This window comes from Actinoplanes sp. KI2 (genome assembly GCF_025630775.1).
Taxonomy (GTDB): Bacteria; Actinomycetota; Actinomycetes; order Mycobacteriales; family Micromonosporaceae; genus Actinoplanes.
The window spans coordinates 1-55,914 of record NZ_JAOSZE010000003.1; the positions used below are offsets into that span (position 1 = coordinate 1).

The window sequence follows — 55,914 nt, forward strand, 5'->3', positions numbered from 1 at the left end:
GGCACCTTCCTCGTCCAGCACTGGCTGGGCACCGAGGGCATGCCCCGGCGGTACGCGGACTACCTGGCGACCGACGGGTTCACCTTCCTGAACACGTTCTCGACGCTCGGCTCGTTCGTCCTCGGTCTGTCCACGCTGCCGTTCATCTACAACGTGTGGAAGTCGTACAAGGTCGGCCAGCTCGTCACGGTCGACGACCCGTGGGGGCACGGCAACTCGCTCGAGTGGGCCACCTCGTCGCCGCCGCCGCTGCGCAACTTCGACCGCATGCCGCGCATCCGGTCCGAGCGGCCGGCCTTCGACGCGAAGTTCCCCGAGCTCGCGGCCGGCGTGCAGACCCTGGCCGGCCCGCCGGAGGGCGGCGCCCGGGTGCTGACCGCGGAGTCCGACGGTGGTGCCTCGTACCGCGAGGACGTCGAAAGCAACCGCGATCACTGATTCGCCTTGATCGCAGCGGCCCGTCCCGGGGTTCCGGGGCGGGCCGCTTTTGTTTGAGGGCGCGCCGCGCGCGGCTGGCGGCAGGGTCGCAGCTGACCTGCGGTGGCGTCGGTCGCCTAGCTAGCTGGGGACTTTGCTGGCCGTGGCTTTTGCTGGCCGGCTTTCCTGGCCAGCTTTGCTGGCTGGCTTTGCTGGCCGTCGGTCGCCTTGCTTGCCCTCGTTGTCGGGCCTTGCTTGCTTGCTTCCTCGCTGGCGTCGCTTCCCGGACGGGGATGGTGTCGGGTGCTTGGCGGTCGTCGGCGGCCTTTGCGCTATGCGGCGAGGGCGCGGATCGCGGCGGTCAGGGCGGGGGCGTTCAGCGGGGCGTCGGTCACCAGCAGGTGGAGCATGGTGCCGTCGAGCAGGGCGGAGATGTTGTCGGCGGCCTCCTCGCCGACGTGCGGGGTGAGGAGCTCGTGCAAGCCTTGCAGCCAGTCCACGGCCAGCGGGCGCAGGGTGGTGTCGCGGGCCGCCGCCAGGCAGAGCTCGAACTCGATCCGGGCCCGCTGCCGGTCGGCCATGTAGTCGGCGACCAGATCGACCAGCGCCACGGCCAGATCGGGGGCGTCGCGCAGGCGGTCGGCCCAGACCTCGAGGTCGGCTTCCTGGTCCACGGCCGCCTTCTGCAGGGCGGCCGCGATCAGGGCGTCCAGCGTCGGGAAGTAATAGGTCGTCGCCCCCAGCGGGAGCCCGGCGCGGGCCGCCACGGCCCGATGCGTGGTCCGGCCGATGCCCATCTCGGCGACGACCTCGATGGTGGCCGCCGCGAGCGCGTCCCGCCTGGCCTGCGGATCGCGCGCACGCCGAGCCGTCGAGGGCTCACCGGCGCGTTCGGTCGGCTCGGGGTTGCGGGGCCGGTCGGTGCGTCGGCGCTCGGGGGCCGCGGGGTCGTCCGCTGGGGTCGAGCCGGACGGGGGACGGGAGCGGTCGGCTGTCACGCCGTTCGTCAATGGGCACCGCCGACGTTCAAGGTGACTACTCCCGCGATGATCAGACTGATGCCGGCCACCTTGACGACGGTAATGGGTTCGCCGAGAAAGGCAGCGCCGATCGCGACGATAGCGGCTGTGCCGAGGGCGGACCATAGCGCGTAGGCCACGCTCACCTGAACTCCCTTGACCGCCTGGGACAGCAGGACGAACGAGATCGCGTAGCCGGCCAGCACCGTCACGGTGGGCCACAGGCGGGTGAAGCCCTCCGTGGACTTCATCAGGCTGGTGGCCAGGACCTCCGCCAATATGGCACCCAACAGGAACACGTAAGCCACGACCGCACCTCTTCTTGTACTTCTGTACAAGTACGATCGTACAAGAACCTGGAGTTTTCCTCACAACCGCCTTTCGGCTGCCGAAGGGAACCCTTTCAGGCGCGCGCGGGCGAGCCACGTCGGCGGGGCGGGACCGACCCAGAGCGCCCAGCCAGGCTGTTCTGAGCCGGGCTTGTCGCGTGCGTGGCCGGGCGGTGGGCGGCCGGGAGTGGCCAAGTTAGGAGCGCGGGGCGGGGCTCGGGGTGTTTTGGGCCGGGTTATTGCGCGCGGTCAGGTCGCAGGCGGCCGAGGGCGTGGCTGCGTCAGGACGGCCCGGCCTGGCCCGGGATGTTCTCGGTCTGACCTGCCTAGGCGTGCCTGGCCGTCGGGCGCCGGGCGAGGTCGGGCTAGGAGCGGCCGGCCGGGCTAGGAGCGGCCGGTCGGGCTAGGAGCGGCCGGCCGGGCTAGGAGCGGCCGGCCGGGTAGAGGCGGCCGGGCTAGGGGCGGCCGGCCGGGCTAGGAGCGGCCGGCCGGGTAGAGGCGGCCGGGTTAGGGGCGGCCGGCCGGGCTCGGCGCGATCTGGGCCGGACCTGCCGCAAAGGCGCCCAGGCCATCTGCGGCGGAAAGGGTCTCCTCGTCGTCGAGGGCTGGCGAGGGGTGCGGGATCGACGCGCTGACTTCAGGTGCGAGCGCCTTGATGGCCGCAGGTGTGTCGGTGGCGGTGGGCGTGCCGGTGGCTGCGGGCGTGGCGGTGGCCGCGGACGTGGCGGTGGCGGCGAGCGCGCTGGTGGGCCCGGGCGTGTCGGCGGCGGCCAGCGTGCCAGCGGCGGCGGGCGTGGCGGCGGCGGCGGGCGTGGCGGTGGCGGCGGGCGCGGCGGTGGCGGCGGGCGCGGGCGTGGCGGTGGCGGCGCGCGCGACGGGCGCGTTGTTGGTGGCCGTGCGGCGGCGTAGGAGTTCGGTGGGGAGGACGGCCAGGGCGATCAGCAGGCCGATGCCGCCGACGGTGACGAAGCCCCAGAGCGGGGCGATCTTGTCGGCGGCCAGGCCGGCCAGGGGGCCGCCCAGGGCCACGCCGACCGTCAGCGAAGAGTTGTGCAAGCCCATGGCCTCGCCGCGGGCCGAGGCCGGGGTCATGCGGCTCACCGCGTCGGCGCTGGCGGTGATCGTGGGGGCGCACAGGGCGCCGCACGGGATCAGCAGCGCCGCGAGGAGCCACCACTGGGAGGCGCCCAGGGCGACCGTCAGCGTGAGGGCCGCCATCGGGGCCAGCAGGGCCACCGCGGGGAGGCGGCGGTGCATCGTGCCGTACGCGAAGCCGCCACACAGCGAGTAGAACGCCCACAACGACATGACCAGGCCGGACCAGGACAGCTCGCCGTTCTCCCGGAGCACGGCGACGATCGAGACGTCGGTGCCGGACAGGACCAGGGTCGCGGCCAGGGTGACCGCCAGGACGGCGATGAAGCGGGGACGCAGCCAGGACCGGCGCGGGACCCGCTCGCCGGCCTCGATCGGGGTCTCGTGCGAGGCGCGGACCGGCGGGTTGAGCAGCCACAGGCCGACGCCCGAGGCCAGAATGCCGAGCGCGATCGCCAGCATGGCCACGCGCGGGCCGGGACCGGTGGCGAGCAGCACGCCGAGCGCCGGGCCGGCCATGAACGAGATCTCGGTGGTGATCGAGTCGAGGGCGAAGGCGGGCAGGCGCTGGGCCTCGGGGGTCAGCGCGGCGATCGACTGGCGGGCCACGGCGAACGCGGGGAGCGCCAGGAAGCCGCCGAACAGCGACACGATCAGCAGCGGCCAATACGGAAGCGCCTGCGCCACCGTCCAGAAGATGACCTCGGCGACCGTGGTCAGGACCAGCGCCGGGCGCAGGCCGCGCCGGTCGATCAGACGCCCGATGACCGGCGCGCCGGCCGAACCGCCGATGGTCACCGCGGCGCCGACCAGGCCGGCCGCGCCGTAGCCGCGGTCGAGATCGGTGACGACGTGCAGGGTCAGGACGACCGCGGCGGCCGCGATCGGGATGCGCGCCAGCGTCGCCACGGCGAGCAGCGACTTGATCCGCGGCAGTGCGAGGGTCTCTCGGTAAGGTGTGAGCAGCATGTTGGTTCCTGACCTCCGCCCGACATCCTGCCTCGGGGGTACGACAGAAAACCATCGTGTTCTCGGCCACCAATGCCACGAAAGCGGCAAAAGCCGCCCGCCTGTGACGAGAACTACGACGAGAACTACGACGAGACGATCGGGGTCCCGCTCGTGGCCACCGACGCCGTCCGGAACTCCTCGAGGGCCGCATCGGTGGTGCCCTGGGCCACCCCGGCGGTGAGGTTGAGCAGCACCGTCGTGTCGAAGCCCGCCCGTCGTGCGTCCAGCGCGGTCGCCCGTACGCAATGATCCGTCGCGATCCCGACCAGCTCGACCTCGGTCACCGACCGGGACCGCAACCAGTCCGCCAAGGTCTCGCCCGACTCGCTGTGGCCCTCGAAGCCGGAGTACGCCGCCTTGTGCTCGCCCTTGTGGAAAACCTCCTCGATCCGGTCGGTGACCAGCGCCGGGTGGAAGTCGGCGCCGTCCGACCCGACCACGCAGTGCGCCGGCCAGGTGTCCAGGTAGTCGGGGTGGTCGCTGAAGTGGTTGCCGGGGTCGATGTGCCAGTCCTTGGTGGCGACCACGTGGTCCCACCGGTCGCCGCCCTTCGCCAGCACCAGCGACACCCCGGCGGCCACGGCCGCGCCGCCGGTCACCGGCAGCGAGCCGCCCTCGCAGAAGTCGTTCTGCACGTCGACGATGATGAGTGCTCTGGCCACGGCCAACCCCTTAAGTGGTCGGGACGATGGTGACGGGAATGGCCGGGTCGCCGGCCGAGAGCTTGAGGCCCTCCCACGGTATCGAGATCAGGCACTGCCGCAGGTGCTCCCGCGACTGCAGCAGCGTCGGCCCGTCGACCACCTCGCCGTGCACGACGAACGAGCGCTGCAGCAGCCGGTCGTTGGCGGCGTGGTCGGGCACGCCCTGGGAGACGATGATCTCCTCGGTGGCGGTGCCGGTGGGCTTGTGCCGGCGCACCGCGGTCTTGCGGCCGCCGACGGTCGCCTTGTTTTCCGAGCGCTTCACCACCGGCCGGGACTCGACCTCGACCAGCTTGTAGACCAGGCCGGCGGTGGGCGCGCCGGAGCCGGTGACCACCGCGGTACCGGCGCCGTACATGTCGACCGGCTCGGCGGCGAGCGTGGCGATCGCGTACTCGTCCATGTCGCCGGACACGATGATCTTCGTCTCGGTGGCGCCGAGCGAGTCGAGCAGCTCGCGCGAGTGCTGGGCCAGCACCGACAGGTCACCCGAGTCGATCCGGACGGCGCGCAGGTCGGGGCCGGCCACCGCGATCGCGTTCCGGATGCCCTGGGCGATGTCGTACGTGTCGACCAGCAGCGTCGTGTTCTTCCCCAGGGCCGCGACCTGGGAGGCGAAGGCGGTCGGCTCGTCGTCGTGCAGCAGCGTGAACGCGTGCGCCGAGGTGCCGGTGGTGGGTATGCCGTAGCGCCGGCCGGCGGCCAGGTTCGAGGTCGAGGCGAAGCCGGCGAGATATGCCGCGCGAGCCGCGGCGACGGCGGCGTCCTCGTGCGTACGCCGGGAGCCCATCTCGATGATCGGCCGGCCCCGGGCGGCGGTGACCATGCGGGCCGCGCCGGTGGCGATCGCGCAGTCGTGGTTGAGCACCGACAGGATCAGCGTCTCGAGCAGGACGCACTCGGCGAACGTGCCGGAGACCGTCATGATCGGCGAGCCGGGGAAGAAGAGCTCGCCCTCGGCGTACCCGTCGATGTCGCCGGTGAAGCGATAGCCCGCCAGCCAGTCCGCCGTGCTCGCATCGACGATCTGCGCCCGGCGCAGGAAGTCGATGTCCTCGTCGGTGAAGCGGAAATCCCTGATCAACTCCATCAGCCGGCCCTGGCCGGCGACCACGCCGTAGCGCCGGCCGGTGGGCAGGCGACGCGCGAAGACCTCGAAGACGCAGTTCCGGCCGGCCGTGCCGTCCTTGAGGGCGGCGCTGACCATGGTCAGCTCGTACTGGTCGGTCAGCAGGGCGGGTGCGAAGGGGTTCACACCATCACCCTATTGCGCCGGAGTGCCCCTTACTAAGGGTGCCTTGACCTGCGGTTCGGCGCTCCGGTTCACCGATGCGGCAAATCCGGTGGCAACATGGGGGTCATGGCGTTGCCACAGGTCGCTCCCGTCGAGGCACCGGAGATCGAGGAAGCACCGGCCGACGATCGCCCGTGGGTGACCGTCGTCTGGGACGATCCGGTGAACCTCATGTCGTACGTGACCTGGGTTTTTCAGAAGCTTTTCGGCTACAGCCGCGAGAAGGCCGAAAAGCTGATGCTCGATGTGCACCACAAGGGCAAGGCGGTGGTCTCCGTCGGCGCCCGCGAGCGCATGGAGATGGACGCCAACCAGCTGCATGGCTACGGTCTCTGGGCGACGGTCGACCGGGCCTGAGCAACCGCGGGAGAGTGCGAATGTTCCGACGCAACGGCACACAGTGCGTGGCCACCTTCGCGGTCGACGAAGTGCGCGTCCTGCGCAAGGTCGCCGGCGAGGTGGTCGGCCTGTTGACCGACGGGATGGACCACACCGACCCGGTGGTCTCCCGCCTCTTCCCGGACATCTACCCCGACCGCCCGGAGGATTCGGCCGAGTTCCGCCTCTACACCGAGGGGGAGCTGAAGACCGGGAAGATCGACCAGGCGGGCGCGATTCTCGCGGCGCTGCCGGACGAGGGCGAGGGCGAGGTACGCCTGGACGGCGAGGCCGCCGAGGCGTGGCTGCGGGCGATCAACGACGCCCGGCTCGCGATGGGCACCCGGCTGGACATCACCGCCGAGACCGACCTGAGCGAGGAGCTCGAGATCGCGGTGGTGCGCGATCCGGGCTCGAGTCGGGTCTTCCAGCTCAGCGTGTACGCCTATCTCGGCTATCTGCAGGAGTCGCTGCTGAACGCGCTGCCCGAGATCGAGTGAGCACGGCCATATCAGGGCGCGCGAAATCTCACGGTAATGTGAACGTCGTGCTGACCATCGACCAGACGATCGTGGACGCGATCGTCGCCCACGCTCGCCGGGACCACCCCGACGAGGCCTGTGGTGTGGTCGCCGGCCCGCTCGGCGCCGACCTGCCGACCCGGCTGATCCCGATGGACAACGCCGCCCGGTCGATGACCTTCTACGAGTTCGACTCCCTCGAGCAGCTGCGGGTCTGGCGCGAGATGGACGACAACGACGAGGAGCCGGTGGTCATCTACCACTCGCACACCGCGACCGAGGCATACCCCTCCCGGACGGACGTCTCGTTCGCCGGTGAGCCGAACGCGCACTACCTGCTGGTCTCGACCCGGGAGGACGACTCGGAGGAGATCCGATCGTTCCGCATCGTGGACGGTGTGGTGACCGAGGAAGAGATCAACATCGTAGATGCGACAGTAGAGGTGTGACCGTGGGTTCGGTGCAGTCGTACATGTTCGGGCAGAGCCCGGTGGCGGTGGTCTACGAGTGTCGCTGACGACACTCCCATAGACCACTGTCCATAGTTCGACCCTTACCCAGGAGCATTTACGTCATGGCTATCGAAGTTCGCGTCCCCACCATCCTGCGCAGCTACACCGGCGGCTCGAAGGTCGTCGAGGGTTCCGGCGACACGCTCACCGCGCTGATCGACGACCTCGACGCCAAGCACAGCGGCCTCAAGGGCCGGCTGATCACGCCCGAGGGCGGCCTGCACCGCTTCGTCAACATCTACGTCAACGACGAGGACGTGCGCTTCCTCGGCGCGCTGGACGCCAAGCTCAACGACGGTGACTCGATCACCATCCTGCCGGCCGTCGCGGGCGGCGCCCTGGGCTTCGCGGCCGCGGCCGCCCTGCTCGGGCGCTACCCGTCCAACCGCCCCACCGCCGCCCTTAACCGGACTGAAGACTAGTTTCCATGGCTCGCTACGAGAGCCTGCTGGACGCGTGTGGGGGCACGCCGCTGGTCGGCCTGCCCCGACTCTCGCCGACCGTCGCCGAGGGCGCGCCGCCGGTGCGCCTCTGGGCCAAGCTCGAGGACCGCAACCCGACCGGCAGTGTCAAGGACCGGCCGGCGCTGTTCATGGTGCGCGAGGCCGAGGAGTCCGGCCACCTGCGCCCGGGTGACACGATCCTCGAGCCGACCAGCGGCAACACCGGCATCGCACTGGCCATGGTGGCGAAACTGCGCGGTTATCGCCTGGTCTGCGTCATGCCGGAGAACGTCTCCGCCGAGCGGGTCCAACTGCTGCGCATGTACGGCGCGGAAATCATCTTCTCGCCCGCCGCGGGCGGCTCCAACCAGGCCGTGGCGACCGCCAAGCAGATCGCCGCCGAGCACCCCGACTGGAAGATGCTGTTCCAGTACGGCAACCCGGCGAACGCCCGGGCCCACTACGAGACCACCGGCCCGGAGCTGCTGCACGACCTGCCCACGATCACGCACTTCGTGGCCGGCCTGGGCACCACCGGCACGCTGATGGGCACCGGCCGGTTTCTCAAGGAGAAGGTCGACGGCATTCAGATCGTCGCGGCCGAGCCACGCTACGGCGAGCTGGTGTACGGCCTGCGCAACATCGACGAGGGCTACGTGCCCGAACTGTACGACGCGACCGTGCTGGACCGGCGCTTCTCGGTCGGCACCCGGGACGCCGTGCTGCGTACCCGGCAGCTGGTCGAGGTCGAGGGGATCTTCGCGGGGTTCTCCAGCGGGGCGATCCTGCACGCGGCGCTGGCCGTGGCGCACGAGGCGGTCAAGGCCGGGCGCCGGGCCGACGTGGCGTTCGTGATCGCCGACGGCGGCTGGAAATACCTCTCGACCGGCGCCTATGGCGGCACCCTGAACGACGCGGAAGAGGCCCTCGAGGGCCAACTCTGGGCCTAGCAGGACCTTAGTAGAGTGCCGCGATCATCGCGGCTGCGGTGAGCGGGGCCGTGGCCGCTAGCAGCAGCAGCCACGGCAGCACCGGGCGATGAATCGACAGGAACGATCCGACGACCAACACCACGCTGGTCAGTCCGAAAAGGGACAGTGCCGGGACGTACCAGAACGCCGTACCGCCGAAAACGGTGACCATTGCGCGTACGCCCACGCCGATGCCGGCAAGGCCGAGCGCGGCGGCATAAAGGGCTATCGTGAGAAGGCGTGCCGGTGCCGGCGCCGGGTCGTCAGCCGCCGGAAAGCGGAAAAGCGTATCTCGGCCACCGAAACCCGCGGCGGTCGGTGTAATCTCCCAGCCACCGAACGGCATGATCTCCGCCGCCTCGGTCCGCGTGCTTCGGTTCTGCTCAACCGTGGTCACGATGCCTCCGTCCTGTTCCGTCCCCAGAAGTCCTCACTTTGTGCAACGCAAACGACTCACCGGACGTAACGGGAATTGCGTTAATGACCGAGGTCACGGGCGGTGTGATGTACGTTGTCGATTTAGCGACAAATCGATCAGACGTTTACGCGGTGCGCAGGTCCGGGGATACGCTTCGCTCCGTGATTGACTGGTCTGACGACTCTGCCACGGACCGGTCCAGCGGGGCGTCGACGACCCAGCGTGAGCCAAAGGGACCCGCATGCGACTGACCGTTCTCGGCTGTGCCGGCAGTTTTCCCGGCCCCGAGTCGGCGTGTTCCGCCTATCTTGTCGAGGTCGAGGGCTTCCGCCTGCTGATCGATTTCGGCTCGGGCTCGCTGTCCGCGCTCCAGCGCTACACCGACATGAACAGCATCGACGCGATCGTCCTGACCCACCTGCACAGTGACCACATGCTGGATGCCTGCCTGTATGTGGTCGTCCGCCGCTACGACCCGGCCGGGGCCCGTCCGGCCATTCCGGTGTACGCGCCGCTGGGCGCCGCCGAGCGGATCTCCGCGGCCTACAGCTCGGACAACGAGCAGGTCGAGGACGTGTACACCTTCTACGGCCTGCAGCCGGGCACGTTTCCGATCGGGCCGTTCACGATCACGGTCGATCGGGTCAATCATCCGGTGGAGACCTACGGCGTACGTGTCGAGCACGGCGGGAAGGTCCTCACCTATTCGTCCGACACCGCCCCCTGTGAGGCCCTGCTGCGCCTGGCCGCCGGGGCGGACCTGTTCCTCTGCGAGGCCAGTTATCTGGACGGCGTCGACAACCCGCCGGGTCTGCATCTGACCGGTGGCGAGGCGGGCGAAGCGGCCACCAAGGCGGATGTCGGGCGGCTTTTGCTGACCCATTTGATACCCGCGTGGTTCTCGGAGGCATCTATTGTGGATGCGGCCTCAGCCGCCTATGCGGGACCGGTGGAGGTGGTTCGGCCGGGCGCCCGGTACGATCTCTAGGCCCGAACCCGGGGGCGGGGGCGGCACCGAGCACCGATGCACGACCGGATAGTGATCTTGGAGTTGCTGCATGCGCATCGCCCGCCTCGCCAACTTCGTGACGACGCATACCGGTGGCCTTCGCACCGCTTTGCGCAACCTAGGCGAGGGATATCAACGGGCCGGCCACGAGGCCGTGCTGATCGTTCCCGGTCGTGAGCGCTCCGACACCATGACCCCGCAGGGCCGGGTCATCACGCTGCCCAGCTCCCCGCTGCCGCGCACCGGGGGCTACCGGGTGATGGCCGGCCGCCGCGAGCTGACCCGGCTGCTCGACGAGCTCGAGCCCGACCGCATCGAGGTCTCCGACCGAGCCACCCTGCGCTGGACCGGCGCGTGGGCACGGCAGCGGGGCGTCGGGTCGATGATGGTCTCGCACGAGAGCCTGGCCGGGCTCCTCGGCGTCTGGGGCATGCCGAAACGCGACGCGCTCGCCGACCGGCTCAACCGGCGTACGGCCGAGACCTTCGACACGATCGTCTGCACCACCGCCTTCGCGGCGGCCGAGTTCCGCCGGCTGGGCGTGCCCAACCTGGTCGAGGTGCCGCTCGGCGTCGACCTCGACCAGTTCCACCCCCGCCGGGCCGACCCGACCCTGCGGGCTCGGTACGCCCGCCCCGGCGAGTTGCTGGTGGTCTACGCCAGCCGGCTGTCCGCGGCCAAGCGGCCGGAGCTGGCGGTGGACACGATCGCCGCGCTGCGCACCGCAAAGGTGCCGGCGGTGCTGGTGCTGGCCGGGGACGGCACCCGGCGTACCGCGCTCGCCTATCGGGCGGCCCGGCTGCCGGTGCGCTTCGCCGGGCACATCGCCGACCGCGCCGCGGTCGCGGCGCTGCTGGCCAGCGCCGACGTCGTGGTCCAGCCCGGCCCGGTGGAAACGTTCGGGCTGGCCGCGGTGGAGGCCTTGGCCTGCGGTACGCCGGTCGTGGTCAACGATTCCAGCGCGCTGCCCGAGGTGATCGGCGACGCGGGAGTGGCCGTGGCCGGGACCCCGGAGGCGTTCGCCGACGGCGTGCGCGAGCTGATGGAGCGGCCCGAGTCGCAGCGGCGCGCGGCGGCCCGCGAGCGGGCCGAGCGGTTCGGCTGGCCGCAGGCGGTGGACGGGTTCCTGCGGGCGCACGGCCTGATCGGCGCGCCCTCCGGCGTGGCGATCACGCGGCAGCGTCCCGAGGCGGTGCTGCGGCCGGCGGCGCCGCAGTCGGCCCTTGGCTTGTCCACCGGCCGGCCATTGTCCACCGGCGGCGGGGCGGCCTGAGGTAACTCCCTCTGCCGCTTGTTGTCCACAGGCGGTGTGAGCGCGGTCGCCGGCTGCTCGTTGTCCACAAGCGGCGGGGCGGCATGAGCGCGGTTGCCGCCGAACGCATAAGGTTTGGGGCATGGCACGACCCGACGGCCGAGCGGCCGACCAGCTTCGACCCGTGACCCTCACCCGGCGGTGGAGCATGCATCCCGAGGGCTCGGTGCTCGTCGAGTTCGGCGACACCCGGGTGCTCTGCACCGCCAGCGTCACCGAGGGCGTCCCGCGCTGGCGCAAGGGCTCCGGCCTCGGCTGGGTCACCGCGGAATATGCGATGCTCCCCCGCGCCACCAATACCCGGGGCGACCGGGAGAGCATCAAGGGCAAGGTCGGCGGGCGCACCCACGAGATCTCCCGCCTGATCGGGCGCAGCCTTCGGGCCTGCATCGACCTCAAGGCCCTCGGCGAAAACTCCATCGTGCTCGACTGCGACGTGCTCCAGGCCGACGGCGGCACCCGGACGGCGGCGATCACCGGGTCCTACGTGGCGCTGATGGACGCGGTGACCTGGCTGGCCGAGCGCAAGGCGCTGGCCGGCAAGGTCGAGGCGGTCATGCACCGCTCGATCCAGGCGGTCAGCGTCGGCATCGTCGACGGCGAGCCCCGCCTGGACCTGATGTATGTCGAGGATTCCGCCGCCGAGGTGGATATGAACGTGGTGTGCACCGGCGACGGCGACTTCGTCGAGGTGCAGGGCACGGGGGAGAACGGCGTGTTCCGTCGCGACCAGATGGACGTCCTGCTCGACCTGGCCGTCGCCGGTTGCGCCGACCTGGCCGCCGCCCAGCAGAAGGCGCTGGGGGCATGACCGCCTGCACCCCGCGGCCGGCGGAAGGCGCAGCATGAGCGCGAAGCTGCTGCTCGCCACGGCGAACAAGAAGAAGCTGGTGGAGCTTCAGCGCATCCTCGACCTGGCGCTCGGCGCCGAGCGGATCGCGCTGGTCGGTCTGGCCGACTTCGAGGGCTACCCCGACGTGCCCGAGACCGGCCTGACCTTCGGGGAAAACGCGCTGATCAAGGCCCGCGAGGGCGCCAAGCGCACCGGTCTGCCCACGGTGGCCGACGACTCGGGTATTGCGATCGACGCGCTCAACGGGATGCCCGGGGTGTTCAGTGCCCGGTGGTCCGGCAAGCACGGCGACGACAACGCCAACCTCGACCTGCTGTTGGCCCAGATCTCGGACGTGCAGGACGACCAGCGGGGCGGGGCGTTCGTCTGCGCGGCGGCGCTGGTGCTGCCCAACGGCCGGGAGCACCTGGTCGAGGGTAAACAGCGCGGGACGATCCTGCGGTCCCGGCGGGGCGAGGGCGGCTTCGGGTACGACCCGATCTTCCTGGGTGACGGCCAGACGCGGACGAACGCCGAACTGAACCCGGCGGAGAAGGACGCGATCAGCCACCGGGGCAAGGCGTTCCGCGAGCTGGCCAAGGTAATCGCCAAGGAGCTGCCGGGCTGACCCGCCCCCGCGCGGCCGGGGTGCCGGGGCGCGGCCGGGGTGCCGGGGTGCCGGGGCGCGGCCGGGGTGCCGGGGCGCGACCGGGGTGCCGGGGCGCGACCGGGGTGCCGGGGCGCGACCGGGGTGCCGGGGCGCGACCGGGGTGCCGGGGCGCGACCGGGGTGCCGGGGCGCGACCGGGCCCGCTGACGCGTGGGCGGCGGTCAGTCGGTGACCAGGTTGACCAGCTTGGGCGGGCGGACGATCGTGCGGGTCACCCGCAGGCCGGCCGCTGCCGGGGAGGCCAGGGCCAAGCCCGTCAGGGTTGCCTCGCTGATGTCGGGCGGGACGTGCAGGCGGTCGCGCAGCTTGCCGTCTACCTGGACGGCGCAGACCACGGTCTCGGTGGCTAACAGGGCCGGGTCGATCGTGGGCCAGGCGGCTACCGCCACGCCGGGTGGGTGGGCCAGGCGGTGCCACATCTCCTCGGCGGTGTAGGGGGCGAAGACCGACAGCACTACGGCCACCGCCTCGGCGGTCTCGCGCAGGGCGGGGTCGTCGTCGGGGGCCGAGCGGGCGGCGTTGACCAGCTCCATCGTACGGGCCAGGGCGACGTTCAGGCGGGTCGCCTCCATCAGATCGGTGATCTCCCGCAGCAGCCGGTGCGTGGTGCGGCGCAGCGGGGTGACGGCCGCGCCCGGGACGGAAGCTGGGCCGGAGGGCGTGGCCGCGACGGAAGCCGGGCCGGAGGGCGTGGCCGCGACGGAAGCCGGGCCGGAGGGCGTGGCCGCGACGGAAGCCGGGGCGGAGGCTGCGGCCGCGACGGAAGCTGGGGCGACGGTCGCGGGTGCATCGGCGGGGGCGGGGACCGGGCGGGGTGGGGTGGACGCGGCGCGGGTGGCCAGGGTCAGGGCTCGGGTCAGGAAGCGGATCGAGCCGCCGGGGGAGACGTCGGCCCAGTCGATGTCGTCCTCGGGTGGGCCGGCGAAAATCATCGACACTCGGATCGCGTCGACGCCGTAGGTGTTCAGCTGGTCGGCCAGGGTGACCATGTTGCCCTTGGACTTGCTCATCGCGGCGCCGTTCAGGATCACCTGGCCCTGTGTGGTCAGCGTGCGGAATGGCTCGTCGAAGTCGATGATGCCCAGGTCGTGCAGGACCTTGGTGAAGAACCTGGCGTACAGCAGGTGCAGCACGGCGTGCTCGCTGCCGCCCACGTAGTGGTCGACCGGGCGCACCCGGGCGGGATCGACCGGGCCGTCCAGGTAGGACGCGTGCGGGTAGCGCAGGAAATACCACGACGAATCGACGAACGTGTCCATCGTGTCGGTGTCGCGGGAGGCCGGTTGGCCGCACGAGGGGCAGTCGACCTGCACCCACGACGGTGCTGCGGCCAGCGGGGAGACGCCCTTCGGTGCCAGTTCCGCGCCGCGCAGCGGGGGCAGCTCGACCGGCAGCTGGTCGTCGGGCACCGGCACCTCCCCGCAGGACGGGCAGTGCACGATCGGGATCGGGCACCCCCAGAAGCGCTGCCGGGAGATCAGCCAGTCATGCAGGCGCAGCTCGCCGGAGGAGGTGCGGCCGATCCAGTTGCGCTGCATGGTCAGCACGTGCTCCGGCCAGTGGCCGCGCAGCTGCGCCATGTCGTCCAGCAGCCGGTCGGCGTACTCGGTGATTTTGAAGAACCACTGGGTCAGCGAGCGCTTGGTCACCTCGGCGCCGCAGCGCTCGCAGCGGCCGCCGACGACCTGTTCGTTGGCCAGCACCGTCTGATCCTGCGGGCACCAGTTGACCGCCGCCTCCGCGCGATAGGCCAGGCCCCGCTCGTAGAAGCGCAGGAACAGCCACTGCGTCCAGCGGTAGTACGACGGGTCGCTGGTGTGCAGCCTGGTGCGCCAGTCGACCGAGACCGCGTACCGCCGGAAAGATTTTGCCTGTGTCTCGATGTTCGCGTAGGTCCACTCGGCCGGATGCAGGCCTCGTTTGATCGCCGCGTTCTCGGCCGGCAGCCCGAACGAGTCCCACCCGATCGGCTGCAGCACCGCGAACCCGCGCAGCCGCCAGTACCGCGCGATGGCGTCGCCGATCGCGTACACCTCGGCGTGGCCCATGTGCAGATCGCCGGACGGATAGGCGAACATCGAGACGACGTACCGGTCGGGACGGTCGGGCTCGAAGAGGCGCAGCGACTCCCAGACCGGTGCCCAGCGGTCTTCGAAAGCGCGGAAGTCGTAGCCCGTCATGGCCCGGGACGTTAACGCGGGACGGCGGGCGCCCGCCTCCCTATTCTCGCCTGCCGGAGCACCCGCGCCGCGAACCCGGGCCGGAGCAGCACCGACGGCGGATCGACCAGGTGCTGCACCCCGGTGGCGATCCGGTAGACCGAGGCGTCCACCTGGGACGCATACGTCACCTGCCGGGCGTACCAGTTCCGCAGCGCGATCCCGCGGGGGCGCGGCCCGGTCGTACCCGGAAAGGTGAAATCGCCGCCGACCGCGGACCGCCACGGCGTCTCATTGATCCTTGCGGCGGCCTCGTAGAAGTCCCGGACCATCGCGGCGTCGGGCACCCGCTGATGCCGGTCGAGCGTGTCGCCGAGTGCCTTCGCCTGCCGGGCCGCGCAGGTCATGCCCTGGCCGTAGATCGGGTTGAAGCTGCACACCGCGTCGCCGAGCGCAACGTATCCGGCCGGGGACTGGGCGGCCTTCTCGAACAGGCGGCGCCGGCTGGACGGGAACCGGGCCACCGTCACGTCGCTGAGCGGCTCGGCGCGCGAGATCAGGGCCGCCACCAGCGGATCGGGGAGCTGCCGGGCGTACTCCTGGAACGCGGTCGGTGTCGCCGGCGGCTCGGCCACGTGCCACCCGCCCAGGCCGACGATCCACCGGTCGCCCTCGACCGGCAACGCCACCGCGGACATCGACTCGCGCGGGCCGGCCGGCAGCACCAGCGCGGCCCGCCAGGGCCCGAGATCGCCGGGCCGGCGCCGGTAGAGCCGGGTCGAGTAGGTGACCCCGGCCTTCACCTCGATCTGCCCCGGCGGCTCGAGGCCGAGCGAGCCGAGCCAGCGGTCGGAGCGGGAGCCGCGGCCCGAGCAGTCGACCACCAGCGCCGCGTCGAGCGTCTCGCCGCTGTCCAGCACCACGCCGGTGACTTGCCCGACCCGGCCGGCGAGCCCGGCCACCGCGACCTGGTCGTGCACCGTCACCCCGGGCAGCGCGGTCACCCGGGCGCGCAGCACCGCCTCGAGCTGCGGCCGGGTCACCGAGATCATCGCGAACCCGGTCGGCGCGACCGGCCAGCGGCGACCCAGCCGGTACGCGCAGATGTCCGCACCGGTCTCGAGCGCGGTGCCGCCCAGGGTGAGCAGTTCCGTCTCGAACCCGGGGAACAGCGCGGACAGCTCGCGCAGCCCGCCGACCAGCAGAATGTGCGGGTGCTCGCCCTGCGGTACGCCGCGCCGCGGAACCGGACCGTACGGCAGGGTGTCCCGTTCGAGCACGGTGACGTTCGCGTACCGCCGGTTGAGCACGCGCGCGGCGGCCAGACCGGCGACGCCGGCACCGATCACTATGGCTCTATCGTCCACAGCGGGTAGTTAACTACAACAGCGCCCCGATTTCTGCCTCGATGTTCGCCCGCAGCTCGCGACCCGAGATCACCGCGCGGGCCTGCTCCAGCACCGGCGCGAGGAAGATGTCCGGCCCCGGCGCACCGGCGAACGGCGCGACCGCGGCGATCGCCAGCCGCCCGGCCGGCGACGGGGTGAGCGGCGCCCGCAGCTGCAGCCCGCGCACCGCGCTGACCAGCTCGACCGCGAGCAGGCTGGTCAGGTTGTCCAGCACGGCACGCAGCTTCTTGGTCGCGGCCCAGCCCATCGAGACGTGGTCCTCCTGCATGCCGCTGGTCGGCAGCGAGTCGGCGGACGCGGGCACGACCAGCCGCCGGTTCTCCGCCACGATCCCGGCCGCCGTGTACTGGGCGATCATCAGGCCCGAGTTGACCCCGGCGTCGGGGGAGAGGAAGGGCGGCAGACTACGCGATCGGGTGACATCGAGGAGCCGGTCGACCCGCCGCTCGGCGATCGAGCCGACCTCGGCCGCGGCGATCGCGAGGAAGTCGGCGGCGAACGCGAGCGGCTCGCCGTGGAAGTTGCCGGTCGACTCGACCTGGCCGTTCGGCAGCACCACCGGGTTGTCGACCACCGAGATCAGCTCGCGGTCGGCCACCTGGGACGCGAAGTCCAGGGTGTCCCGGGCCGCGCCGGCCACCTGCGGCGCGCAGCGCATCGAGTAGGCGTCCTGCACGGCGTGTGCCAGGTCGTCCCGGTGCGAGTCCATGATCGCCGAGTGTTGCAGCAGCTGGAGGATGTTCGCGGCCGAGGCGGCCTGGCCCGGGTGCGGCCGGATCGCGTGCAGCTCGGGCCGGAACGGCCGTTCCGAGCCGAGCATCGCCTCGATCGCCAGCGCCGCGGTCACGTCGGCCATCGCGAACAGGTGCCGGCAGTCGTCGAGCGCGAGCAGCAGCATGCCGAGCATCCCGTCGGTGCCGTTGATCAGCGCCAGGCCCTCCTTGGCGGCCAGGTCGAGCGGCGCCAGCCCGGCGGTGCGCAGCGCCTCGGCCGCGTCCACCCGCTCGCCGTCCTTGCCGACCACCCAGCCCTCGCCGAGCAGCACCAGCGCGCAGTGCGCGAGCGGAGCCAGGTCGCCGGAGGCGCCGAGCGAGCCGTGTTCCGGCACCCACGGCGTGATGTCGTGGTTGAGCAGGTCGGCCAGCCCCTGCGCGAGGACCGGCCGCACGCCGGAGTGGCCGAGCGCGAGCGAGCGCAGCCGCAGCAGCATCATCGCCCGGACCACTTCGCGCGGCATCGGCGCGCCGACCCCGGCCGCGTGCGAGCGGATCAGCGCGTGCTGCAGCTCGGCCCGGCGGGCCGGCGCGACGAAGGTGCCGGCGAGCGCGCCGAAGCCGGTGGTGACGCCGTAGACGGGGCGGCCGGACTCCTCGATGCGGTCGACGATGGCCCGGCTGGTGGCCATGGCCTCGACGGTGGCGGCGGCGAGCTCGACCCGGGCGTCGCCTCGGGCGACCGCGGCGACGTCGGCGGGGGTGACGCCGGTGGGCTGAACGGTGACGATCATTGAAGCACTCCGTTGTGCAGAACGGTTCGGATCAAGGGAACCCCGGGCCGGTAGGCCAGGTGCAGGTAGGAAGGGGCGTCGAGGACGATCAGGTCGGCGCGTGCCCCGGCGCGCAGCACCCCGACATCGTCGCGGCGCAGCGCGCGTGCCCCGCCGGCCGTGGCGGCATACACGGCCTCGGCGGGGGTCATTCGCATTTCCCGTACGGCGAGGGCGATGCAGAACGGCATCGACGACGTGTACGACGAGCCCGGGTTGCAGTCCGTGGCGAGCGCGACGGTCACGCCCGCGTCGAGCAGCCGCCGCGCGTCCGGGTAGGGCGACCGGGTGGAGAACTCGGCGCCGGGCAGCAGCGTGGCCACCGTCGCCGACCCGGCCAGAGCGTCCACATCGGAGTCGCTGAGGTGCGTGCAGTGGTCGGCGCTCGCGGCGCCCAGCTCCACCGCCAGTTGCACGCCGGGACCCGGGCCGAGCTGGTTGGCGTGCACGCGCAGCCCCAGGCCGGCCTTGGCGCCGGCGGTCAAGATCTCCCGGGCCTGATCGCCGTCGAAGGCGCCCCGCTCGCAGAAGACATCAATCCATTTCGCGTACGGCGAGCAGGCCGCCAGCATCGGCCCGGTGACGAGGGCGACGTAGGCGGCGGGATCGGCCCCGGCCGGCACCACGTGCGCGCCGAGGAACGTCGTCTCCTCGGTCAGCTCGCGAGCGATCCGCAGCGACCGTGCCTCGTCGTCGACGCTGAGCCCGTACCCGCTCTTGATCTCGACGGTCGTGGTGCCCTGCCGTCTCGCCTCGGCGACCAGCCGCGTGGCCGAGCCCCGCAGGTCGTCGTCGGTCGCCGCGCGGGTGGCCGCCACGGTGGTGCGGATGCCGCCGCCGGTGTACGACTCGCCGGCCATCCGGGCCGCGAACTCCTGCGCCCGGTCACCGGCGAACACCAGGTGGGCGTGGCTGTCGACGAAGCCGGGCAGCACCGCCGCGCCGCCGGCGTCGACCCGGCGGTCGGCGGCCGGCGCCTGCGAGCTCGGGCCGACCCAGCCGATCCGGTCGCCGTCCACCAGCACGGCCGCCCGGGTGAGCGGGGGCCCGTCATGGGTGAGCAGCTCGCCGATGTTGTCGATGAGGAGGGTCATGAGATGGCCTCCGCGAGCGCCCGCGGCACGTCGATGGCGGTGTGCCGCCGGTCGGCGACGACATGCCGCCCGTCCACGATGACGTCGGTGACATCGGCGGCGGTCGCCGCGAGGAGCGCGCCGGTCGGCTCGGCACCGGCAGTGCGCACCGTGTCGAGGGCGACCGCCACCAGGTCGGCCCGCTTCCCGACCGCGATCTCCCCGGCGTCGTCCCAGCCGATCGACGCGTGGTTGGCCGCGGCCCGGATCAGCTCGGCCACCGTCAACCGGCCGCGCTGTCGGCTGGCCAGGCGCTCGTTCATCTCCAGCGCGCGGGCCTCCTCGAACGGGTCGATCACCGCGTGGCTGTCGCTGCCGAGCGAGAGCGGCGAGCCGGCGTCGGCCAGCTCGCGTGCCCGCCCGATGCCGTCGGCCAGGTCGCGTTCGGTGGTCGGGCACATGCAGATCCCGGTGCCGCTGCCGCCGAGCAGCTTCACGTCCCGGTCGGTGAGGTGGGTGGCGTGCACGGCGGTCAGCTGCGGGCCGAGGACCCCGTGCCGGTCGAGCAGCTCGGTGGGGGAGCAGCCGTGCACTGCCCGGCACTGCTCGTTCTCGGCGGGCTGCTCGGAGAGGTGGATGTGCAGCGGGCCGCGGTCGGCCAACTCGCCGAGGTGGTGCGCAGGCACCGCGCGTACCGAATGAATGGCCGCACCGATCCGGGCGTGCGGCGCGGCACCCAGCCCGGCCACCCGCGAAGCCCAGCGTTGTGGATCTCCGTCGCCGAAGCGGCGCTGGACGCCCTCCAACGGCCGTCCGTCCACACCGGACTGGAGGTAGAGCGTGTCGAGCAGGGTGATCCGGATGCCGGCCTCGCGGGCCGCCTCGATCAGCGCGTGGCCCATCGCGTTGGGATCGTGGTAGGGCGTGCCGTCCGGACCGTGGTGCAGGTAGTGGAACTCGCCCACCGCGGTGATCCCGGCGAGCGCCATCTCGGCGTACGTGGCCCGGGCGAGCCGCAGGTAGCTTTCCGGGTCGAGCGCGGCGGCGACCCGGTACATCTCCTCGCGCCAGGTCCAGAATGTCCCGCGATCGGCGTGGGTGCGCCCGCGCAGCGCCCGGTGGAAGGCGTGCGAGTGGGCGTTGGCCATGCCCGGCAGCGTGAGCCCCGGCAGACGAATGTCCACCTCGCCCTTCTCATTGGGACTTATCCGCGTGAATCGCCCACCGTTGATCTCGATCTGGACATCCCGAACCACGCGGCCGTCCAGCCAGCAATGTGCGGCGTGATAGACGGTCACGTCAGCTCCCGCAGGACCTCGGCCAGCGCGTCCACCCCGGCCGCGCAGTCCGCGGGCTCGGCGAACTCGGCCGGCGAGTGCGAGATCCCGGTCGGGTTGCGCACGAACAGCATCGCCGTCGGCACCTTCGCGGACAGCACGCCCGCGTCGTGGCCGGCGCTGGTCGGCAGGATCGGCGCGTCGCCCAGCAGCGCGGAGAGCCGGTCGGCGAGGGCGGTGTCGAAGGCGACCTCCGCGCTGATCGACTCGGCGGTCACCGCCACCTCGGTGCCGTCCCGGCCGGCCCGTTCGGTGGCCCGCTTCACCACCGCCTCGACCAGCGCGTCCATCGTCGGGGTGTCCGCGGCCCGGGCGTCCAGCCAGCCGCGCACCAGCGAGGGGATCGCGTTGGTGGCGTTCGGCTCGACCTCGACCCGGGCCATCGTCGCGTGCGCGCCGGCCAGCCGGGCCTCCTTGTTCGCGGCCAGCACCGTGTACGCGAAGGTCAGCATCGGGTCGCGCCGGTCGGCCATCCGGGTGGTGCCCGCGTGGTCGCCGTGCCCGGTGAAGTCGAACCGCCAGCGCCCGTGCGGCCAGATCGCGCTGGCCACCCCGACCGGCGCGTCGAGTTGCCGTCCTTGCTCGATGTGCAGCTCGATCAAGGCGCCGATGCGGCTGGTCAGCCCCGGCAGCGCGCCGGCCGGCGTCGCTCCGAGTGCTTCGGCGAACGTGACCCCGTCACGGTCGGTGAGGGCGGCCGCCTTGGCCGGCTCGATCGCCCCGGTGAGCAGCCGCGAGCCGAGGCAGGGCAGCCCGAACCGGCCGCCCTCCTCCTCGACGAACGCCACCACGGCGATCGGCTTGGCCGGCGTGTGCCCGTCGGCACGCAACTGGTCGACCGCGAGGAACGCGCTGACGATGCCGAGCGGGCCGTCGAAGCCGCCGCCGTGCGGGACCGAGTCGAAGTGCGAGCCGGTCAGCACGGCGTCGCGGCCCCAGGGCTCACCCCACCAGGCGAACAGGTTGCCGTTGCCGTCGTCGGTGACCGGCAGGTCGCGCCGGTCCGCCTGGTTGCGGAACCAGTCGCGCAGCACGAGGTCGGGGGTGTCCAGCGCGTACCGCAGATAGCCGCCGCTGCCCACCCGGCCGATGGCTTCGATCTCGGACCAGAGGGCCGAGAAGACCGGCGCGCTCATCGAGCCATCGGGATGTGTACGCCGGACGCCGCGGCGGACGGGTAGCCGGCGTCCACGTGCCGGATCACGCCCATCCCCGGGTCGTTGGTGAGCACCCGTTCGATCTTCTCGCCGGCGAGCGGGGTGCCGTCGGCGACGCAGACCTGGCCGGCGTGGATCGAGCGGCCGATGCCCACCCCGCCGCCGTGGTGGATCGACACCCAGGACGCGCCGCTGGCGGTGTTGACCAGGGCGTTCAGCAGCGGCCAGTCGGCGATCGCGTCGGAGCCGTCGAGCATCGACTCGGTCTCCCGGTACGGCGAGGCGACCGACCCGGCGTCGAGGTGGTCGCGACCGATCACGATCGGCGCGCTGATCTCGCCGCGGGCGACCATGTCGTTGAACCGGACGCCGGCCTTGTCCCGCTCGCCGTAGCCGAGCCAGCAGATCCGGGCGGGCAGGCCCTGGAAGGCGACCCGCTCGCCGGCCAGCTTGATCCAGCGGGCCAGCGCCTCATTGTCCGGGAACAGGTCGAGGACGGCCTTGTCGGTGGCGGCGATGTCCTTCGGGTCGCCGGAGAGCGCGGCCCAGCGGAACGGGCCCTTGCCCTCGGCGAAGAGCGGGCGGATGTACGCGGGGACGAAGCCCGGGAAGTCGAAGGCCCGCTCGAAGCCGCCCAGCTTGGCCTCGCCGCGGATCGAGTTGCCGTAGTCGAAGACCTCGGCGCCGTCGTCCAGGAAGCCGACCATCGCCGCGACGTGCCGGGCCATGCTTGCCCGCGCGCGGTCGGTGAACTCGTCCGGCTTTGTCCGCGCATACTCGGCGGCATCGGCCAGGTCGACGCCGACCGGGATGTAGCTGAGGGGATCGTGGGCGCTGGTCTGGTCTGTCACGATGTCGATCTCGACGCCGCGCTGCCGGAGCTCGGGGAAGACCACCGCGGCGTTGCCGACGACCCCGATGGAAATAGCCGACTTCTTGGACTTGGCGGCGCGTGCGCGCTTGATGGCGTCGTCCAGATCGTCCGCGATCACGTCCAGGTAGCGGGTGTCGACCCGGCGCTGGAGACGGGTGCGATCGACGTCGACGATCAGGCAGACGCCGCCGTTCATGGTCACCGCGAGCGGCTGCGCCCCGCCCATGCCGCCGCACCCCGCGGTCAGCGTGAGCGTGCCGGCCAGCGACCCGCCGAACCGCTTCGCGGCGACCGCGGCGAACGTCTCGTACGTGCCCTGCAGGATCCCCTGGGTGCCGATGTAGATCCACGAGCCCGCGGTCATCTGCCCGTACATGGTCAGCCCGAGCTGCTCCAGCCGGCGGAACTCCGGCCAGGTCGCCCAGTCGCCGACCAGGTTCGAGTTCGCGATCAGCACCCGCGGCGCCCACTCGTGCGTGCGGAACACCCCGACCGGCTTGCCGGACTGCACCAGAAGCGTCTCGTCGGGCTTGAGCGTGTCCAGTTCGCGGACGATCGCGTGGAACGACGGCCAGTCGCGCGCCGCCTTGCCGGTGCCGCCGTAGACCACCAGATCCTGCGGCCTCTCGGCCACGTCGGGGTCGAGGTTGTTCATCAACATCCGCTTGGCGGCCTCTTGCGGCCACCCCATTGCGGTGTACGCGGTGCCGCGAGCGGCCCGGATCTCGGACATCGTCGTCCCCTCCCTTTGCCGTGCCCTTTGCCGTTCCCTGTGCCGTTCCCTGTGCCGTTTCTTATGCCGTGAAGATGTGCCGCCGGGCGGCCGTCGCCTCGAACTCCTCCAGCCGGCGCTGTGCCGCCTCGGGCGCCGCGTCGCACATCGCCTGCAACAGCACCATCGCCATCGCCATCGGCCCGGTGTGCAGGTCGAAGACGAGCTGCGTGCCGACCGCCGCGGGCAGCACCACGTCGGCCCGCTCGGCGACCGGGCTGACCGCCGAGTCGGTGATCGCGACCACCGCGAACCCGGCCCGCTTGGCCTCGGCGACCGCCTCCAGGGACTCGCGCGGGTAACGCGGGAGCACCACGGCCAGCATCGCATCGGCACCGGCCGCGCGGGCCTGATCGAGCCGGTCGAGCAGCGGGGTGCCACCGGAGTCAAGAACCCGGACGTCCGGGTGGACCTTAGCCGCGAAATACCCGAAATATCCGGCAAGCGGCGCGGCCGCCCGGAGGCCCAGCACCGGCAGCGGCCGGCTGGCGATCAGCAGCTCGGCGGCTCGCTCGACGTCGTCCAGGCGGGCGAGCTGATCGTGCAGCCGGGCCAGGTGCTCGGCCTCGGCCCGCACCGCGAGCTGCATGGCATTGCCCTCGGTCGCGGCCTCCGGCGCATCCCCGGTCAGCTCACGCAGCCGGCGGCGCAGCGCGGGGTAGCCCTCGTAGCCGAGCGCCATCGCAAACCGGGTGACCGAGGGCTGGCTGACCCCGGCGAGGTCGGCCACCTCGGCCGCGGAGAGATAGGCGGCCTTCGCCGAGTGCTCGACCAGGCAGTGCGCAATGCGGCGCTGGGTGGGCGTGAGCCGAGCGCCGTGGAAGAGGTCGAGAACGGACTGAGCCGCATCTCCATTCACACCCGAAGCTTATGCATAAAAACTTTCAGCGCGCCAGGCCCTCCGCACCTCTGTGACGTTTTGTTCGTTTTCGCTTACCTCGCGTAACGGCAGGATGTATGACCGTCATGTTCGTGCCCGCTTGATCGACTTCTTCGCTCTTGAAGGGTTGCAGTGGCCGCGTCGGTTGTGGGACGTCGGCTCACTGCTCGCCTTGGAGGAACTGCTGGAGGCCAGTTCCTGGGCTCGGCACCGCGTGCTGTCCGTTGGCGCGGTCGACTGGCAGCGGCGTCAACTCCTAAAGGTGATCGGCCCCGATGTCGGCCTCGGCGACACGGAGTTGCGCGCCGAGTTGACCTCGCTGCTGAACAAGCCGCTGCCCGATCCGAGCGCGGCACACCGCCGCCTGCGGCAGGTCATCGACCATGCTCGCGGCGGCTATCTCGGCCGCTGGGCGGCTGCTTGCTCCCGGCCCATCGACCAGCGGCCAGAGCCGGAACGGTTGGCTCGCGTCGTTGCGGCCCACCTGCTGGACCTCGGCTACGACGCGAGCCACCTGGCGACATGGATCGGGCGGCTTTCCCGCCGACGCGCGAGCGCCGAGGAGATCTTGCAGGGCGCCGTCGCGCTCGACGCCGCTACGCCGCGGGAGTTCACGGTTCTCGCGCTCCTGGACACCGTGCCCGAACAGAGTCAGGCCGAGAACCACGAGGCATGGGTCTCGGGGCGGGCAGCTGTCGACTGGATTGTGCAGCACGGCTACTCCGCCAACGGCATCCGGGCCGGCGGGGGGTTTCTCTATCGCGTGATCGCGCGTGATCCATTCAGCGCCGCGAGCCAGGTACGGGAGCTCGTCGAGCGGATGGTGGCGCGGTCTTTCTTCATGCGAGGCAATAGAGACGTGATCAGACCTGCTTCGCAGCTATGGGTCGATCACCACCCGGACCCGATTCGCTTCGCCGCCCCAGACCGGGGTGCTTACGTGCTCTCCCTGGTCAATGAGGGGTACATGTATCAGGTCGGTGGGGACCGAGCGATCGTGGACGATGCGCTGGAGCTTGCTGCGCCGGTGAATCGGGGTGCTCTCGGCCCGGCGGTCGCCGGGGCGTGGGCGGCGGTCGAGTCACTGTTGTCGCATCCGGATGATCCCGCCGAGGAGGAGCGGCCGGGCAAGGCAGTCGCCGCGGATCGACTCGCGGCCATCGTCGCCTGCTCGTGGCCCCGCGCAGAGCTGACCGCTCTGGCTCATCGGTATCGCCCGGAGACCCCCGATGCTCTTGCCGAGACCTTGGCGACCTGCACGACAAACCGAGAACGGGCGTGCGCGATGGCCGAGGCATTGGTGGCGGGGAACGCAAGGGAAATGGCCGGCTGCTTCCGCCGCGACGCCGACGTCGCCGCGGTGCATCGGATGCGCCGGGTCGTCACCAGCCCGAAGGCCGAGCTCGCGTCCGCCGCGGCCATCTTCGAAATGGCGATGAGGCGGCTCTATCGGACCCGCAATATCGTGCTGCATGGTGGCTCTGTGCAGGGCGTAGCGCTCAAGGCTGCCTTGCGTATAGCCGCTCCGCTGGTCGGGGCCGGACTCGACCGCATCACGAACGCGTCGCTTGTCGAAGGTCTCCCGCCGCTCGACCTGGCAGCTCGGGCCGAGGTCGGGTTGCAGTTGGTCGGAGGCGAGACCGGGCTGAAGGTGGTCGACCTCCTCATGCCGCGTAGATGACTGTGCGGACGAGCTTGGAAAGAAAGAGGGTCCCGGCCGATTGGCGGGGACCCTCGTTAGATGTGCAGAACTATACCAGTGTGACGGGCGTGTGACCATGTCATTCGTACGCTGTCCCGGAGGCCGGGGAGAGTGGCGATGCGAGTCCTGGTGGTTGACGATCGTGCCCGGGATCGGCCTCACCGCGATCTTCGCGTCCGCCCAGGACTGGCAGACCGTGGTACCGGCCTGGGCGATGGCGGGCGGGGTGGGCGCCACCCTGGTGATCGGCGGCCTGGCCGGTTTCTACCCGGCCCTGCGCGCCGCCAGAATGGCGCCCACCGAGGCGCTGCTGGCCCCCTGACCGCCCCTTCAGGCGGCCACCGGCAGCGCGGTGGGAAGGATCGTGACCCGATGGGCCGGGACCGGGTTGGCGACGCCGCGCACCCGCACCAGCGCCTCGTCCGCCGGCCCGGGCAGGCGGCCGGCCCCCGCGTACGCGTTCGGCCCGAGCACCAGTTCGCCCGGCCCGGCCTCGGTGCACAGCCGCTGGGCGAGGTTGACCGCGCGCCCCCACACGCCGAAGCAGGCCGGCTCCCAGGAGCGGGTGACCAGCACCTCGCCGCACTCGACGCCGACGTGCACGTCCGGCCGGCCCGGGCGGCCGGCGCTCAGCATCGCGCAGGCCGCCGCGGTGGCCCGCTCGCCCTCGTCGCCGAGGCTGCGGCGCAGGCCGAAGACCGCCATGAAACCGTCGCCCAGCACCTGCTGAACCTCCCCGCCGTACGCGTGCACGCAGCCGACCAGGTCGTCCAGGAGCGGCCGCATGATGCGGTAGACCGCCTCCGGCTCCACGCTCTCGACCAGGCGGGTGAACCCACAGATGTCGGCGAAGAGCACGGCCACCTGCCGGCGCCGCGGTGCGGTCTGTCCGATGTGGTTGACCATGGCGTAACCTCCCCCAGTAAGGTTTCCGACAATGAGGGTGACCCCGGCGCGGCCGTAATGTGTCCGGCAAACACCTAGGATCAAGCGACCCGCACCCTTACCCCGGACGGGAAAGGCGATGCCCGGGCTTGGCACCGGCTGGCATACTCCTGGCGTGCGGCGGAGACGACTCTCCCCCTTGGTCGGACGGCAGGCTGAGCTCGCTGAGGTCAGCGCGGCTTGGGACGACGTCCGCGAGGGTCAGGCCGCCGGCTTCCTGATCTCCGGTGAGGCCGGCGTAGGCAAGACGCGCCTCGTGCAGGAATGCATCGAGCGGGTCCTCGCGCAGGGCGGCCAGGTCCTGGCCGGCTCCTCCTTCCGGATCAGCTCGGGCGGCCTGCCGTACGGTCCGATTCTCGACGCTCTGCGCCGCCTGCTGCGCGAGCGGTCGGCCGAGTCGCTGACGGCGTTGGCCGGCCCCCGGTTCGCCAGCCTCGACCAGATGTTCTGGCCCGAGCCGGACGAGGCACACCGGGCGCCGGACGCCCGGCTCTTCGACGTCTTCCTCGCCCTGCTCGGCCGGCTGGCCGAGGAGGCGCCGGTGCTGCTGGTGATCGAGGACGTGCACTGGGCCGACCAGTCCACCCTCGACCTGCTCAGCTTCCTGACCGTGGCGCTGCGCCGCGAGCGCGTGCTGCTGGTGGTCACCTACCGCGACGACGAGCCGGCCGCCGGCCCGCTGCCGGCCGCCCTGGTCGAGCTGCTCCGCGGCCCGTTCATGAACCATCTGCCGCTGGCTCCGCTCGGAGCGGGCGACCTCGGCCTGCTGCTCGCCCACCAGGCCGGCAACCCGCTGCCCAGCGCGATCGTCGACGAGATCGCCGACCGCTCGGGCGGGAACGCGTTCTTCGCCGAGGAGCTGCTGGAGGCGCGCGGCCTCGGTCCCGAGGTGCCGGCCCGGGTGCGCGACGTGGTGCTGCTGCGGGTCGCGACCTTCACCCCGAACGCGCAGGCGGTGCTGCGGATCTGCGCGGTGGTCGGCCGCCGGATCGGTTACCCGCTGCTCGCCGTGGTCACCGAGCTGCCGGAGGAGGAGCTGCTCGCGGCCCTGCGCGAGCTGGCCGCCAACCGCGTGCTGCAGCCGGACACGAGCCCCAACGCGTACCGCTTCCGGCACGCGCTCGCCCACGAGGCGGTCTACTCCGACCTACTGCCCGGCGAGCGGGCCCGGCTGCACGCCCGGGTCGCCACCGCCCTCGCCGAGCGGCCGCAGCTGGGCGACCGGCCGCGCTCGACCGCCACCGCGGTGGTCGCGCACCACTGGGAGGAGACCGGTGACCTGCCGAAAGCCCTGGCCGCGGTGGTCGCCGCCGGGCGGGCCGCGGTCGAGGTGCGGGCGTTCCGCGAGGGGCTCACCTATTTCACCCGGGCGATCGGGCTCTGCGACGAGGTGGACGACCCGGCGGCGGCCGGGCTGACCCGGCCCGAGCTGCTCTCCGCCGCGGCGCGCTGCGCGCACGACGCGGGCGAGCACGAGAGCGCCGTCCGCCTCGCGGAGGAGGCCCTGGCCGCGACCCCGCGCGAGGACGTGGTGGCCCGCGCGCTGCTGCACGAGGCGCTCGGCACGTACCTGGACCGGGTCGACGGCGCCCGCGCGCTGCGCGCCTTCACCAAGGCGTACCACCTGCTCGCGACCAGCGACGCGCTCGCCGAACGCGCCCGGGTCACCGCGGCGCTGGCCAACTCGCTGTCGGTGCGCGGCCTCTACCCCGACTCGGCGCCGCTCTGGGAGGAGACGCTCGAGCTGGCCCGGGCGTCCGGCCGCAAGCGTGAGGAGGTGCTCGGCCTCAAGACCTCCGGCTGGCACTTCGCGATGCACGGCGAGCCGGCCACCGGGATCGGCCGGATGCGCGAGGCGCTGCGCGTGGCCCGGGACGAGGACGACGTGGAGGGCATCTGCGTCACGTACAACCATTTGTGTCTGGCCCTGGATTTCATCGGCTGGTCGAGCGAGGCGGTGGCGACCGCGGAGGAGGCGCTGCTGTGGAGCGCCGATCTGGGCCTGATGTTCCCGCCGATGTTCGACATGCTCGATTCGCTGGTGCTGGTGCTGTATCGCAACGGCCGCTGGCGGCAGGCGGAGGAGGTGGCCGAGCGGCAGCTGGCGAGCCATCACGCGGCCGCGCGGGCGCTGATGACCTATGTGGTGCTGGCCGAGCTGGCCACCGCGCGCGGCCGGCCGGAGGAGGCCGCGCAGCAGCTCAAGCAGGCGTTCGAGCAGCTCAAGCACGACGAGGACCCGCTCGACCACGGTCTCGTGCACGCCGCCGCGGCGGCCCGCGCGATGTGGCTGGAAGACTACGAGACCGCTCGCGCCGAGGTCGCGGCCGGCCTGGAGGTGGTCGGCGCGCACGGCGACGACCAGCAGGCGGTGGCGCTCTGCGTGCTCGGCCTGCGGATCGAGGCGGACGAGGCGGAACGCCGCCGGGCGGGCGGCCGGTCCGGGGTGGAGGAGGTACGCGTCCGCGGTGAGCGCCTGCGCGACCGGGCGGCGTCGCTCTGGCAGCGGATGGGCGTACGGCAGCGATCGTTCCCCGAGGCGGCGATCGACGCCGCGATGGGCGAGGCCGAGTTCGCGAGGCTGACCGGCGGCGAGCCCAACCCGGACGCGTGGGGCGAGGTCGCGGCCGGGTGGAGTCGGCTGGCCCGGCCGCACGCCGGCGCGTACGCGCGCTGGCGGGAGGCCGAGGAGCTGGTCCGCGCTCGGGATCCGCGGGCGGCCGAGGTGCTGCGCTCGGCTCGGGACGCCGCTGAGCTGCTGGAGGCCCGCACGCTGCTGCGCGAGATCACCGCGCTGGCCGACCGGGCGCGGCTCGACCTCGGCGCCGCCGCCGACATCCCGCCGGTCGAGCCGGAGCGGCCCTTCCACCTGACCGACCGGGAACTTCAGGTGCTGGCGCTGCTCAAGGAGGGGCGGCGCAACCGGGAGATCGCTCGCACGCTGTTCATCAGCGAGAGCACGGCCAGCGTGCACGTCTCCAACATCCTGGGCAAGCTGAACGCCGGCAACCGGGTCGAGGCCGCGGCCATCGCCCACCGCCTGCACCTGGCCTAACGCTGCCGGGCCCGCCAGAACGGGGAGTCGGGGAAGCGGGTTTCCCGGCGGTAATACCAGCCGAGGTCCTTGAGATAGGCGTGGTAGGTGGCGGCCATCTGCGCGGCGTACGCCGGAACGCTGTTGGCGACGATTGCCTCGGCCGCGGCTGTTCCGCTGGTCAGGGCATCGTGCAGACCTCGGGAGGAGAGCGGGTCGTGCGCGCAGGCGGCGTCGCCGACCGCGACCCAGCCGGGGCCGGCGACGCGCTCCAGGGCCGAGCTGCCGGCCGCCGCGGTGCGCAGCCGGTCCGGGCGCGGCCACCGCGCGCGTGGCCCGACCAGTGCCGTTTTCGCCAAGAGGTCGGGCCAGGAGTCGATCGTGCCGGCGATCGAGGCGTCGGTGAACAGGGCCACCACCATCCGCCCGCCCGGGACGCGGGAGGCGTACCACCAGCCCTCCGGCACCGCCTCGACGAGGCCGGCCGCGTCGTCCGGCGAGGGGTCGGGCACTAGCGCGGTGATCCCGACGAGCCGGCTGTCGACGCGGCGGGGGGAGCGCCGCAGGCGTCCGCTCCGGCCCGTGGCATCTATAATGAAATTTACGGAAATTGGTGGTTTACCGGGCAGCGAGATGGTCCAAAGCGGGCCATTCCGCCGCACCTCGGTGACTCGGTGCGGAAGGGCTGGGCCCAGGGCGTCCCGCAGCATCTGGTTGAAGCGGACCCGATCGAGCTGCCAGGAGGGGCCACGGGGATCAAGCAGTGCGGGCCGGAACGCCGGCTCGTCCGAGCCCCAGCAGGAGACGAAGCCGCTGCTCGGCAGGTGGCCCCCGGCCTGGAAGGACGGCCACAGGCCGAGCTTGCGCAGCGCCGCGCCGGCCGCCGCCGGCAAGCCCTCGCCCGGCTCCCACTCGCCGGCCGGTCGCGGATCGATCGCCACGACGTCGACTCCCCGGGCCGCGAGGGTGATCGCGGCGGCCGCGCCGGCCGGCCCGCAGCCCAGCACCGCGACCCGGTCAGGTTTCACCTCGCCAGTCTGTCGCGAACCAGGCTGTCACCGCCACGGCGGAGTGGTCGCATGAAGACCGATGAGAGGGGAGCGTGCCATGCTCAGTTGCCGATTCGGGGGCGGCTCCGGGTTTCGCCTGGAGTTGGAGGACAACGAGGACCTGGTGGTCATCCGGTCGGTGCGCCGGGGCGCACGGCACGACGTCTCCCCGCTGTCCTCGCCCAGCCGCACCGCGCAGGACCGCCTGACCCCGCTGTTCGGTTTCCCCGAGGCGGGCGTCGGGGTGTATGCGTCCCCGGTAGGCGACGCGCCGACCATCGCCGTCGTGCTCAACGAGGACCCCGAGGTCGAGTTCGCCGGGCGGGGCCTGCGCGACCAGTACGGCGCCCCGGTCGTCTACACCGAGAACGTCTTCGTGAAGTTCCGCGACGACCTGACCGCGGCGCAGTGCGAGGCGCTGCTGAGCGAGGCCGGCCTGACGGTCAAGCGGCTGGTCGGTGCGGCACCCAACGCGTACTTCACGGCCGCGCCGACGGGTGTCGGTCGCGAGGTGTTTCCGCTGGCCGAGCGGCTGCTCGACCGCGACGAGGTGGAGCTGTGCCACCCCGAGCTGGTCCGCGAGGTGAGCCGCCGGCAGTGGTTCCCGCAGCAGTGGCACCTCGGCCCCACGGTGGTCAAGGGCGTCGACGTGGTCGAGCACGCCCACGTGGTCGAGGCCTGGGCCGACTCGCGCGGCGAGGGCATCGTGGTCTGCGTGATCGACGACGGGCTGGATGTCACGCACGCCGAGTTCGGCTCGGCCGGCAAGCTGGTCGCCCCGCGCTCGGTGAGCCGGCCGCGCGGCGACGACCCGCGGCCCGGCGACGGCGACAACCACGGCACCGCCTGCGCCGGTGTGGCCTGCGCGGACGGTGTGGACAAGGCGTCCGGGGTGGCGCCCGGCGCGCGGCTCATGCCGGTGCGGCTGGTCTCCGGGCTCGGCTCGCAGGACGAGGCGGACGCGTTCGTCTGGGCCGCCGACCACGGCGCCGACGTGATCTCGTGCAGCTGGGGCCCGGCCGACGGCCGCTGGTGGGACCCGACCGACCCCACGCACAACCAGGTGGTGCCGCTGCCGGACAACACCCGGCTGGCGATCGAGTACGCGATCGCGCACGGCCGCGACGGCAAGGGCTGCGTGATCACCTGGGCGGCCGGCAACGGCGCGGAGAGCGTCGACAACGACGGGTACGCGAGCTACGACAAGGTCATCGCCGTGGCCGCCTGCAACGATCTGGGCCGGCAGAGCCGGTACAGCGATCACGGCGCGGCCCTCTGGTGCAGCTTCCCGAGCAGCAACGGCTCGCCGTCGCGTACTCCCGGGATCTGGACCACCGACCGGTGCGGCCGGGAGGGGTACAACGCCGGCGACGAGTCGCTGGGCGATGCCGCGGGCGACTACACGAACTCGTTCGGCGGTACGTCGAGCGCCGCACCGGGCGTCGCCGGGGTGGCCGCGTTGATCCTGTCGGCCAACCCCGGCCTGCGCTGGGACGAGGTGAAGGACCTGCTGCGTGCCTCGGCCGACCGGATCGACGACAATGCCACCGAGTACGACGAGAACGGGCACAGCAACCGCTACGGCTACGGCCGGGTGAACGCCGCGGCGGCGGTCCGCCTCGCCCTGTCCCAGCCGGCTGCCGCCAAGCGAGCCCTAAGTGTTTCGGTCGCGAACAACTGAGAGATCTCCCGATACGCGCGCGACCCCAGCTTCGAAAGCGTGAGACCCATGAGCCGGATCGCGTACTGTGCCATCCACCCGGCCGTCGGCGTGGCCCGGGTGGGCGACAGCCCGGACGAATACTTCCTCGGCCCGGAGCGGCCGGGCGCCGAGGAGTCGCCCGCGTCCTACAAGGACCAGGCCGGGCGGGTGAAGCGCCAGGCGGTGCGGTTCCGCGTCTTCGCGTACGACGAGAGCGACACCGTGATCGGCGAGCTCACCGCCGACGACGCCGAGATCGCCTGGACCGTCCACCTCGTGAACGGCAAGGCGGCCGCCCAGCCGTTCACGGGCTCCGGTAAGCGGAACGCCTCGGTGGCCGATCGCGCCTCGCTGGTGATCGACCCCGGTCCGCGTACGATCACCGGCCGCCAGGCCGCCGGCGTCGCCTTCGACACCGGAACGTTCCTCGGCAAGCCGGTGCCGCTCGGCGAGCTGCGCACCGACGACGAGGGCCGGCTGATCGTGCTCGGCGGCTCCGGCCACTCCGGCTCGGTGCCCGAGGACCAGCCGCTGCCCAGCTTCGCCGACAACGACGGCTGGCACGACGACACCGCGGACGGCCCGGTCACCGCGACGGTCACCAAGGACGGCCAGGCGATCGAGGTCCGCGGCGCGTGGATCGTGGTCGCCCCGCCCGACTTCGCGCCCGCCGTCGGCAACCTGGTCACCCTCTACGACGTGATGGAGGACGTCGCGGTCGAGCACGCCCTCACGGCCGATGCCAAGGAGGTCTCGTTCGAGCGGGACATCGCCCCGGTGCTGGCCCGCGCGATGGGCTACCAGTGGGTCAACCAGTCCGCGACCCGCGGCCACCGCCGGGCGGTGGACCTGGGCCGGGGCACCGAGCGGGTCGGCGACTTCTTCGAGCGCGACCATCTGGCCCTGCTCGGCGACCCGGGGGAGAAGGGCGCCAAGGCCCGCCGCCAGGTCTTCGCGGTGATCCGCCAGCCGCATGACGAGGCCGACGAGGCGACCGCCGAACGGCAGGCCACCGCCGCCTTCATGCCGCAGCTGTCCGGTGACCGCGGCTCGGCGACGCCCGGCCGGCCGGAGACCTGGTTCACCGTCACCAGGCTGCAGTACCGGCGGCTGGCCCAGTGGGCCGACGGCCAGTTCGTCGCGGGAGTGCCGCAGGAGCCGCCGACCGAGCCGGCCGCGCTCGACCGGGCGGCCCTCGAGGCGTGCGTGGGCGGGCCGTTCTTCCCCGGCATCGAGATGAGCTCGCGGGTGCGCGATCCCCAGACGTACGCCCAGGCCTTCCGGTTCCGGAGCGACCAGCCGCCGGGGTGCATGACCGAGCGGATGGCCGTGCCGTGGCAGGCCGACTTCACCGACTGCCGGCACTTCTGGTGGCCGGCCCAGCGCCCGGACGACGTGATCGCCGATCAGGACTACCTCGCGGTCACCGCGGCGCTGTTCCCGGACGGCGACAACCCCCGCCGGCCGATCAGCACGACCGCGTTCCCCCGCGTGCGCTGGGACCGCGGCATCGGCGATTCCCTGCCGACCTCGCTGGATGCGAGCCGGCGCTCGGACAGGAGGCACCGCGAAATGGTCAACGAGTGGTCGCGGCTCGGCTTCGTCACGCCGGCCGCCGACGACAGCGGGGTGCTGGTGGAGACCGAGCGCGCGCCGTACGCGGGGCTGCGCGACCGCGACTACTTCCACATCATGCTCAACCCGCACGAGTACCCGGACTTCGGGCCGACGGCGTGGAAGCTGGCCCGCGACTTCCTCGAGACGGCCGCCGCGTACCAGCACGACCCGATGATCGACTCGGATCTCAGACCCTTCCGGTACGAGGAGCGCGCCTTCGACGCCCGGCTGGACAGCATCTACCAGGACATGGTCGACCGGGTTGCGAAGTACGACCCGGCGAACGACCGGGCGTTCAAAACCCACGCCGACACCGTCGACCGGCTGCGGCAGTCCGGCCCGCTCAACCAGACCGACGGCGTCTGGCTGCGCAACGTCGCCACCATCGGCCCGATCAACGACCTCACCGGCTTCCTCACCCAGATCTGGGTGGACGAGGTCGGCGCCGGCAACCCGGCGCAGAACCACGCCAACATCTTCACGCACACCCTCGCCGACGCCGGGATCACCACCGCGCCGATCACGAGCAAGGAGTTCGCGCAGGACCCGACCCTGCTCGAGTCGTCGTTCACGCTGCCGCTGTTCCAGCTGGTCGTCTCCCAGTTCACCGACCAGTTCCTGCCCGAGCTGCTGGGCATGACGATGATGTTCGAGTGGGAGTCGGTGGAGCTGGTCACCACCGCCCGGCTGCTGGAGCACTTCGGGCTCGACTCGACCTACTACCGGCTGCACGTCGCGATCGACAACGCCGACGTCGGGCACGGCGCGATCGCGAAGCGCGCGGTCAAGCGCTACCTGTCCGGCTTCGCCGACGAGGACGTACGGCAGGGCCAGTGGCAGCGGATCTGGAACGGCTACGTGGCTTTCCGGATCACCGGCACGCTCGGCCAGGACCTCGTCGACAAGCTGCTCGTCCCGTCCCGCGCCCGCGACCGGGTGCTCGCGATGATCGACGAGAAGAAGCGGTACGGCGCCCTCAACCACGGCGGGGCCGGGGACGGGATGAGCAACAACCTGTTCGACAACCCGGGTCAGCTGCTCGACCTGCTCCGGCAGAACGGCCAGGTGCTACCCGGAGACCCGGACAACAGCCCGTTCCTGCAGCAGATGAAGTTCGGCGGCCGGATGTACAAGGTGTTCACGGCCGACGAGCAGCAGGCCTGGGCCGACTGGATCCGCAGCCTGGCCGAGCCGGCGGCGGCCGACCGGGTGCCGCCGAGCCCGTTCGCCGCGGCCGCCAAGCCCACCGCGCCGGCCGAGCAGCCCGCCGAGCCGGTGGGGGACGTGCCGCATTTGACCTTCTCGTCCTCTGCGGAAGAGGTGAGCAAGCACCCGCGCGGGACGCTGCTGGGCCACGGCGCCGCGCACTGACGTGAAAGGCTGGCAGGATGCGGATCGCCTCACTGCACACGTACCCGGTCAAGGGTTGTCACCGGATCGACCACGACGTGGCGCAGGTCGAGCCGTGGGGTCTCGCCGGTGATCGCCGGTGGGCGATGATCGACGCCGACGGCGTCGCGTTCACCCAGCGGGAACACCCGCGCCTCACCCAGCTGCGGGTCCGCACCCGGCCGGGCGGCCTCGAGCTGGCCGCGCCCGGCCTGCCCGGCCTCTCGGTCGACGAGCCGGTCGACGGGCCCAAGGAGTTCGTCCGGGTCTTCTCCGGCCACCTGCCGACTCCCGCTCGGCTCGCCGAGAGCGAGTGGAGCAGTGAGTTCCTGGGCGCGCCGGCTCGGCTGGTGTGGCAGGCGGACGCCGGCACCCGTCCGATCGGCGGGCGTGACCCGGCGGGCGGACCGGTGAGCTTCGCCGACGGCTATCCGATGCTGCTGGCCAACGAGGCCTCGCTGGACGCGCTGAACCACTGGCTGGACGAGCCCGTGCCGATGACCCGGTTCCGGCCGAACCTGGTGATCGCCGGCGCGGACAGGTGGGCCGAGGACGACTGGTCGGCCCGTGGGGTGCGCCTCCAGATCGGTGACGTGGTGCTGCGGGCCGGGCCCGGCTGTCCGCGCTGCGTGGTCATCACGACCGACCAGGAGACCGGCGAGAAGGGCCGGGAGCCGCTCTTCGCGCTGGGCAAGCACCGGCGCTTCGAGGACGGCCTGCTGTTCGCCCTCAACATCGTTCCGGAGGTTCTCGGCTCACTGCGCGTAGGTGACGCGGTGACTGTTCTCGACTGATCGAGTGAAGCGGGCCGCAGATGCCTTAGGTCTGTCTTAGGAAGGTTGCCCGGGGCCGGTCCGCCGCGAAGGATCCCTCAGCGTGATCCCTCGCCGCCTGCTGTCCCCCCGCTGGCTCGCCGCCGGCGGCGCCGTGGCTCTCGCCGCGGCCCTCGGCGCGGCGCTGCTGCTGCAGAACTCCGGCGCGGCCTGCGCGGCGCCGCCGTCCACCTCGGCGAAGTCCGGCAAGGCGACCTTCTACGACCTGGGCGGCGGCACCGGCAACTGCTCGTTCCCGTCCTCGCCGGCCGATGACCTGTTCGTCGCGCTCGGCCCGGACCAATACTCCGCGGGCGCGGCCTGCGGCACGTACCTGGACGTCACCGGCCCGAAGGGCAAGGTGCGGGTCAAGGTCACCGACTCCTGCCCGGAGTGCGCCGCCGGCCACCTCGACCTGAGCCGCACGGCGTTCAAGAAGATCGGCAACGAGGTCGACGGGATCATCCCGATCACCTACAAGACCGTCACCGGCGTGACCACCCCCGGCCCGATCTCCGTGCGGGTGAAGGAGGGCTCCTCGCGGTACTGGCTGGCCGTGCTCATCGACAACCACGGCAACCAGCTCAAGTCGGTCACCGTCAACGGCAAGACCACGCACCGCGAGGACTACAACTACTGGGTCGTCGACGCCGGCGCGGGCAGCGGACCATTCAAGATCAAGATCAGCGACGGGTACGGGCACAGCGTCACCGTCGGCGGCATCAAGCTCTCGCCCGGCGCGACCCAGAAGACGTCCGCGCGTCTGGTCGGCGGCGGCGTCAGCGTGGCGTCCTCCTCGGCGAAGGCCGCGAAGAAGAAGGCCGCCACCCCGTCCACCGCCTCGGCCGCCCCGGTGCGCTCGGCGGCCGCGCCGTCGCCGGAGGTGACCGCGGTCGAGGCGCCGGCCACCGACGTGGCGCTGCCACCCGCGCAACAGGCGGTCGACCTGGCCGCGGGCGCTCGTCAGACCTGCGGCTGACGCCCTCTCCAACTTCCGCGCCCCACTTCCGCCGCGCCTCGGACCCCCACCCGGGCTGCGTGCGGACCGCTGGCCGTCGGCGGTGACGCCCCCTCACCCCCAGGGCGTCGCCGTCCGGCGGCCTTCGGTTTATGCCGGTAAATCCAGCCACATCTGGATTTCGTCCCGGTCGTCGCCCGGTCCCACCCGCAACGCGCCCGGCAGCCGTCCGACCTCCCGATAGCCGAGCTTGGCGTAGAAGTTCTCGGTCCCCGTGCCGCCCCGCACGGTCACCTGCAACGCGGCGAGCCCCGCCGCGCGGCCGAGCGTCTCCGCCGCGCGCATCAGCGCCGCGCCCAGCCCGCGCTTCTGCCCGCGCGGCGTCACCATGACCCGCTTGAGCACCCGCCAGTGATCCTTCAGATCGAACCGGTTGTCCACCACGAACAGCAACGCCACGACCTCCTCGCCGTCCAGACCCAGGATCAGCCGGTCGATCCCGGCCGCGACCCCGTCGAACGCCTGCTCGGCGACCGGCCGGACGGTTTCGGCGGACACCGGGCTGACGAAGCCCACGGCCCCGCCGGCATTGGTCACCTCCACCCAGAGCGCGACGATCCGCGCTCGCAGGTCGTCGGTCAGTTTCGGATCCACCACGAACTCCACAGGCATGGCGCCATCATCTCGTCGTGACCGGATAGTGTGCCCGGCGTGCCCCTGATCGACACGGTCAAGATTTACGGCGAGGCGGTCGCCGAGGTGCTCGACACCGACGAGCGGCTGCTGGCCATGGGCCCGGTCCACGTGCGCCGTCCGGGCGTGTTCGAGTCCGCGCTGATCGCCGGCGTCGACTGGACCGGCCTGCGCTACGGCCGCGACCGGCTGCGGTCCGGCCCGCCGGCCACCGGCTCGTGGGGCCGGCGCACCCAGCGTGTCCTGCAGGCCCGCGAGGTGACCAGCCTGGACTGGGCGGTCACCGACCGGCGGTTGCTGCTGCTCGACAACGACCGGGTCAGCCCGCCGCACTTCCGCCCGCTGATGGCCGTCCCTCGCGCCGCCATCCGAAGCGTCCGCCGTCGTGGCCGGCTCTTCCTGCAGTGGGGCCGGGTCGAGGTGACCTTCACCGACGGCTCGATGGTGGCGCTGGTCCTGGCCATGGTGGACGTGTCGGCGGCCGCCCATTTCCTGCGGGCGCTCACCAGCGGATGATCGAGCGGGCCGTGCGCGAGGCCGCCGCCACGTCCCGGTGCGCGGATTCGGGCACCGGCGCCCGTTCGCGTCAGGCGGCCACCTGGCCGGCGGCTCGCTGGAAGGCCTCGTTCTCCCGCTGGATGGTGCGGGCGATCAAGCTGCCGAAAAGCATCGCGAAGATGCCGGCGCCGTGCCCGGTGACCTCGATCGACAGCGTGTTCCGCGTGCCGTCGCCGGTCGGCGCCAGCAGATGGCGGCCGATCATGCGCAGGCCCATCCGCCGGGTCTCCCAGGTGAACTCGGTTTCCGGCGTGATCGTGGCGACGGTCCACACCGCGGCGGTCTGGCCCGGCTGCTTGACCCGCGCCGAGCTGCCCACCCGCAGCGGGCCCGGCTCGAGCAGCGTGACCGCCTGCACGGTCGGCATGAAGGACGGCCACCGCTCGACGTCGGTGGTGAGGCGCCAGACCACCGGCGGCGGCGCGCTGATGACGGTGCTGTGCTCTCGGTACATACCGGCACTGTACCATTTGGTACATGCCCGTTGAAGCCCGCGAAGCCCTGTTGGCCAAGGTCATGACGGCCGTGGCCAAGGACGGCCTGGCCGACCGCAGCCTGCGTGAGATCGCCGCGAGCGCCGGCACCAGCCATCGGATGCTGATCTACCACTTCGGCTCGCGGGAAGGCCTGCTCGCGGCGATCGTCGCCGCGATGGAGGCTCGGCAGCGGGCGGCCATGACGGCCATGGCCGGTGGCACCCCGCGCGAGGTGATGACGGCCCTCTGGCGGCAGGTCTCCAGCGACGAGCTGCGCCCCTTCGTGCGCCTCTTCTTCGAGGTCTTCGCCCTGTCCAGCCGCAGCGAGGCCGAGCCGCGTGACGCGCTGACCGCGCCCTGGCTGGACGACGCGTCGGCGGCGTCGTCGGCGGCGGGCCTGCCGGTCGATCGGGCCGCGCTGCGGCTGGGCGTCGCGGTCTCCCGCGGCCTGCTGCTCGACCTGCTGGCCGGGGCGCCGCGGGAGGAGGTCGACGAGGCGTACGAGGTGTTCGTCCGCCTTTACGAGGGCACCGTGTGAATCCATTCGGCGATGTCGGCGACCACGGCTTGGTCCACGTGCTGGGCCGCCTCGTACTCGGCCGGTCGGGATGGTCCGTCGCCGGTGAAGAACAGGTGGTTGTCGGCGTCGTGGACGCGGATCGTGACGCCGGGGCGATCGGCGAGGCCGGCCCGCCAGCGGGCCAGGTCGTCGTCGACGGTCGCCTGGTAGTCGCGGCCGCCCTGCAGGATCAGCATCGGCCTGCCGAGCGTCGCGGCGGTCGCGGCCGGGTCGTAGCCGCGCAGGTCCAGCCAGTACGACGCGGGCACACCGAACGGCAGCTCGCCGGCGGGTGTGCCGGGGGAGAGATCGGGGCTGTCCACCGCCCGGGCCTGCCGGGTGACCGTGTCGATGAGCGGCTGGGAGGCGGCGGCGGTGGCCGGGTCCAGCGAGGCGAGATAGCGGAACTGCCGGACCGCCGACCAGTGCATCGGCTGCGCTCCGCCGGCGAAGATGACCAGCCCGGCGAGGGCCGGGTCGGCGGCGGCGACCCGCGGGGCGACGGTGCCGCCGAGGCTGTGGCCGAGAATGAAGATCCGCTCCGGGTCGACGCCCGGCCGGTGCCGCAGGAGCTCGGCGGCGGCGAGGGCATGGTGCAGGTACTCGTCGTTCACGGTGAAGCCGGCGGCCGCGGCGACCAGGCCGGGGTGGGCGAAGGTGACCTTGTCGAACCGCAGCGTGGCGATGCCCCGGGTGGCCAGGCCCCAGGCGAGATCCTTGAACGGCTTGTTCCGCCCGATGGTCTCGTCCCGGTCCAGCGGCCCGGAACCGGCGAGCAGCACGATCGCGGGGTGCGGTCCCGGCGCGGCCGGCCGGGTCAGGGTGCCGGGGACGGCGAGGGGGCCGTCGCCGACCGTCACGTCCTCCTCGGACAGTGCGCCGGAATCCACGTATCCGGGCGGCTGCCACTCCTGCATCGGCTGGGCCGCCTCCGGCCCGGCGATCTGCAGCGACGTCAGCCAGCCGCCGGGACCGAGGCCAGCACGGTCACCGCGCCGCCGGCCAGGGTCACCGGCACCCGGACCAGCGTGCCGGTGGCGCCGGCCAGCTCGATCACCGGCTCGCCGATCGAACTGACCGCGCCGTGCCGGTCGAGCTCGGCCTGCCACGCGGCCCGCATCGTCTCGGGCGTCACCAGGACGCGCAGGTTCGGCGGGAACATGTCGGGAATCTCGGCGAACCGGCCGGCCCGCAGCAGCTCCACGAGCTTCGCGCCGGTGTCCGCGGGTGAGGTCGGCATCAGGACGTCCTCGGCTTCCGCTCGGTGGTTCGGTCGTCCGCGTCCTCTTGGTGGCTCGCGTCCTCTGGGTGATTCGCGTCCTCTGGGTGATTCGCGTCCTCTGGGTGATTCGCGTCCTCTGGGTGATTCGCGTCCTCGCCGGGAAGGAGCACGGTGGCGAGGATGCGGCGTTTGCGGCCCGCGCGGGGCGGGTTGGCGGCGGCCGGCTGCAAGACGCGCAGGAGGTCGCCCAGCAGGGTGGCGAACTCGTCGTCGTCGAGCCACAGTCCGGCCAGCCGGAAGCTCGCCTGATCGCGGATCGGGTCGACGTGGTCGCGGGCCAGGTAGCGGTCGACGTCGCCGATCAGGGTCGCCACGAACGCGAGGAACGCCTGGCGCAGGTCCTCGCGACTCATCGCCGCGACCTGGTCGGCCGTGATCAGGGCGGCGCTGGCGCGCAGCACGTACGTGCGCTCGGTCGCCCCGCGCACCGACTGCTCGGCGACCACCTGCAGCACGCCGGCCTCGACCAGGCGGGCGACCTGGCGGTACAGCGTGGCGTGCGGCACGTCGGCGAGCTCCGCGGCCAGCTGCCCGGTGGTCAACGCCCGGTCCCCGAGAAATGCCTGCACGATCCGCAGCCGTACGGGATGAAGCAGCAGATCCGCCGACGCCACGCTGTCCCCCTAGCCAACCGGTATCAGCAACGATAGCATTATCGTTCTTGAGATTGGTAGGGATGCGTGGTGACCGAGGCAGATCTCTTCACGGCCCTGATCAGCGTGCTGGCGATCGGCGCCCTGATCGTGTGGTTTGACCTGCGCTGCCTGGCCGACCTGCGCCAGACCAGCGACGCGCGGCTGCGCTACCTCACCCGCGACGCATGGGCACTGGTCATCATCTTCGCGTTCCCGTTCGGCCCGTTTCTCTACCTGGCCTGCGGCAAGCAGTGAGTCGCGGTGCGGAAGGGGGGACTCGAACCCCCACGTCCTCTCGGACACGGGCACCTAAAACCCGCGCGGCTGCCATTTCGCCACTCCCGCCCGAATCGCCACACGGGCCATTCGTTGAGGAGAGTCTAAACGGTCCCAGGTCAAGCCATGGTCACGGCCGCGTCGATCCGGTCCTGCTGAGTGCCGAGGCCCGCTTCGCGAAGAATGGTGGCGACCGTACTGCCCGGGACGACGATCGGCCCGGGCTCGCGGCGCCCTAGCGCGATCGCGATCTTGCGCGGCCCGAGCAGAGGATGTCCCAGCGCGAACGCGACGATCTCGGCACGGTGCGCGACCCGCGGGCGCGGCCTCCGCGGCGCCGGCTCGAGCGACCCCCGCTCGGCGAACCGACGCCGCAGCTCATACACGTGGCCGGGGCTGCACCCGATCGCCCGCGCCGCGTCGGCGACCGTCATCTCGCGCCGCCCGACAAGGGCGAGGATCTCCAGCTTGTTTTCGCTCGCCGGCGGCCCGACGGGCTCACCGAGGTCGTCGACGCGGGTCAGCGGAACACGATGTCGCGGCCGGTTGCGGCCGGCATAGTTCGCCGTCTGGGTGTGGCAGTTCGGGCAGAGGAATCGAAGGTTCTCCGCCCGGCAATCCCAGAAGCGACCGTCGACGTGATCGACTTGGAGGGTCAGCGGGCGTTCGTTCCACACGTCGCCGATGTCGCAAGCGGCGCATCGGTACGGCCGGCCCGCCTCCTCCAACGCGCGGCGCAGCACAGTCGGCGACTGGCGCTTGGCCTCGGGCGTTCGCAAGACCAGGATCTCGGCGGCTGGTCGGCGGCGTGGACTGACCGCGCCGCGGGCGTGGCCGCTGCCGACGAAGTGTGAGGTGTCGATGCCACAGTGGGCGATCCGGCGGCGGAGATGGGCGTGCGCGCCACCGTTGAGCGGGATACCGAGGTGACGAAGCACGCCGGCCATCGTGGTGGACGCGGCGACTGCCTCGGCGAGGACCTCGCGGGTGTATTTCACGTACGGCATGGTCGTAACGTACCGACCGGGTATGACGGGAACGTCAGATATCTGGTCGGCATCTCCGGCACGGCGGCCGCCTCGCGGATCGATACCGCATGACGGCCGCCGTGGGACAGGGGGACCGGAACCTGTCGGTCGGAGTGACTTGCCGTGAATGATCGGCAGCCGACGGGCCGACCTGCGGAAAATCGATCAGTCGATTCCGAGATCGCGGCGCAGCTTGGCGACGTGGCCGGTGGCCTTCACGTTGTAGAGGGCGCGCTCGATCTTGCCGTCCTCGTCGATCACGAAGGTCGAGCGGATCACGCCCTGCACGGTGCGGCCGTAGTTCTGCTTTTCGCCGAACGCCCCGTACGCCGTCAGGACGCTCCTGTCCTCGTCGCTGACCAGCGGGAACGTGATGGCGTCGCGCTCGCGGAACTTGGCCAGCTTGGCCGGCGCGTCGGGGGAGATGCCGATCACCTCGTAGCCCGCGGCGCGCAGCGACGCCAGCGAGTCGCGGAAGTCGCACGCCTGGGTGGTGCACCCGGGGGTCATCGCGGCCGGGTACGCATACAGCACGACCTTGCGGCCGCGCAGGTCCTTGAGGGTGAGCCGGTCACCGTTGTCGGTGGGCAGCGAGAAGTCGGGCGCGTCGTCGCCGGCGGCGAGTCGGGCGGTCTCAGTCATGCGACGACCATAGTCCGATCCGCCGACACTTCCGGGCGGACCGGAGGCGGGGTCGCACGCAGGCGCATCACCCCGGTCGCGGTCATCGCGACGCCGACGCCGAGCGCCACCGCCACGAAGGCCCGGGACAGCGTGGCCGGCCCGGCCGTGGGCAGCACCGCGGCCCCGAACACGGCGGTCTGCGCGAATCCGGCGAACAGCGCCAGACAGGCGCCGGAGAGGGCCAGGAAGAACGGCGGATGCCGGAACGCCGCGGCGAGCGAGAGCAGCCCGGCCAGCACCAGAGCCGAGGACGGGGCGACGCCGTCGAGGATGGTGCTCACGGCGTACGCAAGCGGGCAAAGACCACCGATGAGCGCAACCGGCCGCAGTGTCCTTGGCCACCGTCTGAGCAGGGCGAAAGTCAGCACGGCGAGCAGCCCGGCGAAAGCCCACCAGAGCCCGGTACGCGGCGGGGGCTGCCAGTCGAGGGTGCCGTCGATCGCGAAGACCCGGGTTTGTTCGCGCAGCGGAACACTCCAGTCGCGGAGGCGATGCGCGTGCGCGGGATCGGCGGCCGCCGCCGGCGGCAGGCCGGGGCTGAGCCAATGGGTGCGCCGGTCGTGCCAGCGCACCGTGGTCGCGGACGAGAGCTTTCGCCAACTGGGCGGTGCGGTGGGATCCGCGGCGGCGGGCACCGGGTGGTCGCCGCTCGAGGTCTCGTTGAGGTACGCCGCGGGCGAGTTGACGTTCTGCCAGGTGCCGTCGGGACGGATGTCCAGGTACGGCTCGCCGGAGTAGCCGAGCACCTCGACCGAGTGCCCGGTCGTGTTGCTCAGCTCGAGCCGCGCTCCGGCCTCGACCGTGCGGACTCGCAACCCCGGCTCGGGCGTGCTGATCCCGGTGATCCGGGTGCGATAGGCGGTCGCGTCGGGGGTGTCGCCGCCGTGCGCGTACGCGGGCGTGGCCGGCGCGAGGAGCGCGCCGGCCACGACCACCAGATGGATCAGGCGTCTCACCCTTGGGCCGCCTCCACGGTCTTCGCCAGCAGGTCGTGAGTGGGTACCGAGCCGTTGGGGCCGGTCAGCTGCTTGCCGTCGACGACGATCGTAGGCGTGCCGGTGAAGCCGCGGGACGCGAACGTGTCGGTGACCGTGGCGACCCACGGGTCATAGGTCTTGTCGGTGACCGCCGTGGCGAACGTGTCGCCGAGGCCGACCGACTTGCCCAGCTCGATCAGCTTGGCGTCGGTGAGGCCGCTGCTGCCCTCCTGCGGCTGGTTGGCGTAGAGGACGTCGTGAAACTCCTTGAACTTGCCATCCTGAGCCGCCGCGGCCGCGGCGCCGGCCGCCCGGGTCGAGTACCTCGTGCCGTTCGAGGACTCGTCGAGGATCGCCACCGTGTGGTACCGCACGGTCACCTTCTTGTCGGCGACCAACTGGTTGATCGTCGCCTCGGCGTCGTTCTCGAACTGGTGGCAGATCGGACACATGAAGTCCTCGTACAGGTCGATCGTGACCGGCCCGGTGCCGATCGCGAACGCGGTGCCCCCGTCGACCGCGACGCTCGGCGTGACGACCTTGTCGGCGGTGGTCTTCGCCTGGTTGGCGTAGATGCCGAACCCGATCAACCCCGCGATCACCAGTACGGCCACCACGGCCACCGACGTCCAGATCGTCACCTGACGGCGCTTGGCGGCCGCCTTCTGCTGCTCGACGATCCGCCGGGCCGCGGCGCGGTCCCGTTGTGCCTTGCTCATCGTTCTCCCATCAAAAGCCCATCCAGCGAGAACCTGGTGCGCGGCTGGACCAGCAGAAGTCCGGCGAGGATCAGGAAGCCGACGTCGCGCAGGACCTCCCGGCCGTACTCCGCGGTGCGCCCGGCGGCCAGGTCGCCGCCCTTGCTGAAGCAGCCGCAGTCGATCTGCAACCCGCGGGCCCACGCCGACACGATCCCGGCGATGAAGACCACCAGCAGCACCGCGGCGATGGCCGCGCTGAGGCGGACGGCCAGGCCGATCAGCAGGAGCAGGCCGAGCGCGATCTCCAGAAACGGCTGGACCGCACCGATGACCTTGGCGGTGTCGTAGGAGAACAGCCGGTACGCGTTCACCGCGCGGCCGGCGGCGGCCAGATCGTCCACCTTGAGCAGTCCCGCGGTCAGGAAGACCGCGGCGAGGCCGAGCCGTGCCACCGTGGAGATCCACGGCCAGACCGCCGTCCTCGGGGCAGACAACTGCCTCGTTTCCATCGTCACGCCCTGTTGGTCGAAGTCGTCACCGCCCAGGTTCCCTCAGTCTGCTGTGGTTTTTCTGGGAGCCGGCAGGGCCTTTCTACCCCTTTTGGACCGCGCGTTTCAGACCGCGCGCGCCTGGGCGACGGCGGTGACGAGCTCGTCGCGGGCCCGGGCCACCCGGGAGCGGATGGTGCCGACCGGCACCTCCTCGACCGCGGCCGCCTCGGCGTAGGAGAGACCGAGCACCTGGGTGAGCACGAACGCGGTGCGCCGCTCCTCGCCGAGCCGGCCGAGCAGGTCGGTGGCGCTCAGCCGGTGGGCCGGGTCGGGCGCGGGCAGCTCGGTGCCGGCCTGCGCGGCCAGCCGGGCGTCGAGCCGCCGGCGGCGGACCACGGCGCGGAGGTGGTCGGCGCAGGTGCGCCGGGCGATGCCCAGCAGCCAGGTGCGCGCGGAGGACCGGCCCTCGAACCCGGGCAGCGCCTTGAACGCCCGCAGGAAGGTCTCCTGGGTGAGGTCGTCGGCGGCGCCGGGGTCGACCAGCGCGGCGGTGAATCGCCACACCTCGGCCTGGGTCGCCCGGACGAACGCGGACTGGGCGGCGGCGTCGCCGGCACCGGCGGCCAGCGCGAGCTCCGTGGTCGAATCGTGGTCGTTTGCGCCCGCCGTCATGAGCGGCCATGGTACGGGAAGCAGAACTGTCGGGGGCCTCTGGAACCATGTGGGGCGCATCGGCGACTACCCGCCGGTGGGCAGTTCCGACCGGATCGTGGAGCATGGCGCGCATGACTTTTGATCGTCGCCGGGCCTTGGCGGGCGCCGCCGGCCTGTTGCTCGGGCTGTTCGGCGTGCTGCTCGCGGCCGCGCCGGCCAGCGCGCACGCGGCGCTGGTGGCCACCGACCCGGGCAACGGCACGATCGTGCCCGACGCGCCGAACAAGGTGACGCTGACCTTCAGCGAGTCGGTGCAGCTGGTCAGCGGCAAGATCCAGGTGCTGGCGCCGGACAACTCCCGGGCCGACCAGGGCGAGCCCACGGCGAGCGGCAACACCGTGACGATCCCGCTGCGCTCGGGCGGCGGCCGGGGGACGTACCTGGTCAGCTATCGGGTGATCTCGGCCGACAGCCACCCGGTCGGTGGCAGCTTCACCTATTCGGTGGGCGCCGCGTCGACGCCGCCGTCGGCAGCCGTCAACGACACCAAGGTCGACCCGGTGGTCCGGGTGCTCATCCCGGTGGCCAAATACCTGGGGTACGCCGGGCTCGTGTTCCTGGTCGGCCCGGCGCTGGTGCTGGCACTGCTCTGGCCGCACCGGTTGAGCCGCCGCGGGCCGGCCCGGGTGGTCTGGACCGGCATGGGTCTGGTGACGTTGAGCACCCTGATGGCGATCTGGCTGCAGGTGCCCTACTCACTCGGGACCGGGCTGTTCGACGTACGCGTGGGTGATCTGCGCGATGTGCTCGGCAGCACGTTCGGCGCGGTGATGCTGGTGCGGCTCGGCGTGCTGTGCGCGGCGGCGTTCCTGCTCCGCCCGCTGCTGCGCGGCTCGGGCGCGGAGTCCAAAACCGATCTCGCCCTGCTCGGGGTCCTCGGCGTGGCCGCGCTGGCCACCTGGCCCCTGACCGGGCACCCCACCGCCTCCCCGGTGGCCGGCGTCTCGGTGGTGGTCGACGCGATCCACCTGGCCGCCATGTCGGTGTGGCTGGGCGGGCTGGTCATGCTGGCCGGCTTCCTGCTGCGCCAGGCGAACGAGCGGGAGCTCGCGGCGATCCTGCCGATCTGGTCGCGCTGGGCGTCGACGGCGGTGACCGCGCTGATCCTGGCCGGCGTGGTGCAGGCGCTGGTGGAGGTGTCCTCGCTGGATGGGCTGGTCAACAGCACGTACGGGCGGTTGATCCTGGTCAAGGTCGCGCTCGCGGCCGGTGTGCTCGTGGTGGCCTGGTTCTCCCGGCGGATCGTGAAGTCCCGCGCGGCCGAGGAGAAACCGCGCGGCCTGCGCCGGTTGGTCGGGGTCGAGTTGGCGATCACGGCGGTGGTGCTGGGCGTGACCTCGGTGCTGGTGCAGATCGCGCCGCCGCGCACCGCCGAGGCGGCCGACACCGGCTCCACCACCTCGACCGTGAGCCAGACGCTGACCAGCAGCACGATGGCCATCCAGGTGGACATCTTCCCGGCCACCACCGGGAACAACTCGATTCACCTGTACGCGTACACGCCGGACAACAAGCCCCTCACGGTCGTGGAGTGGTCCGGGTCGGCCGCGCTGCCGGCCAAGGGCATCGAGCCGATCCAGATCCCGCTGCTGCGGATCACCGACTTCCACGCGATCGGCGACGTCGCGCTGCCGCAGGCGGGTCAGTGGACGTTCAAGTTCACCGCGCGAACGAGCGACGTCGATGAGCAGACGCTCACCATGACCGCCACCATCTCCTGACATACGGCGCTCACGGCCCGGGCCTCGGAGGAGGTCCGGGCCGTTCTCGTATCTATCAGTGACTTTCGCGACCATTCGACCACTTTGTGGCGATTCAGATCTGTATGGTCGGCGCAGTACGGCCCGAGAAGGGGGAGAAGCTGATGCGGGTGCTGCGCACCGTCCTCGGAATACTGCTGCTGACCATCGGCCTGCCGTCGTTGCTGGCCGGCGCGGTGCTGTGGGCGGCCATACAGCATCGCGACCAGGGCGGCGCGTTCAGCGGCAACCTGCAACGGCTGACCATTCCCGGGTACGCCCTGGTCGTCCCCGACGTCGACCGGCTGCTGCGGTCGGACGCCCCGTTCACCCGGATAGGCGACACCCAGCTGCGGATCACGGTGCGCAGCCAGGACGGCCCGGCCTTTCTCGGCATCGCCCCCGCCTCCGCCGTCGCCGACTACCTGTACGGCGTTCCGCACAGCACGGTCAAGTCGGTCGACATCGGCACCGGCACCCTGCCGGTGACCGTCTCCACCCTCGACGGCGGGCGGTCCCCGTCCGACATTCCCGAGCGCGCCCCGTTCTGGCTGCGCGCCGGGGACGGTGCGCTGGCCTGGTCGCCGGGCGAGGTCACCGGCGGGCCGTACAGCCTCGTGGTGATGAGCCCCGGCGCGGTTTCCGGCCTGCAGCTGTACACCACCGCCGAGGTGCGCCCCGGCTGGCTCGACTCCAGCGCGTGGGGACTGATGACCCTCGGGACGCTGCTGGTGATGGGCGGCCTGATCGTGCTGGCCTGGCCGGTCCGCCGCCGCGAGATCGTGTACGTGGTCGAGCCCAGCCAGGTCCCGGACCTGATGGCGGCGATCGGCGCGCCCCTGCCGCTGGAGTCGGTGGGCGCGCTCCGGTCCGCCGGGGAGCATCGGCCGCGGACGCTGGCGGAGGCGCAGCGGGCGGGCGTCCTACCGTCGGCCGCACCTCAGTTCGCCTGGCCGCCGACCGGCAGCCCGGCGCTTGCCGGGCAGGAGGCGCTTGCCGGGCAGGAGGCGCTTGCCGGGCAGGAGGCGCTCGCTGGGCAGGACGCGCTGCTGACGCGAGCGGCGCCGAGTGCGGCCGAGTACGCGGCGGCTACGGCCATCCCCGGCAGTCCCGCTTCGCAGGTCGTCCCGGGCGGTCCCGGGTCGCAGGTCGTCCCGGGCAGTTCCGTGTCGCAGGTCGTCCCCGGCGGCCCTGGCCCGCAGGTCGGTCCCGGCCCGCAGGTCATACCCGGGCGCCTCGTGGACTGCCGGCCGGATTCTTCCCTCGCCCAGGTGGCTGCCCGGGCCGAGCGGACGCCGGCTCCGGGTGAACCGCTCAGCTTCATCCGGCCGTCGTCGGCGGGCGGTCCGGTGTCGTTGCCGCTCGGCGACCCGCCGTCGCCGCCCGATTCGTTGTCCGGGCGGCGCACCGAGCGCGGTCGGCACAGCAAGCGGGCACCGGGTGACCTGCCCATGTTCCACGCCTCGGCGGTCGACGCCTGGGTCGCGGAGACCGCCGCCGAACGGGCCCGGGAAACCGAGGCGGCCGCGGCGGCACGCCTGGCCGAGGCGGCCCGCAAGAAGGCGTCGGCCGACGAGAAACCGCCCTCGGCGGAGCAGCCCATGCCCCCGGAACCGCGTCATCCCGGCCCGAAGTCGGGCGGACATCGACCCGCTCCCGGCGGCGGGCAGCCGGCGTCGTCCGGGGATCGCGCGGTTGCCGCCGCCTACGAGGCCGGGACCGCCGACGCGCGGGCCGCGCGGGGCGATGTCACGCCGCCGGCCCCCGCCGAGCGCGAGACGGTGGCGGCATCGCCGGCCGGCCGGGCATCCACGATGGCTTCCGCCGGGCGGAACGCGACGTCCGGTTCGCCCGCGGCGGCTTCGGGCGGGCGGGATGCTGTGTCCGCGTCGCCGGTGGCGGCTTCGGCCGGGCGGGATGCTGTGTCCGGGTCGCCGGTGGCGGTTTCAGCCGGACGGGATGCGGCGTCGACGTCGCCGGTGTTGGCTTCGGCCGGGCGGGACGCGACATCCGGTGGGGCGGTGACGCGGGAGGCCGTGGTCGGCGGGCCTGCGGGGCTTGCGTCGCGCGTGGCGGCGCAGCGGGTTTCCGTCATCACCGGGCCGAAGGCCACCGACTGGGCCGCCGCGTCCGGCTTGACCCGCGCTGACTCGTACCGCGTCGGGCGTCAGCCTTCGCCCGGCGTCGGCCAGGGGCCGCCCTCGCGAATTCCGGCGCCATCCGCCGAAGCGCGCGGAGCGGACACCAGGCCGGCGGAGCCGCGGCCCGCCGAGGCCAGATCTCCCGGGGCGAAGCCTGGTGAGGCCGGCTCAGCGGAGGCCAGGCGTGCCGGGGCCAAGCTGAACGAGGCCAAGCCAGCCGAGGCCAGGCCTGCCGGGGCCAAGCTGAACGAGGTCAAGCCGGCTGGGGTCAAGCCGGCTGGGGTCAAGCCGGCTGAGGTCAAGCCGGTCAAGGCCGAGGCGGTCCCGAGCCGTCCGGGTGCTGCCGTCCCGTCCGCGACCGAGGTGACCAGCCCGACGGCGGCGCCGTCGAGTTCGCCGATCTGGCGGGCGGGGGAGCGGGCAAATCCGTTCCCCAAGGTCTTCGGGCTGGGGCGGCCGTCGGTGGCGGCGGCCGAGCCGGCGCCCGGTGACGCAGAACTCGGTCGATCCATGGGGAATTCGCAGCCGGCAGGGTCTACCGTGCAACGCGAAGAATTCTCGGCTACGGCCGAGTCTGTGAGCCCGCTTCGGCCCGCCACGCCGGGCGCTTCGGCAGGGTCGTCGAATTCCGCGACGACCGCGAGCGCCGGCGCCGAGCCGCCCCTAACCGCCAGTAGGGCGCGGCAGGCCGCGGGAGCGGGCACCGGGACCGGTCAGCACGACCGCAATTCGGTGTCCGCTCCCAAGCCGGGCTCGATCGCCGCCTCGGCCTCGGTCCCCGCCGAGGCTGCCCGGCCCGCGCAGACGACGGATGCCACCCGCCGACCGCAGCCGTCTGTCGCGTCGGCGAGCGCACCGGCGCCCGCTCGCGTGCCGGCGCCGACCCAGTCGTCCAGCCAGAACCGCGTCGTCGCCGGGCCGACCCAGTCGTCCGGCCAGAACCGCGTCGCTCCCAGGCCGAACTCGGCTCCGGCCGACTCGGCTGCCGCCGTCGGCAAGGCCGAGCACAGGTCCGGGTCCCAGGCGCCGGAAGCCGCCGCCCTGCACGAGGCCGCCACGGCCGCATCGACCGCCGCCCCGGCGACGGGATCGGCATCGACCGTTGCCGGGGTTGTGGCGGGTGCCGAGGCCCCGTCGGAGGCACTCCTGACACAACGTCCTGGCCCCCGGAAACAGGCCGAGCCCGAGGAGGGCATCGGCCTCGGCGGGCGACCGCCCGGATTCGGTGGCCGCCCGACGCCCGCGGCCTGGCTCAGGGCCGCCGAGGCGGTAGCCGCTCGCGCGGTGACCAGCGCCGAACCGCAGCCCACGTCCCCGGCCCGCCCGACCGACGAGCCCGGCGAGACAGGAGTCAAACCCAAGACGACTCGAGCACGCGCCACCAAGGCGGCCGCGACCAAGAAGGCAACGCCGCCCGCGACCAGGTCCACCCCGACCAAGGAAACGCCGGCCGGGACCACCAAGGCGGACGGCACCGCCAAGGCGGACGGCACCGCCAAGGCGGCCACGACCAAGACGACGCCGGCCAAGACCGCGACCACCGCCAAATCGACCGCGGCCCGCGCTACGGGCGCCACCAAATCGACGTCCTCCCTGGGTCTGTTGTCGGACTACCAACGGGAGGCGGCCGAGCTCTTCGCCGCCTCCGCGCAGCGCCGCCGCCGAACCGTTACCAACCCGGCGCCGGTCGAGCCGGCCCCGCGCGAGCCGGTGCGCCGCCGCCGGTCCGCCCCGACCCGGCCGGCCGACGACTGACCCGCCGCTCACCCCGGTGAGCTGTGCAAAGAGAACATCGAAAGGGCCCTCCGCGCTGCCGACGCGGAGGGCCCTTTACCGGGGAACGGAGTAACCGAAGGGGGGTTCGTCCGTTAAGGCCAGTTTATCCCGCGAAGCGCCCAACTAGGAAGTCATGCCCCGAAAGCGGACAAAATACGTCTGCGGGCGGGTACTGCCCGGACGAGTCGGCCGCCGGGACGTACCGCCGACACGCCGTACGCGGGCGTAGGCTGTCGGCGTGGCTGATCTTCTGGTGTGGATCGACTGTGAGATGACCGGTCTCGACCTCGGCAAGGACAAGCTCATCGAGGTCGCGGCGCTGGTCACCGACCCCGAGCTCAACGTGCTGGGCGAGGGCGTCGACCTGGTGATCCATGCCGACGAGGCGACGCTGGACACCATGCCCCCGGTGGTGCGCGACATGCACGCCAAGTCCGGGCTCACCGAGGAGGTCCGGCGCTCGACCATCTCGCTCGCCGAGGCGGAAGAGCAGGTCATGGCGTACGTGCGGGAATTTGTCCCGAATCCCCGCACCGCCCCGCTCTGCGGCAACTCGATCGCCACCGACCGCGGCTTCCTCGCCCGGGACATGCCCGTGCTCGACTCGTTTCTGCACTATCGGATGATCGACGTCTCCTCGATCAAGGAGCTGTGCCGCCGCTGGTACCCCCGGGTGTACTTCGGTCAGCCGCCCAAGGGCCTCGCCCACCGAGCCCTGGCCGACATCCGCGAGAGCATCCGTGAGCTGGAGTATTACCGCCGCGCGATCTTCGTCCCGCAGCCCGGCCCGGACGTCGAGACGGCCAAGGCGATAGCCGCGGAGTTGTAGGTCACTCACCCGCGCCGGGAACCCGCTCGACGGCCCCCGGGGCGATGCCGCTATGATTGGCCCGCACCACGGGGAGAGTTTCCCGTGCGCGATGGTGGTCGTAGCTCAGCTGGTAGAGCACCGGGTTGTGGTCCCGGTGGCCGCGGGTTCAAGTCCCGTCGACCACCCCATCGGAAGTCCAGGTCGAAGCGCCTGACCGCTGTTGCGGTCAGGCGCTTCGCCGCTCAGGTGTCCGAATTTGGGAGCAGGTTGGGAGCGAAGGCTCCTAGCGAGAGCGGCCGGGGCGGCACGCCGAGAGCCATCAGAGCCGCGTTCAGCACCGGAACCGCCGACGTCGGCGACAGTGCGGCCCGCGCCCGCAGCGACTCGATCCACCGCTGCTCGAGTGCGTCGCGGATGTCGGCCAGCATCCGATCGGTGACGTGGCTGTAGACCCCGCGCATGCCCGGTACCTCGTGCCCCATCTGCTGTGAATGCGCGACGTACGGGATGCCCGCCTCATCCATCCAGGTCTGATACCCATGCCGCTGGCCGTGCGGGGTCAGGCCGGGTAAGACCGGCAGCCTACGACGCCAGGCGCAAATCCAAGGTGACCCGCGGCCGGCCCCGGCCCTGCGGCGGCGTGTCCATCGGCAGCCGGTGTAGCCGATGGTGATATCCGTAACGAACGTCGCGCCCGATCCGGAGATGACCGCCGCGCGTTCCGCAATAAGCAGCACCTGCAACGGCGACGCCCACAATTTCACCGCCTTCTCGATCCGCTCGATCCGGCTGCCACCCTTACGCCCCTTGCCTTGTTCTTAGCGGCCGGGTTCAGGGGGATGTACCGACGAACGGCGTCGGCGAGGGCGACGGAGAGTGCACCGCGCGCGTTGGATGCAGTCTTCCTGGCGTACCCGCCGGTCATCAGCCCCTTACCTGCTTTGGCGATTTCCTCGTTCGTCAGGGAGATCAGAGGATCGTCGCCGAACCTGGGCAGGATGAAGACCTCGAACAGGTATCGGTAACTGTCCAACGCCAACACGACACCCGACAGCGCGCCCTCGCCGCCCTAGCCGAGTCACGCCGGGACAACCGCCCGATCAGCGTCGCCGGCCTCGCCCGCGCCGCGGGCATCGCACACTCCTGGATCTACACCCAGCACGGCCTCCTCGACGAAATCCAGAACAGCCGGACCACCACACCCCGGCTGCCCACCCAGCCCCGCACCACTGCGACCGACGACTCCTGGAAACACCGCCTCGAACTCGCACATCACCGGATCCAGGAACTCACCAACGAGAACCGGCTACTCCGCGACCAACTCGCCCGCGCCCACGGACACCTCCGGGCACACCGCGACCCGCCGCCCGTCGTCCCAAGTTGATGCGCTACGGATCTACCTCAGATGGTCTGTGTCGACTCGACTAAACCATCTTGGACCTGCTGATCGGGATGGCGTCGAGCCAGCAACGACCGGCCGTATCGAACGACCACGAACGCGGCACCCATGATGGCGCCCACCCACACCGTCGCCTGCGCCCAGGCGTCCGCGGAACTCTCGCCAGGCAGTCCCAGCCAGAGCGGGAAGACCACCATCTGCGTCGCCGCGCCGACGGGGATCGTCAGGGCCGCGATCAAGCCGAGCACGCTGCGACGGCGTGCCGTCGCGCCGAGAACGCCCAGCGGAAGTCCGCACACCACTGACCCCATCAGCCAGTAGATGATGAAGCCACGGTCGTGACTGGTACCGACGAGTGGCTCAACCCCATAGAACCCCACGGTGGCGAAGACGAGCCCGACCGCACTTGCGACCGCCCCCAGGGTCGCCGCACGGGCCGGGCGGGCTCCGGCGCCGGAGAGCAAGCCCAGGAGGAATCCCAGCGCGGCCCACGACCAGCCGGTGTCGAGGTGTTTGCTGAAGTAGATGGCCGTCCACGTGACCGCGCCGTCGTCACTATGCGCCTGGCCGATCACGCCCTGCATCCGGGGAATGTTGTCGACCACGGCGGTCACGGCGCCGAACGCGGCACCGATCGCGGGAGCCAACCAGAGTCGAGCGTGCGTGCGCATCCGTGCAGCCTAGAGATCAATCGCAACGTGTCCGCATTCGCATGCTTCGCAATCTTCGCGGGTCAGCATGCGCCGCCCGAGGCAAAGGCCATAGCCCGCAGCTGAGGTCCCCCCGGTTTGGCGGAGCTTCTCAAGCATGGTCGACTGATCATGGGGAGGAAATATCCGTGGCCGTACCGAAGAAGTACCCAGGCTCGCACACCCATGGCGACCGCAAAGCCGTTGCGAGTGGTGCCGCACGTTTCTCAGTCGGGGGCGGGCCGGCGTGCTGGTCGGCGATGACGAAGGATCGCGTCGTGCAGGGCGTTGGCTTCCATCTCGGCGCGCACCTGGCAGGGTTTCCCGGCGAGACTCTTTGCGGCGGCGCCGATCATCTGCTCGGGTGAGCCGTAGCGGGCGACCGCATCGGCGGTGCGGCGGAGAGCGTCATCGATGGGCGAGGCCATGCCTAAGTCTAGGCGCTAGTCAACGCCTGTGGCGGTCCCGGGATGCTCGATCGCTTGGGAGCGGAGCGGGGTCGGCAGCCGCTCCCAGATGCGGCCATTCGATGTCATCCACGGCGTTGGCGTGTCGCTCACCTCCTCAAACGTCGAGCACCCGGGGTGTCAGGGCTGCGTGACCTTGGTTGTGGTCCCGGTGGCCGCGGGTTCAAGTCCCGTCGACCACCCCATCGGAAATACTGCGGGGTCCGGTCATGATGGCCGGGCCCTTCAGTCTATTTGCCGACCCCGTGGCGGGATCTCCGCGGTTAGCCTCCCGGTCATGGACTTCCTCAAGCCCTTCGTCCTACCGGTCGACACCCGTACGGCGGAACGGCACGGCTCGATCGACCTCTACCCGCCGGACGACACCGGGCGCCCGCGGCCCGCCGTTCTGCTCGTGCACGGCGGTCCGTTCCCGGCCGAGGTGCGGCCCACCCCGCGCGACTGGCCGGTCTTCCAGGCGTACGCGTCC

Annotated in this window: 53 protein-coding genes, 2 tRNA genes and 3 pseudogenes (1 of these 58 only partly in view); 26 read left to right on the forward strand and 32 right to left on the reverse strand. The window is 71.9% G+C overall.

What is annotated here, in order from left to right:
• Window positions 1-438 (forward strand): annotated as a pseudogene (locus ODJ79_RS03345) (cytochrome ubiquinol oxidase subunit I); the annotation flags it as partial.
• Between the two features lie 311 nt (window positions 439-749).
• Here ODJ79_RS03345 and ODJ79_RS03350 read toward each other — a convergent pair.
• The 5 genes and pseudogenes from ODJ79_RS03350 to ODJ79_RS03370 form a co-directional block, all read right to left on the reverse strand.
• Window positions 750-1,415, reverse strand: a complete 666-nt coding sequence (locus ODJ79_RS03350; protein ID WP_263021805.1) for a TetR/AcrR family transcriptional regulator — start codon at window positions 1,413-1,415, stop codon at window positions 750-752.
• A gap of 8 nt (window positions 1,416-1,423) precedes the next feature.
• Entirely contained in the window at window positions 1,424-1,744 is a 321-nt protein-coding gene (locus ODJ79_RS03355) for a DMT family transporter (protein WP_411267253.1), read from the reverse strand.
• An 894-nt stretch (window positions 1,745-2,638) separates the two neighbouring features.
• Window positions 2,639-3,829: pseudogene (locus tag ODJ79_RS03360) on the reverse strand (MFS transporter); the annotation flags it as partial.
• 125 nt (window positions 3,830-3,954) lie between these two features.
• Entirely contained in the window at window positions 3,955-4,533 is a 579-nt protein-coding gene (locus tag ODJ79_RS03365) for an isochorismatase family protein (RefSeq protein ID WP_263021807.1), read from the reverse strand.
• Between the two features lie 10 nt (window positions 4,534-4,543).
• Window positions 4,544-5,830, reverse strand: coding sequence for a nicotinate phosphoribosyltransferase (locus ODJ79_RS03370; protein ID WP_263021808.1), 1,287 nt, complete (start codon window positions 5,828-5,830; stop codon window positions 4,544-4,546).
• Window positions 5,831-5,935: 105 nt separating this feature from the next.
• On the opposite strand from ODJ79_RS03370, the gene clpS reads away from it, so the two are divergent.
• The 5 genes and pseudogenes from clpS (at window position 5,936) to ODJ79_RS03395 (ending at window position 8,673) form a co-directional block, all read left to right on the forward strand.
• Window positions 5,936-6,226, forward strand: coding sequence for an ATP-dependent Clp protease adapter ClpS (gene clpS, locus ODJ79_RS03375; protein WP_263022096.1), 291 nt, complete (start codon window positions 5,936-5,938; stop codon window positions 6,224-6,226).
• Window positions 6,202-6,747: a DUF2017 domain-containing protein gene (locus ODJ79_RS03380; RefSeq protein WP_263022097.1), complete on the forward strand. Its 546-nt coding sequence runs from the start codon at window positions 6,202-6,204 to the stop codon at window positions 6,745-6,747. The genes clpS and ODJ79_RS03380 overlap by 25 nt, the downstream gene beginning before the upstream one ends.
• A 47-nt stretch (window positions 6,748-6,794) precedes the next feature.
• Window positions 6,795-7,285: pseudogene (locus tag ODJ79_RS03385) on the forward strand (Mov34/MPN/PAD-1 family protein).
• Window positions 7,286-7,342: 57 nt separating this feature from the next.
• The gene (locus ODJ79_RS03390; RefSeq protein WP_263021810.1) at window positions 7,343-7,702 is read left to right on the forward strand and encodes a MoaD family protein; all 360 of its coding nucleotides are present in this window, start codon (window positions 7,343-7,345) and stop codon (window positions 7,700-7,702) included.
• Between the two features lie 5 nt (window positions 7,703-7,707).
• Window positions 7,708-8,673 (forward strand): PLP-dependent cysteine synthase family protein, encoded by a 966-nt coding sequence (locus tag ODJ79_RS03395; protein WP_263021811.1) that lies wholly within the window; start codon window positions 7,708-7,710, stop codon window positions 8,671-8,673.
• A gap of 7 nt (window positions 8,674-8,680) precedes the next feature.
• Here the strand turns inward: ODJ79_RS03395 and ODJ79_RS03400 are convergent, their stop codons facing one another.
• Window positions 8,681-9,091 carry a hypothetical protein gene (locus tag ODJ79_RS03400; RefSeq protein WP_263021812.1) on the reverse strand — a complete coding sequence of 137 codons (411 nt, stop codon included), beginning with the start codon at window positions 9,089-9,091 and terminating at the stop codon, window positions 8,681-8,683.
• A gap of 262 nt (window positions 9,092-9,353) precedes the next feature.
• Between ODJ79_RS03400 and ODJ79_RS03405 the strand changes: the two genes are divergently transcribed.
• The 4 genes from ODJ79_RS03405 to rdgB all read left to right on the forward strand — a co-directional run bounded on the left by ODJ79_RS03405 (window position 9,354) and on the right by rdgB (window position 12,893).
• Window positions 9,354-10,100: an MBL fold metallo-hydrolase gene (locus ODJ79_RS03405; RefSeq protein WP_263021813.1), complete on the forward strand. Its 747-nt coding sequence runs from the start codon at window positions 9,354-9,356 to the stop codon at window positions 10,098-10,100.
• 70 nt (window positions 10,101-10,170) lie between these two features.
• Window positions 10,171-11,394, forward strand: coding sequence for a glycosyltransferase (locus ODJ79_RS03410; RefSeq protein WP_263021814.1), 1,224 nt, complete (start codon window positions 10,171-10,173; stop codon window positions 11,392-11,394).
• Window positions 11,395-11,515: 121 nt separating this feature from the next.
• Window positions 11,516-12,244: a ribonuclease PH gene (gene rph / locus ODJ79_RS03415; RefSeq protein WP_263021815.1), complete on the forward strand. Its 729-nt coding sequence runs from the start codon at window positions 11,516-11,518 to the stop codon at window positions 12,242-12,244.
• A 34-nt stretch (window positions 12,245-12,278) separates the two neighbouring features.
• Window positions 12,279-12,893, forward strand: a complete 615-nt coding sequence (gene rdgB, locus ODJ79_RS03420) for an RdgB/HAM1 family non-canonical purine NTP pyrophosphatase (protein ID WP_263021816.1) — start codon at window positions 12,279-12,281, stop codon at window positions 12,891-12,893.
• Between the two features lie 202 nt (window positions 12,894-13,095).
• Here rdgB and ODJ79_RS03425 read toward each other — a convergent pair whose 3' ends face one another.
• From ODJ79_RS03425 to ODJ79_RS03460, 8 genes are all read right to left on the reverse strand, one after another.
• Entirely contained in the window at window positions 13,096-15,114 is a 2,019-nt protein-coding gene (locus ODJ79_RS03425) for a leucine--tRNA ligase (RefSeq protein ID WP_263021817.1), read from the reverse strand.
• An 11-nt stretch (window positions 15,115-15,125) separates the two neighbouring features.
• The gene (locus ODJ79_RS03430; protein ID WP_263021818.1) at window positions 15,126-16,460 is read right to left on the reverse strand and encodes an NAD(P)/FAD-dependent oxidoreductase; all 1,335 of its coding nucleotides are present in this window, start codon (window positions 16,458-16,460) and stop codon (window positions 15,126-15,128) included.
• Between the two features lie 13 nt (window positions 16,461-16,473).
• Window positions 16,474-18,009: a histidine ammonia-lyase gene (gene hutH, locus ODJ79_RS03435; protein ID WP_263021819.1), complete on the reverse strand. Its 1,536-nt coding sequence runs from the start codon at window positions 18,007-18,009 to the stop codon at window positions 16,474-16,476.
• Window positions 18,006-19,142 carry an imidazolonepropionase gene (gene hutI, locus ODJ79_RS03440; RefSeq protein WP_263021820.1) on the reverse strand — a complete coding sequence of 379 codons (1,137 nt, stop codon included), beginning with the start codon at window positions 19,140-19,142 and terminating at the stop codon, window positions 18,006-18,008. The genes hutH and hutI overlap by 4 nt, the downstream gene beginning before the upstream one ends.
• On the reverse strand, window positions 19,139-20,419 hold the full coding sequence (locus ODJ79_RS03445; protein WP_263021821.1) for a formimidoylglutamate deiminase: 1,281 nt from the start codon (window positions 20,417-20,419) through the stop codon (window positions 19,139-19,141). The genes hutI and ODJ79_RS03445 overlap by 4 nt, the downstream gene beginning before the upstream one ends.
• Window positions 20,416-21,594, reverse strand: a complete 1,179-nt coding sequence (locus ODJ79_RS03450) for an allantoate amidohydrolase (protein ID WP_263021822.1) — start codon at window positions 21,592-21,594, stop codon at window positions 20,416-20,418. The genes ODJ79_RS03445 and ODJ79_RS03450 overlap by 4 nt, the downstream gene beginning before the upstream one ends.
• Window positions 21,591-23,222 carry a urocanate hydratase gene (hutU, locus tag ODJ79_RS03455; protein ID WP_263021823.1) on the reverse strand — a complete coding sequence of 544 codons (1,632 nt, stop codon included), beginning with the start codon at window positions 23,220-23,222 and terminating at the stop codon, window positions 21,591-21,593. The genes ODJ79_RS03450 and hutU overlap by 4 nt, the downstream gene beginning before the upstream one ends.
• Before the next feature lie 61 nt (window positions 23,223-23,283).
• Window positions 23,284-24,120 (reverse strand): MurR/RpiR family transcriptional regulator, encoded by an 837-nt coding sequence (locus ODJ79_RS03460; RefSeq protein ID WP_263021824.1) that lies wholly within the window; start codon window positions 24,118-24,120, stop codon window positions 23,284-23,286.
• Between the two features lie 121 nt (window positions 24,121-24,241).
• On the opposite strand from ODJ79_RS03460, the gene ODJ79_RS03465 reads away from it, so the two are divergent.
• Together ODJ79_RS03465 and ODJ79_RS03470 are read left to right on the forward strand one after the other, a co-directional pair.
• A complete protein-coding gene (locus tag ODJ79_RS03465; RefSeq protein ID WP_263021825.1) occupies window positions 24,242-25,822 on the forward strand; it encodes a hypothetical protein in 1,581 nt (526 codons plus the stop codon).
• Between the two features lie 163 nt (window positions 25,823-25,985).
• A complete protein-coding gene (locus ODJ79_RS03470) occupies window positions 25,986-26,165 on the forward strand; it encodes an ABC transporter permease (RefSeq protein ID WP_317620631.1) in 180 nt (59 codons plus the stop codon).
• Between the two features lie 8 nt (window positions 26,166-26,173).
• On the opposite strand, the gene ODJ79_RS03475 is transcribed toward ODJ79_RS03470, so the two are convergent.
• Window positions 26,174-26,749: an adenylate/guanylate cyclase domain-containing protein gene (locus ODJ79_RS03475; RefSeq protein WP_263021826.1), complete on the reverse strand. Its 576-nt coding sequence runs from the start codon at window positions 26,747-26,749 to the stop codon at window positions 26,174-26,176.
• 154 nt (window positions 26,750-26,903) lie between these two features.
• On the opposite strand from ODJ79_RS03475, the gene ODJ79_RS03480 reads away from it, so the two are divergent.
• Window positions 26,904-29,843 (forward strand): helix-turn-helix transcriptional regulator, encoded by a 2,940-nt coding sequence (locus tag ODJ79_RS03480; RefSeq protein WP_263021827.1) that lies wholly within the window; start codon window positions 26,904-26,906, stop codon window positions 29,841-29,843.
• Here ODJ79_RS03480 and ODJ79_RS03485 read toward each other — a convergent pair.
• Window positions 29,840-30,850 (reverse strand): NAD(P)/FAD-dependent oxidoreductase, encoded by a 1,011-nt coding sequence (locus ODJ79_RS03485; protein WP_263021828.1) that lies wholly within the window; start codon window positions 30,848-30,850, stop codon window positions 29,840-29,842. The genes ODJ79_RS03480 and ODJ79_RS03485 overlap by 4 nt on opposite strands.
• A gap of 79 nt (window positions 30,851-30,929) precedes the next feature.
• Between ODJ79_RS03485 and ODJ79_RS03490 the strand changes: the two genes are divergently transcribed.
• From ODJ79_RS03490 to ODJ79_RS03505, 4 genes are all read left to right on the forward strand, one after another.
• The gene (locus ODJ79_RS03490) at window positions 30,930-32,552 is read left to right on the forward strand and encodes a S8 family peptidase (protein ID WP_263021829.1); all 1,623 of its coding nucleotides are present in this window, start codon (window positions 30,930-30,932) and stop codon (window positions 32,550-32,552) included.
• Between the two features lie 48 nt (window positions 32,553-32,600).
• The gene (locus ODJ79_RS03495; protein ID WP_263021830.1) at window positions 32,601-35,561 is read left to right on the forward strand and encodes a LodA/GoxA family CTQ-dependent oxidase; all 2,961 of its coding nucleotides are present in this window, start codon (window positions 32,601-32,603) and stop codon (window positions 35,559-35,561) included.
• 17 nt (window positions 35,562-35,578) lie between these two features.
• Window positions 35,579-36,373 carry an MOSC domain-containing protein gene (locus tag ODJ79_RS03500; protein WP_263021831.1) on the forward strand — a complete coding sequence of 265 codons (795 nt, stop codon included), beginning with the start codon at window positions 35,579-35,581 and terminating at the stop codon, window positions 36,371-36,373.
• Window positions 36,374-36,455: 82 nt separating this feature from the next.
• Entirely contained in the window at window positions 36,456-37,370 is a 915-nt protein-coding gene (locus ODJ79_RS03505; protein ID WP_263021832.1) for an expansin EXLX1 family cellulose-binding protein, read from the forward strand.
• A 129-nt stretch (window positions 37,371-37,499) separates the two neighbouring features.
• Here ODJ79_RS03505 and ODJ79_RS03510 read toward each other — a convergent pair whose 3' ends face one another.
• Window positions 37,500-38,021 carry a GNAT family N-acetyltransferase gene (locus ODJ79_RS03510; protein WP_263021833.1) on the reverse strand — a complete coding sequence of 174 codons (522 nt, stop codon included), beginning with the start codon at window positions 38,019-38,021 and terminating at the stop codon, window positions 37,500-37,502.
• Between the two features lie 39 nt (window positions 38,022-38,060).
• Between ODJ79_RS03510 and ODJ79_RS03515 the strand changes: the two genes are divergently transcribed.
• Window positions 38,061-38,558 (forward strand): hypothetical protein, encoded by a 498-nt coding sequence (locus ODJ79_RS03515; RefSeq protein ID WP_263021834.1) that lies wholly within the window; start codon window positions 38,061-38,063, stop codon window positions 38,556-38,558.
• Between the two features lie 70 nt (window positions 38,559-38,628).
• On the opposite strand, the gene ODJ79_RS03520 is transcribed toward ODJ79_RS03515, so the two are convergent.
• Entirely contained in the window at window positions 38,629-39,054 is a 426-nt protein-coding gene (locus ODJ79_RS03520; RefSeq protein WP_263021835.1) for an SRPBCC family protein, read from the reverse strand.
• A gap of 23 nt (window positions 39,055-39,077) precedes the next feature.
• Between ODJ79_RS03520 and ODJ79_RS03525 the strand changes: the two genes are divergently transcribed.
• The gene (locus tag ODJ79_RS03525; protein ID WP_263021836.1) at window positions 39,078-39,614 is read left to right on the forward strand and encodes a TetR/AcrR family transcriptional regulator; all 537 of its coding nucleotides are present in this window, start codon (window positions 39,078-39,080) and stop codon (window positions 39,612-39,614) included.
• Here the strand turns inward: ODJ79_RS03525 and ODJ79_RS03530 are convergent.
• The 3 genes from ODJ79_RS03530 to ODJ79_RS03540 are packed head-to-tail and all read right to left on the reverse strand — an operon-like array spanning window position 39,596 to window position 41,531.
• Complete coding sequence (locus ODJ79_RS03530) at window positions 39,596-40,552, reverse strand: alpha/beta hydrolase family protein (protein WP_263021837.1); 957 nt, start codon at window positions 40,550-40,552, stop codon at window positions 39,596-39,598. The two genes, ODJ79_RS03525 and ODJ79_RS03530, sit on opposite strands and share 19 nt — an antisense overlap.
• Before the next feature lie 38 nt (window positions 40,553-40,590).
• Entirely contained in the window at window positions 40,591-40,875 is a 285-nt protein-coding gene (locus ODJ79_RS03535; protein WP_263021838.1) for a DUF3887 domain-containing protein, read from the reverse strand.
• The gene (locus ODJ79_RS03540) at window positions 40,875-41,531 is read right to left on the reverse strand and encodes a helix-turn-helix domain-containing protein (RefSeq protein ID WP_263021839.1); all 657 of its coding nucleotides are present in this window, start codon (window positions 41,529-41,531) and stop codon (window positions 40,875-40,877) included. The genes ODJ79_RS03535 and ODJ79_RS03540 overlap by 1 nt, the downstream gene beginning before the upstream one ends.
• Before the next feature lie 69 nt (window positions 41,532-41,600).
• Between ODJ79_RS03540 and ODJ79_RS03545 the strand changes: the two genes are divergently transcribed.
• The gene (locus tag ODJ79_RS03545; protein ID WP_263021840.1) at window positions 41,601-41,807 is read left to right on the forward strand and encodes a hypothetical protein; all 207 of its coding nucleotides are present in this window, start codon (window positions 41,601-41,603) and stop codon (window positions 41,805-41,807) included.
• A gap of 7 nt (window positions 41,808-41,814) precedes the next feature.
• Here ODJ79_RS03545 and ODJ79_RS03550 read toward each other — a convergent pair.
• The 7 genes from ODJ79_RS03550 to ODJ79_RS03580 all read right to left on the reverse strand — a co-directional run bounded on the left by ODJ79_RS03550 (window position 41,815) and on the right by ODJ79_RS03580 (window position 46,381).
• Window positions 41,815-41,897, reverse strand: a tRNA-Leu gene (locus tag ODJ79_RS03550).
• Window positions 41,898-41,947: 50 nt separating this feature from the next.
• Window positions 41,948-42,835: a helix-turn-helix domain-containing protein gene (locus tag ODJ79_RS03555; RefSeq protein WP_263021841.1), complete on the reverse strand. Its 888-nt coding sequence runs from the start codon at window positions 42,833-42,835 to the stop codon at window positions 41,948-41,950.
• Window positions 42,836-43,021: 186 nt separating this feature from the next.
• Window positions 43,022-43,498: a thioredoxin-dependent thiol peroxidase gene (gene bcp / locus ODJ79_RS03560; protein ID WP_263021842.1), complete on the reverse strand. Its 477-nt coding sequence runs from the start codon at window positions 43,496-43,498 to the stop codon at window positions 43,022-43,024.
• Window positions 43,495-44,496, reverse strand: a complete 1,002-nt coding sequence (locus tag ODJ79_RS03565; RefSeq protein ID WP_263021843.1) for a hypothetical protein — start codon at window positions 44,494-44,496, stop codon at window positions 43,495-43,497. The genes bcp and ODJ79_RS03565 overlap by 4 nt, the downstream gene beginning before the upstream one ends.
• Window positions 44,493-45,236, reverse strand: coding sequence for a DsbA family protein (locus ODJ79_RS03570; RefSeq protein WP_263021844.1), 744 nt, complete (start codon window positions 45,234-45,236; stop codon window positions 44,493-44,495). The genes ODJ79_RS03565 and ODJ79_RS03570 overlap by 4 nt, the downstream gene beginning before the upstream one ends.
• A complete protein-coding gene (locus tag ODJ79_RS03575) occupies window positions 45,233-45,727 on the reverse strand; it encodes a MauE/DoxX family redox-associated membrane protein (RefSeq protein ID WP_263021845.1) in 495 nt (164 codons plus the stop codon). Before ODJ79_RS03575 ends, ODJ79_RS03570 begins: the two co-directional genes overlap by 4 nt.
• 105 nt (window positions 45,728-45,832) lie before the next feature.
• Entirely contained in the window at window positions 45,833-46,381 is a 549-nt protein-coding gene (locus ODJ79_RS03580; RefSeq protein WP_263021846.1) for a sigma-70 family RNA polymerase sigma factor, read from the reverse strand.
• A 104-nt stretch (window positions 46,382-46,485) separates the two neighbouring features.
• Here ODJ79_RS03580 and ODJ79_RS03585 point away from each other — a divergent pair, with 104 nt between their 5' ends.
• The 4 genes from ODJ79_RS03585 (at window position 46,486) to ODJ79_RS03600 (ending at window position 53,078) form a co-directional block, all read left to right on the forward strand.
• Entirely contained in the window at window positions 46,486-48,144 is a 1,659-nt protein-coding gene (locus tag ODJ79_RS03585; RefSeq protein WP_263021847.1) for a copper resistance protein CopC, read from the forward strand.
• Window positions 48,145-48,248: 104 nt separating this feature from the next.
• Window positions 48,249-52,058: a hypothetical protein gene (locus ODJ79_RS03590; RefSeq protein WP_263021848.1), complete on the forward strand. Its 3,810-nt coding sequence runs from the start codon at window positions 48,249-48,251 to the stop codon at window positions 52,056-52,058.
• Window positions 52,059-52,317: 259 nt separating this feature from the next.
• On the forward strand, window positions 52,318-52,908 hold the full coding sequence (gene orn / locus ODJ79_RS03595; protein WP_263021849.1) for an oligoribonuclease: 591 nt from the start codon (window positions 52,318-52,320) through the stop codon (window positions 52,906-52,908).
• A gap of 94 nt (window positions 52,909-53,002) precedes the next feature.
• Window positions 53,003-53,078 (forward strand) — tRNA-His (locus tag ODJ79_RS03600).
• A 54-nt stretch (window positions 53,079-53,132) separates the two neighbouring features.
• On the opposite strand, the gene ODJ79_RS03605 is transcribed toward ODJ79_RS03600, so the two are convergent.
• The gene (locus tag ODJ79_RS03605) at window positions 53,133-53,414 is read right to left on the reverse strand and encodes a hypothetical protein (RefSeq protein ID WP_263021850.1); all 282 of its coding nucleotides are present in this window, start codon (window positions 53,412-53,414) and stop codon (window positions 53,133-53,135) included.
• Window positions 53,415-53,650: 236 nt separating this feature from the next.
• Complete coding sequence (locus tag ODJ79_RS03610) at window positions 53,651-53,932, reverse strand: hypothetical protein (RefSeq protein WP_263021851.1); 282 nt, start codon at window positions 53,930-53,932, stop codon at window positions 53,651-53,653.
• Here ODJ79_RS03610 and ODJ79_RS47100 point away from each other — a divergent pair.
• Window positions 53,867-54,274, forward strand: coding sequence for a DUF6262 family protein (locus ODJ79_RS47100; protein ID WP_411267259.1), 408 nt, complete (start codon window positions 53,867-53,869; stop codon window positions 54,272-54,274). The two genes, ODJ79_RS03610 and ODJ79_RS47100, sit on opposite strands and share 66 nt — an antisense overlap.
• 17 nt (window positions 54,275-54,291) lie before the next feature.
• On the opposite strand, the gene ODJ79_RS03615 is transcribed toward ODJ79_RS47100, so the two are convergent.
• Window positions 54,292-54,960: a DUF6518 family protein gene (locus tag ODJ79_RS03615; RefSeq protein WP_263021852.1), complete on the reverse strand. Its 669-nt coding sequence runs from the start codon at window positions 54,958-54,960 to the stop codon at window positions 54,292-54,294.
• 245 nt (window positions 54,961-55,205) lie between these two features.
• Entirely contained in the window at window positions 55,206-55,406 is a 201-nt protein-coding gene (locus ODJ79_RS03620; RefSeq protein WP_263021853.1) for a hypothetical protein, read from the reverse strand.
• A 316-nt stretch (window positions 55,407-55,722) separates the two neighbouring features.
• On the opposite strand from ODJ79_RS03620, the gene ODJ79_RS03625 reads away from it, so the two are divergent.
• Window positions 55,723-55,914, forward strand: partial view of an alpha/beta hydrolase gene (locus ODJ79_RS03625; RefSeq protein ID WP_263021854.1) — the 5' portion only. Its footprint extends 513 nt past the window's final position; the window shows 192 of its 705 coding nt (coding positions 1-192); its start codon is at window positions 55,723-55,725; its stop codon lies beyond the right edge, outside the window.

Excerpts from the sequence above, each read along its gene's own strand:
- clpS (WP_263022096.1), top strand. The coding sequence starts at position 5,936 with ATGGCGTTGCCACAGGTCGCTCCCGTCGAGGCACCGGAGATCGAGGAA.
- ODJ79_RS03390 (WP_263021810.1), top strand. The coding sequence starts at position 7,343 with ATGGCTATCGAAGTTCGCGTCCCCACCATCCTGCGCAGCTACACCGGC.
- ODJ79_RS03395 (WP_263021811.1), top strand. The coding sequence starts at position 7,708 with ATGGCTCGCTACGAGAGCCTGCTGGACGCGTGTGGGGGCACGCCGCTG.
- ODJ79_RS03405 (WP_263021813.1), top strand. The coding sequence starts at position 9,354 with ATGCGACTGACCGTTCTCGGCTGTGCCGGCAGTTTTCCCGGCCCCGAG.
- ODJ79_RS03410 (WP_263021814.1), top strand. The coding sequence starts at position 10,171 with ATGCGCATCGCCCGCCTCGCCAACTTCGTGACGACGCATACCGGTGGC.
- rph (WP_263021815.1), top strand. The coding sequence starts at position 11,516 with ATGGCACGACCCGACGGCCGAGCGGCCGACCAGCTTCGACCCGTGACC.
- rdgB (WP_263021816.1), top strand. The coding sequence starts at position 12,279 with ATGAGCGCGAAGCTGCTGCTCGCCACGGCGAACAAGAAGAAGCTGGTG.
- ODJ79_RS03425 (WP_263021817.1), bottom strand. The coding sequence starts at position 15,114 with ATGACGGGCTACGACTTCCGCGCTTTCGAAGACCGCTGGGCACCGGTC.
- hutH (WP_263021819.1), bottom strand. The coding sequence starts at position 18,009 with ATGATCGTCACCGTTCAGCCCACCGGCGTCACCCCCGCCGACGTCGCC.
- hutI (WP_263021820.1), bottom strand. The coding sequence starts at position 19,142 with ATGACCCTCCTCATCGACAACATCGGCGAGCTGCTCACCCATGACGGG.
- ODJ79_RS03450 (WP_263021822.1), bottom strand. The coding sequence starts at position 21,594 with ATGAGCGCGCCGGTCTTCTCGGCCCTCTGGTCCGAGATCGAAGCCATC.
- hutU (WP_263021823.1), bottom strand. The coding sequence starts at position 23,222 with ATGTCCGAGATCCGGGCCGCTCGCGGCACCGCGTACACCGCAATGGGG.
- ODJ79_RS03475 (WP_263021826.1), bottom strand. The coding sequence starts at position 26,749 with ATGGTCAACCACATCGGACAGACCGCACCGCGGCGCCGGCAGGTGGCC.
- ODJ79_RS03490 (WP_263021829.1), top strand. The coding sequence starts at position 30,930 with ATGCTCAGTTGCCGATTCGGGGGCGGCTCCGGGTTTCGCCTGGAGTTG.
- ODJ79_RS03495 (WP_263021830.1), top strand. The coding sequence starts at position 32,601 with ATGAGCCGGATCGCGTACTGTGCCATCCACCCGGCCGTCGGCGTGGCC.
- ODJ79_RS03500 (WP_263021831.1), top strand. The coding sequence starts at position 35,579 with ATGCGGATCGCCTCACTGCACACGTACCCGGTCAAGGGTTGTCACCGG.
- ODJ79_RS03510 (WP_263021833.1), bottom strand. The coding sequence starts at position 38,021 with ATGCCTGTGGAGTTCGTGGTGGATCCGAAACTGACCGACGACCTGCGA.
- ODJ79_RS03520 (WP_263021835.1), bottom strand. The coding sequence starts at position 39,054 with ATGTACCGAGAGCACAGCACCGTCATCAGCGCGCCGCCGCCGGTGGTC.
- ODJ79_RS03525 (WP_263021836.1), top strand. The coding sequence starts at position 39,078 with ATGCCCGTTGAAGCCCGCGAAGCCCTGTTGGCCAAGGTCATGACGGCC.
- ODJ79_RS03530 (WP_263021837.1), bottom strand. The coding sequence starts at position 40,552 with ATGCAGGAGTGGCAGCCGCCCGGATACGTGGATTCCGGCGCACTGTCC.
- ODJ79_RS03535 (WP_263021838.1), bottom strand. The coding sequence starts at position 40,875 with ATGCCGACCTCACCCGCGGACACCGGCGCGAAGCTCGTGGAGCTGCTG.
- ODJ79_RS03555 (WP_263021841.1), bottom strand. The coding sequence starts at position 42,835 with ATGCCGTACGTGAAATACACCCGCGAGGTCCTCGCCGAGGCAGTCGCC.
- bcp (WP_263021842.1), bottom strand. The coding sequence starts at position 43,498 with ATGACTGAGACCGCCCGACTCGCCGCCGGCGACGACGCGCCCGACTTC.
- ODJ79_RS03570 (WP_263021844.1), bottom strand. The coding sequence starts at position 45,236 with ATGAGCAAGGCACAACGGGACCGCGCCGCGGCCCGGCGGATCGTCGAG.
- ODJ79_RS03575 (WP_263021845.1), bottom strand. The coding sequence starts at position 45,727 with ATGGAAACGAGGCAGTTGTCTGCCCCGAGGACGGCGGTCTGGCCGTGG.
- ODJ79_RS03580 (WP_263021846.1), bottom strand. The coding sequence starts at position 46,381 with ATGACGGCGGGCGCAAACGACCACGATTCGACCACGGAGCTCGCGCTG.
- ODJ79_RS03585 (WP_263021847.1), top strand. The coding sequence starts at position 46,486 with ATGGCGCGCATGACTTTTGATCGTCGCCGGGCCTTGGCGGGCGCCGCC.
- ODJ79_RS03590 (WP_263021848.1), top strand. The coding sequence starts at position 48,249 with ATGGTCGGCGCAGTACGGCCCGAGAAGGGGGAGAAGCTGATGCGGGTG.
- ODJ79_RS03605 (WP_263021850.1), bottom strand. The coding sequence starts at position 53,414 with ATGGATGAGGCGGGCATCCCGTACGTCGCGCATTCACAGCAGATGGGG.
- ODJ79_RS03615 (WP_263021852.1), bottom strand. The coding sequence starts at position 54,960 with ATGCGCACGCACGCTCGACTCTGGTTGGCTCCCGCGATCGGTGCCGCG.
- ODJ79_RS03620 (WP_263021853.1), bottom strand. The coding sequence starts at position 55,406 with ATGGCCTCGCCCATCGATGACGCTCTCCGCCGCACCGCCGATGCGGTC.